General features: G+C 50.3%; 50 protein-coding genes, 2 tRNA genes, 3 pseudogenes and 1 CRISPR repeat array. Of the genes and pseudogenes, 28 read left to right on the top strand and 27 right to left on the bottom strand.

The features are described 5' to 3' along the window. Nucleotides 1-188 precede the first annotated feature (188 nt). A tRNA-Pro gene (locus tag ACNAU7_RS02410) sits at nt 189-265 on the top strand. A 206-nt stretch (nt 266-471) separates the two neighbouring features. Here the strand turns inward: ACNAU7_RS02410 and ACNAU7_RS02405 are convergent. The 9 genes from ACNAU7_RS02405 to ampD all read right to left on the bottom strand — a co-directional run bounded on the left by ACNAU7_RS02405 (nt 472) and on the right by ampD (nt 10,650). Further along, on the bottom strand, nt 472-885 hold the full coding sequence (locus ACNAU7_RS02405) for a hypothetical protein (RefSeq protein WP_416300370.1): 414 nt from the start codon (nt 883-885) through the stop codon (nt 472-474). Nucleotides 886-991: 106 nt separating this feature from the next. After that, complete coding sequence (locus tag ACNAU7_RS02400; protein ID WP_416300368.1) at nt 992-2,449, bottom strand: TrkH family potassium uptake protein; 1,458 nt, start codon at nt 2,447-2,449, stop codon at nt 992-994. A gap of 14 nt (nt 2,450-2,463) precedes the next feature. Beyond that, entirely contained in the window at nt 2,464-3,294 is an 831-nt protein-coding gene (locus ACNAU7_RS02395; protein ID WP_416300366.1) for a symmetrical bis(5'-nucleosyl)-tetraphosphatase, read from the bottom strand. 76 nt (nt 3,295-3,370) lie between these two features. Beyond that, on the bottom strand, nt 3,371-3,760 hold the full coding sequence (locus ACNAU7_RS02390) for a RidA family protein (protein ID WP_416300364.1): 390 nt from the start codon (nt 3,758-3,760) through the stop codon (nt 3,371-3,373). Nucleotides 3,761-3,907: 147 nt separating this feature from the next. Further along, a complete protein-coding gene (locus tag ACNAU7_RS02385) occupies nt 3,908-4,492 on the bottom strand; it encodes an opacity family porin (protein ID WP_416300362.1) in 585 nt (194 codons plus the stop codon). A 200-nt stretch (nt 4,493-4,692) separates the two neighbouring features. Then, the gene (gene hemW, locus ACNAU7_RS02380) at nt 4,693-5,868 is read right to left on the bottom strand and encodes a radical SAM family heme chaperone HemW (RefSeq protein ID WP_416300360.1); all 1,176 of its coding nucleotides are present in this window, start codon (nt 5,866-5,868) and stop codon (nt 4,693-4,695) included. Between the two features lie 56 nt (nt 5,869-5,924). Next, nucleotides 5,925-8,450, bottom strand: a complete 2,526-nt coding sequence (ligA, locus tag ACNAU7_RS02375; RefSeq protein WP_416300358.1) for an NAD-dependent DNA ligase LigA — start codon at nt 8,448-8,450, stop codon at nt 5,925-5,927. A 147-nt stretch (nt 8,451-8,597) separates the two neighbouring features. Continuing rightward, a complete protein-coding gene (locus tag ACNAU7_RS02370; protein ID WP_416300356.1) occupies nt 8,598-9,884 on the bottom strand; it encodes a cell division protein ZipA C-terminal FtsZ-binding domain-containing protein in 1,287 nt (428 codons plus the stop codon). Between the two features lie 193 nt (nt 9,885-10,077). Further along, nucleotides 10,078-10,650 carry a 1,6-anhydro-N-acetylmuramyl-L-alanine amidase AmpD gene (ampD, locus tag ACNAU7_RS02365; protein ID WP_416300352.1) on the bottom strand — a complete coding sequence of 191 codons (573 nt, stop codon included), beginning with the start codon at nt 10,648-10,650 and terminating at the stop codon, nt 10,078-10,080. Between the two features lie 83 nt (nt 10,651-10,733). Here ampD and mltG point away from each other — a divergent pair, with 83 nt between their 5' ends. From mltG to ACNAU7_RS02295, 14 genes and pseudogenes are all read left to right on the top strand, one after another. Further along, nucleotides 10,734-11,729 (top strand): endolytic transglycosylase MltG, encoded by a 996-nt coding sequence (mltG, locus tag ACNAU7_RS02360; protein ID WP_416300350.1) that lies wholly within the window; start codon nt 10,734-10,736, stop codon nt 11,727-11,729. Nucleotides 11,730-11,788: 59 nt separating this feature from the next. Then, nucleotides 11,789-12,409 (top strand): dTMP kinase, encoded by a 621-nt coding sequence (gene tmk, locus ACNAU7_RS02355; protein WP_416300348.1) that lies wholly within the window; start codon nt 11,789-11,791, stop codon nt 12,407-12,409. A 221-nt stretch (nt 12,410-12,630) separates the two neighbouring features. After that, nucleotides 12,631-13,911 (top strand): malic enzyme-like NAD(P)-binding protein, encoded by a 1,281-nt coding sequence (locus ACNAU7_RS02350; RefSeq protein ID WP_416300346.1) that lies wholly within the window; start codon nt 12,631-12,633, stop codon nt 13,909-13,911. 81 nt (nt 13,912-13,992) lie between these two features. Continuing rightward, nucleotides 13,993-14,268, top strand: coding sequence for a hypothetical protein (locus tag ACNAU7_RS02345; RefSeq protein ID WP_003713445.1), 276 nt, complete (start codon nt 13,993-13,995; stop codon nt 14,266-14,268). A gap of 38 nt (nt 14,269-14,306) precedes the next feature. Further along, nucleotides 14,307-15,377, top strand: coding sequence for a tetraacyldisaccharide 4'-kinase (gene lpxK / locus ACNAU7_RS02340; RefSeq protein ID WP_416300343.1), 1,071 nt, complete (start codon nt 14,307-14,309; stop codon nt 15,375-15,377). Between the two features lie 169 nt (nt 15,378-15,546). Further along, nucleotides 15,547-16,128: a DUF2059 domain-containing protein gene (locus ACNAU7_RS02335; protein ID WP_416300341.1), complete on the top strand. Its 582-nt coding sequence runs from the start codon at nt 15,547-15,549 to the stop codon at nt 16,126-16,128. Nucleotides 16,129-16,301: 173 nt separating this feature from the next. Further along, nucleotides 16,302-16,484, top strand: coding sequence for a Trm112 family protein (locus ACNAU7_RS02330; RefSeq protein WP_002221286.1), 183 nt, complete (start codon nt 16,302-16,304; stop codon nt 16,482-16,484). Then, nucleotides 16,481-17,242 (top strand): 3-deoxy-manno-octulosonate cytidylyltransferase, encoded by a 762-nt coding sequence (kdsB, locus tag ACNAU7_RS02325; RefSeq protein ID WP_115155378.1) that lies wholly within the window; start codon nt 16,481-16,483, stop codon nt 17,240-17,242. Before ACNAU7_RS02330 ends, kdsB begins: the two co-directional genes overlap by 4 nt. 22 nt (nt 17,243-17,264) lie before the next feature. Further along, the gene (locus tag ACNAU7_RS02320; protein ID WP_416300324.1) at nt 17,265-17,780 is read left to right on the top strand and encodes a 3-deoxy-manno-octulosonate cytidylyltransferase; all 516 of its coding nucleotides are present in this window, start codon (nt 17,265-17,267) and stop codon (nt 17,778-17,780) included. A 156-nt stretch (nt 17,781-17,936) separates the two neighbouring features. Continuing rightward, nucleotides 17,937-18,029, top strand: a tRNA-Ser gene (locus ACNAU7_RS02315). Nucleotides 18,030-18,316: 287 nt separating this feature from the next. Continuing rightward, the gene (locus tag ACNAU7_RS02310; RefSeq protein WP_416300322.1) at nt 18,317-22,894 is read left to right on the top strand and encodes an STY4851/ECs_5259 family protein; all 4,578 of its coding nucleotides are present in this window, start codon (nt 18,317-18,319) and stop codon (nt 22,892-22,894) included. Beyond that, nucleotides 22,894-29,052, top strand: coding sequence for a DEAD/DEAH box helicase (locus ACNAU7_RS02305; protein ID WP_416300320.1), 6,159 nt, complete (start codon nt 22,894-22,896; stop codon nt 29,050-29,052). The genes ACNAU7_RS02310 and ACNAU7_RS02305 overlap by 1 nt, the downstream gene beginning before the upstream one ends. A 158-nt stretch (nt 29,053-29,210) precedes the next feature. Then, nucleotides 29,211-29,727, top strand: a pseudogene (locus ACNAU7_RS02300) (transposase). Between the two features lie 194 nt (nt 29,728-29,921). After that, entirely contained in the window at nt 29,922-30,425 is a 504-nt protein-coding gene (locus tag ACNAU7_RS02295) for a c-type cytochrome (protein WP_107996845.1), read from the top strand. Nucleotides 30,426-30,568: 143 nt separating this feature from the next. Here ACNAU7_RS02295 and ACNAU7_RS02290 read toward each other — a convergent pair whose 3' ends face one another. Continuing rightward, nucleotides 30,569-30,715: a hypothetical protein gene (locus ACNAU7_RS02290; protein WP_196428449.1), complete on the bottom strand. Its 147-nt coding sequence runs from the start codon at nt 30,713-30,715 to the stop codon at nt 30,569-30,571. Nucleotides 30,716-30,821: 106 nt separating this feature from the next. Here ACNAU7_RS02290 and trpA point away from each other — a divergent pair, with 106 nt between their 5' ends. After that, complete coding sequence (gene trpA, locus ACNAU7_RS02285) at nt 30,822-31,607, top strand: tryptophan synthase subunit alpha (RefSeq protein ID WP_188210151.1); 786 nt, start codon at nt 30,822-30,824, stop codon at nt 31,605-31,607. 37 nt (nt 31,608-31,644) lie between these two features. Next, nucleotides 31,645-32,517 (top strand): acetyl-CoA carboxylase, carboxyltransferase subunit beta, encoded by an 873-nt coding sequence (accD, locus tag ACNAU7_RS02280; RefSeq protein ID WP_025457372.1) that lies wholly within the window; start codon nt 31,645-31,647, stop codon nt 32,515-32,517. Between the two features lie 58 nt (nt 32,518-32,575). Here accD and ACNAU7_RS02275 read toward each other — a convergent pair whose 3' ends face one another. After that, the gene (locus ACNAU7_RS02275; protein WP_416300316.1) at nt 32,576-33,187 is read right to left on the bottom strand and encodes a CNP1-like family protein; all 612 of its coding nucleotides are present in this window, start codon (nt 33,185-33,187) and stop codon (nt 32,576-32,578) included. A 108-nt stretch (nt 33,188-33,295) separates the two neighbouring features. On the opposite strand from ACNAU7_RS02275, the gene ACNAU7_RS02270 reads away from it, so the two are divergent. The 4 genes from ACNAU7_RS02270 to ACNAU7_RS02255 are packed head-to-tail and all read left to right on the top strand — an operon-like array spanning nt 33,296 to nt 35,716. Continuing rightward, a complete protein-coding gene (locus ACNAU7_RS02270) occupies nt 33,296-33,520 on the top strand; it encodes a sulfurtransferase TusA family protein (RefSeq protein WP_250313731.1) in 225 nt (74 codons plus the stop codon). Next, entirely contained in the window at nt 33,521-34,126 is a 606-nt protein-coding gene (locus tag ACNAU7_RS02265) for an NMCC_0638 family (lipo)protein (RefSeq protein WP_416300314.1), read from the top strand. Between the two features lie 60 nt (nt 34,127-34,186). After that, the gene (pyrC, locus tag ACNAU7_RS02260) at nt 34,187-35,221 is read left to right on the top strand and encodes a dihydroorotase (protein WP_416300312.1); all 1,035 of its coding nucleotides are present in this window, start codon (nt 34,187-34,189) and stop codon (nt 35,219-35,221) included. 18 nt (nt 35,222-35,239) lie between these two features. Continuing rightward, entirely contained in the window at nt 35,240-35,716 is a 477-nt protein-coding gene (locus ACNAU7_RS02255; protein WP_416300310.1) for a hypothetical protein, read from the top strand. Nucleotides 35,717-35,885: 169 nt separating this feature from the next. Here ACNAU7_RS02255 and nusB read toward each other — a convergent pair whose 3' ends face one another. The 3 genes from nusB to ACNAU7_RS02240 all read right to left on the bottom strand — a co-directional run bounded on the left by nusB (nt 35,886) and on the right by ACNAU7_RS02240 (nt 37,236). Then, a complete protein-coding gene (gene nusB, locus ACNAU7_RS02250; RefSeq protein WP_002229182.1) occupies nt 35,886-36,311 on the bottom strand; it encodes a transcription antitermination factor NusB in 426 nt (141 codons plus the stop codon). 77 nt (nt 36,312-36,388) lie between these two features. Further along, complete coding sequence (gene ribH / locus ACNAU7_RS02245) at nt 36,389-36,865, bottom strand: 6,7-dimethyl-8-ribityllumazine synthase (RefSeq protein ID WP_003714718.1); 477 nt, start codon at nt 36,863-36,865, stop codon at nt 36,389-36,391. A gap of 47 nt (nt 36,866-36,912) precedes the next feature. After that, nucleotides 36,913-37,236, bottom strand: coding sequence for a DUF2185 domain-containing protein (locus tag ACNAU7_RS02240; RefSeq protein WP_002238889.1), 324 nt, complete (start codon nt 37,234-37,236; stop codon nt 36,913-36,915). A 166-nt stretch (nt 37,237-37,402) separates the two neighbouring features. Between ACNAU7_RS02240 and rnc the strand changes: the two genes are divergently transcribed. From rnc to ACNAU7_RS02225, 3 genes are all read left to right on the top strand, one after another. Then, nucleotides 37,403-38,122 carry a ribonuclease III gene (gene rnc, locus ACNAU7_RS02235; protein ID WP_118812017.1) on the top strand — a complete coding sequence of 240 codons (720 nt, stop codon included), beginning with the start codon at nt 37,403-37,405 and terminating at the stop codon, nt 38,120-38,122. Nucleotides 38,123-38,168: 46 nt separating this feature from the next. Beyond that, a complete protein-coding gene (gene era, locus ACNAU7_RS02230) occupies nt 38,169-39,092 on the top strand; it encodes a GTPase Era (RefSeq protein WP_025462050.1) in 924 nt (307 codons plus the stop codon). A 116-nt stretch (nt 39,093-39,208) separates the two neighbouring features. After that, nucleotides 39,209-39,358, top strand: coding sequence for a hypothetical protein (locus tag ACNAU7_RS02225; RefSeq protein ID WP_159071421.1), 150 nt, complete (start codon nt 39,209-39,211; stop codon nt 39,356-39,358). 97 nt (nt 39,359-39,455) lie between these two features. Here ACNAU7_RS02225 and ACNAU7_RS02220 read toward each other — a convergent pair. Beyond that, nucleotides 39,456-39,829 (bottom strand): annotated as a pseudogene (locus ACNAU7_RS02220) (putative heme utilization radical SAM enzyme HutW); the annotation flags it as partial. A gap of 489 nt (nt 39,830-40,318) precedes the next feature. On the opposite strand from ACNAU7_RS02220, the gene cas1c reads away from it, so the two are divergent. From cas1c to ACNAU7_RS02200, 4 genes are all read left to right on the top strand, one after another. After that, nucleotides 40,319-41,332 carry a type I-C CRISPR-associated endonuclease Cas1c gene (cas1c, locus tag ACNAU7_RS02215; protein WP_416300295.1) on the top strand — a complete coding sequence of 338 codons (1,014 nt, stop codon included), beginning with the start codon at nt 40,319-40,321 and terminating at the stop codon, nt 41,330-41,332. Between the two features lie 54 nt (nt 41,333-41,386). After that, complete coding sequence (gene cas2, locus ACNAU7_RS02210; RefSeq protein ID WP_416300791.1) at nt 41,387-41,680, top strand: CRISPR-associated endonuclease Cas2; 294 nt, start codon at nt 41,387-41,389, stop codon at nt 41,678-41,680. Nucleotides 41,681-41,869: 189 nt separating this feature from the next. Then, nucleotides 41,870-43,099: direct repeats of the CRISPR family, unit length 32 nt; unit sequence TCAGCCGCCTCTAGGCGGCTGTGTGTTGAAAC. Nucleotides 43,100-43,320: 221 nt separating this feature from the next. After that, a complete protein-coding gene (locus ACNAU7_RS02205; protein WP_416300293.1) occupies nt 43,321-45,510 on the top strand; it encodes a transferrin-binding protein-like solute binding protein in 2,190 nt (729 codons plus the stop codon). Continuing rightward, nucleotides 45,507-48,344: a lactoferrin/transferrin family TonB-dependent receptor gene (locus ACNAU7_RS02200; RefSeq protein WP_416300291.1), complete on the top strand. Its 2,838-nt coding sequence runs from the start codon at nt 45,507-45,509 to the stop codon at nt 48,342-48,344. Before ACNAU7_RS02205 ends, ACNAU7_RS02200 begins: the two co-directional genes overlap by 4 nt. Before the next feature lie 418 nt (nt 48,345-48,762). Here ACNAU7_RS02200 and ACNAU7_RS02195 read toward each other — a convergent pair whose 3' ends face one another. From ACNAU7_RS02195 to rsmA, 12 genes and pseudogenes are all read right to left on the bottom strand, one after another. Continuing rightward, on the bottom strand, nt 48,763-49,389 hold the full coding sequence (locus ACNAU7_RS02195; protein ID WP_416300289.1) for a phosphoribosylanthranilate isomerase: 627 nt from the start codon (nt 49,387-49,389) through the stop codon (nt 48,763-48,765). Between the two features lie 58 nt (nt 49,390-49,447). Beyond that, nucleotides 49,448-49,939, bottom strand: coding sequence for a transcription elongation factor GreB (gene greB, locus ACNAU7_RS02190; protein WP_002236813.1), 492 nt, complete (start codon nt 49,937-49,939; stop codon nt 49,448-49,450). Nucleotides 49,940-50,038: 99 nt separating this feature from the next. After that, nucleotides 50,039-51,583, bottom strand: coding sequence for an amidophosphoribosyltransferase (purF, locus tag ACNAU7_RS02185; RefSeq protein ID WP_416300285.1), 1,545 nt, complete (start codon nt 51,581-51,583; stop codon nt 50,039-50,041). Between the two features lie 208 nt (nt 51,584-51,791). Beyond that, nucleotides 51,792-52,289: a CvpA family protein gene (locus ACNAU7_RS02180; RefSeq protein WP_308018219.1), complete on the bottom strand. Its 498-nt coding sequence runs from the start codon at nt 52,287-52,289 to the stop codon at nt 51,792-51,794. Beyond that, entirely contained in the window at nt 52,282-53,325 is a 1,044-nt protein-coding gene (gene ftsN / locus ACNAU7_RS02175; protein WP_416300283.1) for a cell division protein FtsN, read from the bottom strand. The genes ACNAU7_RS02180 and ftsN overlap by 8 nt, the downstream gene beginning before the upstream one ends. Nucleotides 53,326-53,338: 13 nt before the next feature. Further along, nucleotides 53,339-54,613 (bottom strand): bifunctional tetrahydrofolate synthase/dihydrofolate synthase, encoded by a 1,275-nt coding sequence (gene folC / locus ACNAU7_RS02170; RefSeq protein WP_416300281.1) that lies wholly within the window; start codon nt 54,611-54,613, stop codon nt 53,339-53,341. Between the two features lie 30 nt (nt 54,614-54,643). Next, the gene (locus ACNAU7_RS02165) at nt 54,644-55,084 is read right to left on the bottom strand and encodes a protein YgfX (RefSeq protein WP_416300279.1); all 441 of its coding nucleotides are present in this window, start codon (nt 55,082-55,084) and stop codon (nt 54,644-54,646) included. A gap of 4 nt (nt 55,085-55,088) precedes the next feature. Further along, the gene (locus ACNAU7_RS02160) at nt 55,089-55,448 is read right to left on the bottom strand and encodes a hypothetical protein (RefSeq protein ID WP_416300789.1); all 360 of its coding nucleotides are present in this window, start codon (nt 55,446-55,448) and stop codon (nt 55,089-55,091) included. A 72-nt stretch (nt 55,449-55,520) separates the two neighbouring features. Then, nucleotides 55,521-56,249: an amino acid ABC transporter ATP-binding protein gene (locus ACNAU7_RS02155; RefSeq protein ID WP_416300277.1), complete on the bottom strand. Its 729-nt coding sequence runs from the start codon at nt 56,247-56,249 to the stop codon at nt 55,521-55,523. A gap of 41 nt (nt 56,250-56,290) precedes the next feature. Next, a complete protein-coding gene (locus ACNAU7_RS02150) occupies nt 56,291-56,746 on the bottom strand; it encodes a hypothetical protein (protein ID WP_118791900.1) in 456 nt (151 codons plus the stop codon). Between the two features lie 110 nt (nt 56,747-56,856). After that, a pseudogene (locus ACNAU7_RS02145) lies at nt 56,857-57,102 on the bottom strand (GTP pyrophosphokinase); the annotation flags it as partial. After that, the coding region (gene rsmA, locus ACNAU7_RS02140) for a 16S rRNA (adenine(1518)-N(6)/adenine(1519)-N(6))-dimethyltransferase RsmA (protein WP_416300275.1) at nt 57,077-57,671 on the bottom strand (595 nt) is incomplete at its 5' end. The pseudogene ACNAU7_RS02145 and the gene rsmA, both read right to left, overlap by 26 nt.

Below are 57,671 nucleotides of genomic sequence, written 5' to 3'. Positions count from 1 at the left end.
AAGGGGCGGATTATAGCAAACGCCGCACGTTATGGCGTTTATCCTTTTCCGTATCCTTTTTTCTGCACGGATGGGACGCGCCGGTGTTTGCCGGTAAATTTTCCGTTGTGTCAAAAAGATAAGGGCGGTTGTGATTTTAATGCTTGCCAAAGCGTCGGGCGGAAACTATAATCCGCAACTTATCGAGTCGGAGTGTGGCGCAGTCTGGTAGCGCACTTGCATGGGGTGCAAGGGGTCGAAGGTTCGAATCCTTTCACTCCGACCAAAAAATATAAGGCAGCCGTTTTTGAAACGGCTGCTTTTTTGTCTATATAAAGAAAGGTCGTTTGAAACCGTATTTATTGTTTAAGACAGTCTCTTAGCTCAAACTTTGAGAACCGCATACGTGCGTTCCGCACACATGCTGCTTGTTGGGTTTAGGTTTCATATGGGTTATGGCTTGCTAGTTGCACAGACTGTGCTTGTTAATACTTACTCATCAGCTATTTTGGAATACATATGTTCCACGGCCTTGGGTGATAGTGGTGCTTTACACTCGGTGCAATAATCTTTATTAAATGGAGAAATTCCTCTTGAATAAGTTAAATTATTAGCATCAATCTCAAATGATTTGCCATTAAATTTTTGAAAAGAATGGCAATATGGACATATGCTGGCAATCGGAATATAAATAATACAAAAAAGTAATCCAACAACCCAATATATAGTAAATATAATAAGAAAAATATCTTTCTTTAAGAAATTATTGTTTGTAACAATTTCTTGGAGAGTTGCCGCACCAAGTATACAGGCTACGGAAATAAAAAAAATCTTAGGAATTAACATTCTTTTTTGAAATTTTTTCGCAATATACATTGCTTGTTCTTTGTCATCTAATTTTTTCATATCTTTTACTTCTTCCGTTCCAAATATCCCATTTCAACATACCACCTGTTTCTACATGTACAAACTTTCTTGAAATGCCGTCTGAAAAGTTTTCAGACGGCATTTTTTATTTCTTCCAGTAGGCAGGGGTGAAGAGGATGAAGACGGTAAAGATTTCCAGCCTGCCCAAGAGCATTGCGGTAACGCAAATCCATTTCTGTATCACGTCCAAACCCGCGTAATTGCCGGCGGGCCCGACTTCGCCCAGGCCAGGGCCGGAATTGGTAATGCAGGCGATGACGGCGGTGAAGGCGGTGGTAAATTCCATACCGCTCGCCATCAGCAGGAAGCTGAAGAGGACGACGGTCATAAAGTAGATGAAGATGAAGGACATAACGGTCAGCGCGAGGCGGTCGGGTATGGCCTTGCCGCTGATTTTGACGGTGCGGACGGCTTTGGGGTGCAGCAGCACCATCATTTCGCGCAGGCTGAATTTGAACAGGACGAGGGCGCGTATGGTTTTGATGCCGCCGCCGGTCGAGCCGGAGCTGGCGAGGATGTTGGCGAGGAAAAACATCCACAGGGAAATCAGGAGCGGCCATTGTGCGAAGTCGGTGTTGGACAGCCCGTTTGCCAATCCGATGGAGACGAAGTTGAAGGCGGTGTAGCGCAGGGATTCGGTAAAACCGGCGTAATGGCCGGTGTGCCACAGGTACAGGGCGGCGGCAAGGATGCTGCCGGAGAGCAGCAGCAGCATCGTCCGGCATTCTTCGTCTTTCCAATAGGTTTTGAGGCTGCGGCTGTTGAGGGCGGCGAAATGGCTGGCAAAATTGATGCCGCCGAAAATAGTGAAAACGATGATGACCACCTCGATGAGGGGGGAGTTGTAATAAGCTATGCTGGCATCGTGGGTGGAAAACCCGCCCAGCGAGAGGGTCGCCATTGCGTGACAGACGGCATCGAACCAGCCCATCCCGGCAAAATGCAGGCAGGCTGTCGCGAGGATGGTGATCAGGGTGTAGCCGAACCAGAGTTTTTTCGCCACTTGGGAAATGCGCGGCGACATTTTGCTTTCTTTGTCAATGCCGGGGATTTCGGCTTTGAATAACTGCGTGCCGCCTACGCCGAGCATAGGCAGGATGGCGACGGCAAGGACGATGATGCCCATCCCGCCCAGCCAGTTGAGCATATGCCGCCAAAAGTTGACGGAGGGGGCGAGTCCGTCGACGTGGGGGATGACGGTCGCGCCGGTGGTGGTCAGTCCCGACATCGATTCAAAAAATGCGTCGGTAAAGCCCATATTCGGGAAATACAGGTACATCGGCATCGCAGCCATAGCGGCAAACGCCAGCCACAACATCAGGACGAGGGTGAAGCCGTCGCGCGGGCGCAGTTCGCGCCTGAACCGGAGGGTGGCGAGCCGGACGATGCACGAGCCGGAAAGGGTAACGGTCGCGGTGGTGGCGAAGGCGGTGTACGCGCCGTCCGAAAAGGCGTAGGAGAGGGCGGCGGGTATCAGCAGGATAAAGGAAAACAGCATACCCAGTCGGGAGAGGACGTGGGCGATGGGCAGGATTTTGTGCATAGTGGGGCGGTCCGTTATTTTGCGAAGCTTTTCCAGTCTATGCCGTTGGCGGCTTGGACTTGGGTAATTTCTTCCGTTTCGAGATTGACGGCGGTCAGCTGTCCGCCCCACAGCGCGCCGGTGTCCAGCGAGATGACGTTGTCGGCATTCGTGTAGCCCAAGGAAGACCAGTGTCCGAAGATGATGGTGTGGTCGAGGTTTTGCCGGTCGGGGGCTTTGAACCACGGGCGCAGGTAAAGCGGCATTTTTTTCACTGTGGATTTGTAGTCGAAATCCAGTTCGTTTTTAAAGGTCAGAGCGCGCATCCGCGTGAAGGCGTTGACGATGAAGCGCAGGCGGGCATAGCCTTCCAAACCTTCGTCCCACGCGGCCGGTTTGTTGCCGTACATTTTGGAAAAGAATTTGACGTATTTTTTGCTGCGCAGTTCGGCTTCGGCTTCTCCGGCGAGCGATTCGGCTTTGGCTATGCGCCATTGCGGCAGGATGCCGGCGTGTACCATCACGCGGCTGCCCTCGCGTATCAACAGCGGTTGCGCGCGCAGCCAGTCGAGCATTTTTCTGCCGTCGGGGTGTTTGAGTATGGGTTCGATTGTGTCGCTGCGTTTGGGCGCGCCTTCGCCGCAGCCGACGGCGAGCAGGTGCAGGTCGTGGTTGCCGAGGACGATTTGCACGCTGTTTTCGTGTTCCATGCAAAATTGCAGCACTTCGAGGGATTTTGGGCCGCGGTTGACGATGTCGCCCGTCAGCCAGAGGGTATCCGTGCCGTGGTTGAAGCCGATTTTGCCGAGCAGCGCGGTCAGTTCGTCGAAGCAGCCTTGTATGTCGCCGATTGCGTAATGTGCCATTGCGGGTGTTGTGAAGTGGGAAAGTGTTGCGGTTCGGACGGCACGGTTGGAAATCTTATGCCGTCCGAACGTGGAATTATGCGTTCAAAACGAGGACGGCTTCGGCTTCGACCTGCACGCCTTTTGGCAGGGAGGCAACGCCGACGGCGGCGCGGGCGGGGAAGGGTTCTTGGATGAACTCTGCCATCACTTCGTTGAAGACGGCGAAATTGCCCAAGTCGGTCAGATAGGCGTTGAGCTTGACGATGTCGGCCAGCGTGCCGCCTGCAGCTTCGGCGACGGCCTGCAGGTTTTTAAAGACCTGGCGCGCTTCGGCGCGGAAATCGCCGTTGCCGACAACGGTCATCGTGGCGGGATCGAGCGGAATCTGACCACTCATGTAAACGGTGTCGCCCGCGCGCACGGCTTGGCTGTATGCGCCGATGGCGGCAGGGGCTTTGTCGGTGTGGATGATGGTTTTGGCCATGATTTTCTCCTGAAACGGATGCGTGTGAAAGGGGAACGCGGTGTTGCGGATTATCGTACAAAACCGTCTGCTTGTGTAGTTTCAGACGGCATAGATGTTGAAAACAAAACCGCCGAAGGCTCGGCGGTTTGCGGAATAACACGTATATTAGAATTTGACGCGTACGCCGGCGGACACTTCGTGAGAGTGTACTTTCACGTCGTCAAATTTGCCCCAGTAGTTGTAGCGGTAGCCTGCATCCAGGGCGATGTTTTGATTGATGTCGTAACCGATGCCTGTCATCACGCCCAAGCCAGTTTTGGTTTTGCGGGTTTCATAATGTTCGATGGAGCTTGAACTGCCGTATTCCTTTGTGTCAAATGATACGTGGTTGAGGCCTACGCGTGCGCCGACATAAGGTTTAACCGGGGAGTTTAAGTCGAAATCATAAATGGCGGAAACGCCGACGCTTTGGATTTTGGCTTTCGCGTCATAAGTGGTGGAGGTGCTGATTCTGCCGCTTTCTTTGTGGGATTTGTAGTGGGTATAGTCGGCTGCCACACGGAAATCGCCGAAATCATATCCGGCAGACAGGCGCGGGCTGAAGCTTTTTGCCGTCTCGCTTTCGTCGTAAATCTTGGCTTTTACCGAAGTATGGCCGACATCGCCTTGGATATAAAATCCACGGTGTTCGTCTGCCAATGCGACAGCGGGAAGGGAAAGGGCAACTAAGGTAGCCAGAACTTTTTTCATAATGTCATCCTCAATAATTGGATAGAAAATGATTAGTAGTCAAACGGCTTGCAACCGCCGACGGGCAATTGTATTGTGTTATGACGGTTTAAACAATGTTTGGATGGTTTGGCATGACTGAGGAACCTCAATACGGCAATAAAAGGCGCGGAACGTCTTGGAGGCCGTCTGAAAACCATCTGCCGCAGCAATACAAAGATTTATAAAAAGCATTGCAACAAATCGTTTAAAAACAACCGTCCCCGTTCGGTCGGGCGGAACACGGTCGGGTCGGTTTCCAGCAGGCCTTTTTGCCTTGCTGTTTCGATTTGCGCCATGATTTTGGCGGCGGGTACGCCCGTGCGCTCATGCAACATCGCGGCGGGTACGCCGTCGGTCAGGCGCAGGGCGTTCATCATGAATTCGAACGGCAAATCTTCGGCGGCGACGGTTTTGCGTTCGACGGCTTCGCTCGGCCGGTTTTGCATCAGGGCGAGGTAGTCGTTGGGATGGCGGCGGCGGACGGTGCGCTCGATGCGGTCGGGGTAGGAAATTTTACCGTGCGCGCCCGCGCCTATGCCCAAATAATCGCCGAACTGCCAGTAGTTTAAATTGTGGCGGCACTGCATGGTGGGTTTTGCAAAAGCCGATGTTTCGTAGTGGACAAAACCCGCGCCTTCCAGCGTGCCGTGTACCGCGTCTTCGATGTCGAGGGCGGCTTCGTCTTGCGGCAAACCTTTCGGCGGCGTATGACCGAACGGCGTGTTCGGTTCCATCGTCAGATGATACGCGCTGATGTGGGCCGCGCCCGTGGCGATGGCGGTTTGTACGTCGTTTAAGGCCGTCTGAACGGTTTGGTTCGGCAGGGCGTACATCAAGTCGATATTGACTTTATCAAATAATTTCAGGGCGGTAGCTATGGCGGTTAAGGCTTCTTTGCCGTTGTGGACGCGCCCCAGCCTTGAGAGCATATCGTCGTTGAAACTTTGTACACCAATAGAAAGCCGCGTAATACCCGCGTCTTTAAATCCTTGAAACTTTTCGATTTCAAACGTACCCGGATTGGCTTCCAACGTAATTTCCGCTTCCGGCTGCAAGCGCAACAGCGAGCGTACGCCGCTTAACAAACGGTCGATCGATTCCGCCTGAAACAGGCTGGGCGTACCGCCGCCGAAAAATATCGTTTCCACCGGCCTACCCCAAATATTGGGCAATTCAAGCTGCAAGTCGGTCAGCAGCGCGTCGATATAGGCGGCTTCGGGCAATCCGTTTTTCAGGCTGTGGGAATTGAAGTCGCAATACGGGCATTTTTTGATGCACCACGGGATGTGGATGTAGAGCGACAGGGGAGGCAGGGCGGTGAGTCGGGTGCGGTTTGGAAAGGAAATGGTGTGCATGGTGCGGTTCGGAAAAGTAGACAATGCCGTCTGAAGGCGGTTCAGACGGCATAGGTTCAGCCGAGCAGGGTAAGCAGGTCGGCTTCGCTGAGGACGGAAACACCCAAGGCATTGGCTTTTTCCAGCTTGCTGCCCGCGGCTTCTCCGGCGACGACGTAGTCGGTTTTTTTGGACACACTGCCGGAAACTTTGCCGCCTGCGGCTTCGATTAGGGCTTGGGCTTGTTCACGTTTAAGCGTGGGCAGCGTGCCGGTTAACACGAAGGTTTTGCCCGCTACAGCTTTATTGATGCCGTCTGAACGCTGCACCGCTTCGTCTTCAGACGGCATTTGCGTGAAGAAGGTTTTCAGGTTTTCGAGCAGGGCGGCGTTTTGTGGTTCGCTGCGCCACGCCTGCCAGTCGGTGGGAAGAGCTTTGTCGGTTTGCAGCCCTTCTATACTTTGACCGGCAAGTTCCCATAAGGCTTGGGCTTTGTTTTCGCTGATTTTGAAACCGGGCAGGCGGGCGATCCAGCGTTGCGGCTCGGCGTGGCAGGCGGGCGGTATGGTAACGGCTTGGGTTTGCGGGGCAACGCCTGCGGCGAGTAGTTCGTCTATCATCGCCTGCTGTTCGGCTTGGGCGAAGAAGTGGGCAATGGAATGCGCCACTACCGTGCCGATGTCGGGCAGGCAGGCGAGGACGGGTTCGGGGGCGCGGCGGACGCGTTCCAATGTGCCGAATGCCTGTGCCAGCGTTTTGGCGGTGCGTTCGCCGACGTGGCGGATGCCGAGCGCGAACAGGAAGCGCGCGAGTTCGGGTGTTTTGCCGGATTCTATGCCTGCGAGGATGTTTTCCGCCCACTTGGTCGGTTGTTTTTTATGTTTGCCCGACGCGCCGACCGAACTGCCTTCAGACGGCATTTGATCCGATTCGGCAACGGTTTTGTCCGCCGTTTCCTTCATTTTTTGCAGGGTCGGAATATCGAGGCGGTAGAGGTCGGCGAAGTGGCGGACGAGGTCTTGGGCGACAAGCTGTTCGATTTGTTTTTCACCCAAGCCGTCGATGTCCATGGCTTTGCGCGAGGCGAAGTGGATTAAGCCTTGCGCGCGTTGTGCCTGACAAAGCATACCGCCGCTGCATCGGGCGACGGCTTCGCCTTCTTCGCGTTCGATTTCGCTGCGGCAGATGGGGCAGTGGGTCGGCAGGCGGTAGGGCTTGTAGAGCGGAACGGATTGGGTTTGGTTTGCAGCCGGTGCTTCGGCAAACAAATCGTCCTGCCGATGCCCGATGCCGTCTGAAACAGCAACGGCGGTTTCCTGCATCGGGCGGCGTTCAAAAATCACACGCACGACTTCGGGAATTACGTCTCCGGCGCGGCGCACGACGACGGTATCGCCGACGCGAACGTCTTTGCGCGATACTTCGTCCTGATTGTGCAGGGTGGCGTTGGTAACAGTTACGCCACCGACGAATACGGGTTGTAATCGGGCAACCGGCGTTACCGCGCCCGTCCTGCCGATTTGCACGTCAATCGCTTCGACAATGGTCAGGGCTTCTTCGGCAGGGAATTTGTGGGCAACCGCCCAACGCGGCGCGCGGGAGATGAAGCCGAGTTCGCGTTGTTGCGCCAAGCTGTTGACTTTGACGACCATGCCGTCGATTTCGTAGGGCAGTTCGGGGCGTTTTTGCTGCATTTGTTCGTAAAACGCCAATACTTCGTCGATATTTTTGAAACAGCCGAAATTGCCATTGGGTAGACTGAAGCCGAGTTCTTGGAAATAGGCGAGTTCTTGGATGTGCTCTTCCGCGACGAAACCGCCTTGCTGACGGGCGACGGAGTAGGGGAAAAAGTGCAATTTGCGTTGCGCAGTGATGCGTGAATCGAGTTGGCGCAGGCTGCCGGCGGCGGCGTTGCGTGGGTTGGCAAAGGGTTTTTGCCCGTTTTCGGCTTGTCTTTTATTGAGGGTGGCAAAATCGGCTTTTTGCATCAGCACTTCGCCGCGTACTTCGATGAGTTCGGGCGTATTTTCGCCGTGCAGCCGCAGGGGGATGTTGGCGACGGTTTTGACGTTTTGGGTAACGTCTTCGCCCGTTGTGCCGTCGCCGCGCGTTGCCGCCTGTACCAATACGCCGTCGCGGTAGAGCAGGCTGATGGCGAGGCCGTCGAATTTGGGTTCGATAACGTATTCGGGATTGCCGCCGTCCAAGCCGTCGCGCACGCGTTGGTCGAAGGCGTACATTTCGGCATGGTCGAACACGCCGTTTTCATCTTGCGGGGAAAAAGCGTTGGTCAGCGACAGCATCGGCACTTCGTGGCGTACTTCGGCAAATTCCGCCAAAGGCTCGCCGCCGACACGCTGAGTCGGGCTGTCGGGCAGCTTGAGCTCGGGATGGTTCAGCTCGAGGGCTTCGAGTTCACGGAACAGGCGGTCGTATTCGGCATCGGGTACGCTGGGCGCGTCGAGGGTGTAGTATTCGTAGGCGTAGCGGTTGAGGAGGTCGGTGAGGCGGCAGATGTGTTGTGCGGCAAATTGTTTTATATCACTATCAGACGGTTTAAGAAGATTGGTAAGGTTAGTGTTATGTTTTGAGTTTGGATTCATGAGAGAAGGTTTTCAGACGACCTTTGTCTGATACGGGATGAAACGGGCAAAGGTCGTCTGAAAAATGATAGGTTGAAAACAGCTGAATTTTACCCGAAAAAAAGCGGATATGCCGTAACGACATATCCGCTTTGATTGCATTCGATTTTAGGAGAACAGGCGCAGGGCGGTTTTGCCGCCCGGTTCGATACCGACTTTGAGCATCTCGGACTGACGCGCCAATACATAAGTGCGTACGTCTTTGAGCCATTGGGTCGAAACTTCTTCCATTTTGTCGTTGACCAGATTCAGGTTCAACTGGCCGGACAGGCGTACCGCCAAATCCATAAAGAGGTCGTCAAAAGTTTTTTCGCCTGCCGGAGAGTGCGGGATGTCGAGCAGCATACTGAAGCCTTTGTAGGACTGGTTGTCCAAAAGGGCATTGGTAAACGGCTCGTTGTTGAGCGAGCAGATGGAGAACATGGTCGAACCGGACGTGTCGGTATAGTGGAACGCGCCGTCGTCTTCCAAAACGAAACCCACGCCCGTTACGGCGGAACGCAGTTCTACGCCGCTGATGCTGGTCGGGGAAACCAAATGGATGGCGATGGTCTGGTCGACGCGCGCGCAGAATGCGTCCAGTGCGGAAGCCACTTCGATAAAGGCGGCAAGGTCGGTATGCAGCGTCTGACCGCCCATGCTTTGTGCGAATGCGTCCACCTGGCGGTTGAATGCGGAGAGTTCTTCCTGCGAGGCAAGTCCGTTGCGGCTGACTGCCTGAATACCCACGATAAATGCCTGATAGCGGATGCCCGGGATGGGTTCGGCAATCTGGAAATGGTCGTCCATGGTGCAGCCGACAATCTGGTAGCGGCAGCGGTTGGAAAGGCGCGGCAGTGCGTGCAGTTCTTTGGCTTCGGTCAGCGCGATATAGGAGATGAAGTCGAAGCGCACGTCAAACCAGGGCAGCTCGACCTTCGACAGCTCTTTGAGCGTAATCAGCGGTTTTGTCGGCGTTTGCGGGACAGGAATGGGTTTTGCCGGCGCGTCGGCAGGTTTCGGTGCGGAATGTCCGGTTTGGGGTTCGGAAACGGTGTGGGCGGAGTTGCCGATAATGCCGCTTTCTTCCAAGTCGGTTTCGATTTCGGTTTTGAACGGGGAGGCTTTTGCCTGTTTCTGCTTGGCGATGTAGACGGCATCCTGTTCTTGCAGGTTGCGCATGGCGGGGTCTTGGGGTTTTGCCATTTTTTTGACCGCCGGTTGGGGTTTCGGCATCATGACTGGCCCGCCGGACGGTTTGCCGTCGCGGACATGGCTGGTTTTGCTGTTGAGCAGGGCATCTTTGTCGGAGTGCCCGAACTGGTCGCGCACTTTTTTGCGGTATTGGTTTTCCTGATACATATTGTAGGCGACAACGGCGAGGACGGCGGCGAGGAACAGTACGATGTAAATCATGGCAATCACTTTAAATTTCGGGATGCAGGATGCGCAAAGTGCGGGTACTGCGGTTAAATCGGGCTTGCGTTTCCGGCAGTCTGACGGAACGGCCGGTTATAACGTTTGAATTATAACGAAAATTGCAGGGTCTGACAGCAGTGTGTCGAAATAAGCGGAAATTTTCCGAAATGCCGTCTAAAATCTGTGGTTTTCAGACGGCATTTCTGTCCACGGGAAACCCTTTCCCCCGTATCCGCCGCCAGTCGAAAAAATGGCCGGGGTCGGTTTTGCGGCCGGGCGCGATGTCTTGGTGTCCTGTTACCGCCGTGATGGGGTAGCGGCGGCAGAGGGCTGCCAACAGCGTTTCGAGCGAACGGTATTGTGCTTCGGTAAAGGGTTCGAAATCGCAGCCTTCCAATTCGATGCCGATGGAAAATGCGTTGCATTTTTCCCTGCCGCCGAATGAAGATACGCCGGCATGGTATGCCATATTGTCGCAGGAAACGAACTGTACCGTTTCTCCGCCGCGTTTGATTAAAAAATGGCTGGATACGCGCAAAGTGTGTATCAGGCTGAAGAACGGATGTCCGTCGGGGTCGAGCCGGTTGGCAAACAGCTTTTCCACCGCATCCGTGCCGTATTCGAACGGCGGCAGCGAAATGTTGTGCAACACGACAAGGGAAACCGTTTCCCCCGTTTCCCTCGGGCTGAAATTGGGCGACGGGGTATGGCGTATGCTTTGAAGCCAGCCGTTTTGCCAGTGTGCTTCGGCGTGATTGTCCATGATGTTCTTCCTGTCCGGCGGGCAATTTGGGTTATACTGTCGCCCGAATTTTAAGACGTATTCCGAATGCTGGGAATCCTACCATGTTGAAAAAAATGTTGAAATGGACTGCCGTTTTTTTGACCGTATCGGCAGCCGTTTTCGCCGCGCTGCTTTTTGTCCCTAAAGATAACGGCAGGGCATACCGAATCAAAATTGCCAAAAACCAGGGTATTTCGTCGGTCGGCAGGAAACTTGCCGAAGACCGCATCGTGTTCAGCAGGCATGTTTTGACGGCGGCGGCCTACGTTTTGGGTGTGCACAACAGGCTGCATACGGGGACGTACAGATTGCCTTCGGAAGTGTCTGCTTGGGATATCTTGCAGAAAATGCGCGGCGGCAGGCCGGATTCCGTTACCGTGCAGATTATCGAAGGTTCGCGTTTTTCGCATATGAGGAAAGTCATCGACGCAACGCCCGACATCGAACACGACACCAAAGGCTGGAGCAATGAAAAACTGATGGCGGAAGTTGCCCCCGATGCCTTCAGCGGCAATCCTGAAGGGCAGTTTTTCCCCGACAGCTACGAAATCGATGCGGGCGGCAGCGATTTACGGATTTACCAAACCGCCTACAAGGCGATGCAACGCCGCCTGAATGAGGCATGGGAAAGCAGGCAGGACGGGCTGCCTTATAAAAACCCTTATGAAATGCTGATTATGGCGAGCCTGATCGAAAAGGAAACGGGGCATGAAGCCGACCGCGACCATGTTGCTTCCGTCTTCGTCAACCGCCTGAAAATCGGTATGCGCCTGCAAACCGACCCATCCGTGATTTACGGCATGGGTGCGGCATACAAGGGCAAAATCCGTAAAGCCGACCTGCGCCGCGACACGCCGTACAACACCTATACGCGCAGCGGTCTGCCGCCAACCCCGATTGCGCTGCCCGGCAAGGCCGCGCTTGATGCCGCCGCCCATCCGTCCGGTGAAAAATACCTATATTTCGTGTCCAAAATGGACGGCACGGGCTTGAGCCAGTTCAGCCATGATTTGACCGAACACAATGCCGCCGTCCGCAAATATATTTTGAAAAAATAAACCATGCCGTCTGAAAAGTTTGTGTTTTCGGACGGCATACCCTTACCGGAACTGCAAGCATGAAACCGCAATTCATCACTTTGGACGGCATAGACGGAGCCGGAAAATCCACCAACCTTGCCGTCATCAAGGCATGGTTTGAACGGAGGGGGCTGCCCGTGCTGTTCACGCGCGAACCGGGCGGAACGCCGGTCGGTGAGGCCTTGCGCGAAATCCTGCTCAACCCTGAAACCAAAGCCGGTTTGCGTGCGGAAACACTGATGATGTTCGCCGCCAGAATGCAGCATATTGAAGACGTGATATTGCCCGCGTTTTCAGACGGCATACACGTCGTGTCCGATCGTTTTACCGATGCGACCTTCGCCTATCAGGGCGGCGGGCGGGGGATGCCGTCTGAAGACATTGAAATTTTGGAACATTGGGTGCAGGGCGGTTTGCGCCCCGATTTGACCCTGCTGTTGGATGTGCCGCTGGAAGTGTCGATAGCGCGTATCGGGCAGACGCGCGAGAAAGACCGGTTCGAGCAGGAGCAGGCGGATTTCTTCATGCGTGTGCGCGGCGTTTATCTCGACCGAGCCGCCGCCTGTCCCGAACGGTACGCCGTTATCGACAGTAACCGCAACTTGGATGAAGTCAGAAACAGCATAGAAAAAGTGTTGGACGGACATTTCGGCTGCTGATGCGGCAAATATTGAAACAAGCGCATCCGCCCGCGCCGAAAATCAAACGGCAGTGCCGCAGGTGAAAATGGCGGTATGCGCCAAACTTTCGGCATGATAGAATTACGCTCGGTTACAAGGCAGGATGCGTCGGCAATATTAACGAACCGCCCGTAACATGATGACCCGAAAGCGTTTCGGACAGTCCGATTCAAATCTTTTTCTCGCAACAGGATTGACACATGGAAAACTCATTGAAAGAAGCCGCCCTCAAGTTCCACGAATTACCCGTTCCGGGCAAAATTTCCGTTACCCCGACCAAATCTCTGGCCACTTCTAAAGATTTGGCGTTGGCGTACTCTCCTGGCGTAGCCGCTCCTTGTATGGAAATCCATGCCGATCCGCAAACTGCCTACAAATACACCGCCAAAGGCAACTTGGTCGCCGTTATTTCCAACGGTACGGCCGTTTTGGGCTTGGGCGACATCGGCGCGCTGGCGGGCAAACCCGTGATGGAAGGCAAAGGCGTATTGTTCAAAAAATTCGCCGGTGTGGATGTGTTCGATATCGAAATCGATGAAAAAGACCCGCAAAAACTGGTGGACATCATCGCCGCTTTAGAGCCAACTTTCGGCGGCATCAATCTCGAAGACATCAAAGCACCCGAGTGTTTCTACATCGAACGCGAATTACGCAAACGCTGCAAAATCCCCGTGTTCCACGACGACCAGCACGGTACGGCCATCATTACCGCCGCCGCCGTATTGAACGCCCTGCGTTTTACCGGCCGTAAAATCGAAGAAGCAACTTTGGTGTGTTCCGGCGCGGGCGCGGCCGCGATTGCCTGCTTGAACCAACTGCTGGATTTGGGCTTGAAATGTGAAAACGTAACCGTCTGCGACTCCAAAGGCGTGATTTACCAAACCCGTGAAGACAAAGACCGCATGGATGAGTCCAAACAGTTCTACGCCATTGAAGACAACGGCCAGCGCGTGCTTGCCGATGCGGTTAAAGGCAAAGACATCTTCTTGGGACTCTCCGGCGCGAACCTGCTGACCCCCGAAATGTTGAATACGATGAACGAAAAACCTATCGTGTTCGCTATGGCCAACCCGAATCCGGAAATCCTGCCGCCGCTGGCAAAAGAAACCCGTCCGGACGTGGTTATCGGTACCGGACGTTCAGACTTCCCGAACCAAGTGAACAACGTATTGTGCTTCCCATTCATCTTCCGTGGCGCGTTGGATGTCGGCGCGACGACCATCAACGAAGAAATGAAACGCTCCTGCGTGTATGCTTTGGCGGATTTGGCGATGGAAGAAGTAACCGAAGAAGTGGTTGCCGCTTACGGTAAGAAATTTGAATTCGGCGCGGAATACCTGATTCCGACTCCGTTCGATTCCCGCCTGCTGCCGCGCGTTGCTACGGCTGCCGCCAAAGCAGCGATGGAAAGCGGCGTGGCAACCCGTCCGATTGCAGATTTGGAAGCTTACGCTGCCAAGCTGAGCGAATGGAAGCTGTAAGCCGTTTGTGGTTAAAATGCCGTCTGAACTGTTTTCAGGCGGTATTTTGCTGTCAGATTGATAAATGAAAGATACTGGAAAATGAAAGAGATGGAGACTGTCCGTTATCATATCGGCGATATGCCCGAGACTTCAAAACAAACCGCCCCCGTTATGACGACAGGACAGTGGGTGTTGACGATGATTGTTTTCATGATTCCTTTGGTCAACATCATTATGCTTTTTGTTTGGGCATTCGGCATCGGCAACCCCAACCGTGCCAATTTCTGTAAAGCGCAGTTGCTTATTTACCTGATTGGTTTGCTTATCGGTTCGGTCTTGTTTATGGGTTGGTCTGCATTGGGTACGCATTATTAATGCCCCGGCTGATTCTGCTTCGGGGACTGGTATCGAATATGCCGAATTATTTTAAACTTCATACCCTTATCGAACGGCATTGGCAAAAACCTTATCCGGTTTTGTCTTTTCTGCTCAAGCCGCTCTCCGGGCTGTTTGCCAAAATTGCGGCAAAACGGCGGGCGGATTTTTTGTCGGGAAAACGGCAAAGCGAAAAGCTGTCCGTGCCTGTCGTCGTGGTCGGCAATATCCACGCGGGCGGGACGGGGAAAACGCCGATTGCTGCCGCGCTGGTGTCGGGTTTGCAGGAAAAAGGTGTCAAGGTCGGCATCATCAGCCGGGGCTACGGGCGCAAGAGCAAGGCGGTTCATGTATTGAATGAGAAGAGCCGTGCGGAAGATGCGGGCGACGAGCCTTTGCTGCTGTTCCGCAAAACCGGCGCGCCGACGGCGGTTGGCGGCAGTCGTGCGGAGGCAGGAAGGGCGTTGCTGGCGGCGCACCCTGACATCGGGCTGATTGTGGCGGACGACGGTTTGCAGCATTACGCCCTGCGGCGCGATGTGGAAATTGTTGTGTTTCCGGCGGCGGATACGGGGCGCACCGATTTGGATCTGCTGCCCAACGGCAGTTTGCGCGAACCTTTGTCGCGGCTGGATTCGGCGGATGCGGTCGTCGTCAGCGGCGGCAAGGCGGATGCGTCGTTTATGCCGTCTGAAAATATGTTCCACAGCCGTATCGAAACGGGACAAATTTACCGTTTGAACCGGCCGTCCGAAAAATTGGATTTGGCGGGTTTGGGAAACCAAGCCGTTGCGGCAGTCGCCGGTATCGCCAAGCCGGCGCGGTTTTTCGATTCGTTGCGGCATATGGGCATCACCTTGAACCAAACCGTCGCGCTGCCCGACCACGCCGATATTTCGGCGGCAGATCTGCCCGATGCGGACGCGGTGATTATTACAGAAAAGGATGCGGTCAAGTTTTCAGACGGCATCGGTTTGAACCATATATGGGTGCTGCCCGTTTGTGCGATAATCGAACCTGATTTGGCAGAGTTTGTGCTGGAGCGGTTGGAAGGTGCCGAAGGCCGTTTGAAAGCGCGGTTTGGACGAAGTGATAACGGACTGGAATAAGAACGCCCTACGCCGTCATTCCCGCGCAGGCGGGAATCTAAGTCTCGAATTTTCAGGAATGCCTGGGGGACTTCAGAAATCCCAAATTTCCGGATTCTCGCCTGCGCAGGAATAATGGAAGCCGGTTGTATTTTTTTATCTGCATTAATCATTTATTAAAGGATTGGATATGAAGCTGAAAACCCTGTTATTACCTTTCGCCTCTTTGGCATTGTGCGCCGGTGCGTTTGCCGCCCCGCCCAGCGACGCGTCGCTGGAGCGTTGGTTGGATACGCAGAATTTTGACCGGGATATAGAAAAAAATATGATCGAGGGTTTTAATGCCGGATTTAAACCGTATGCGGACAAAGCCCTTGCCGAAATGCCGGAAGAGAAAAAAGATCAGGCGGCAAAAGCCTTTAACCTCTATCGTGAGAATGTTTTGAAAGATTTGATTACGCCCGAAGTGAAACAGGCTGTCCGCAATACTTTATTGAAGAATGCCCGTGAGATATACACGCAAGAAGAAATCGACGGCATGATTGCCTTTTACGGTTCGCCTGTCGGTCAGTCCGTCGTTGCCAAAAATCCGCGCTTAATCAAGAAATCGATGAGTGAAATAGCGGTATCTTGGACTGCATTGTCAGGGAAAATCGCGCAACATCATCTGCCCGAGTTTACGGAAGAGTTGCGGCGCATCATCTGCGGCGGTAAAAATCCCGATGCAGGCTGCAAGCAGGCCGGACAGCTTGGGAAAGGGCATCGGAAATAAATAATAGCCGTCTGAAATATTGCAGAGGGCATCCGATTGATTAAACTATTATAGTGGATTAAATTTAAACCAGTACGGCGTTGCCTCGCCTTGCCGTACTATCTGTACTGTCTGCGGCTTCGTCGCCTTGTCCTGATTTAAATTTAATCCACTATAAACTCGAAAGAGACCCTATGGAAAAAAAATTCTTAGACATCCTCGTCTGCCCCGTTACCAAAGGCAGGCTGGAATATCATCAGGACAAACAGGAATTGTGGAGCCGTCAGGCGAAGCTGGCTTATCCGATTAAAGACGGCATTCCCTATATGCTGGAAAACGAAGCGCGAGCGTTGAGTGAAGAGGAACTCAAAGCATGACCGAATTTGTCGTATTGATTCCGGCGCGGCTGGATTCGTCGCGCCTGCCCGGAAAAGCCTTGGCGGACATCCACGGCAAACCGATGGTCGTGCGCGTTGCCGAACAGGCGGCAAAAAGTAAAGCCGCGCGCGTCGTCGTCGCCACCGACCATCCCGATATTCAGACGGCCTGTCAGGTGCACGGCATCGAAGCGGTTATGACTTCAAACCGGCACGAAAGCGGCACGACGCGCCTTGCCGAAGCCTCTGCCGCGCTGAAGCTGCCGCCGCATTTGATTGTTGTGAACGTACAGGGTGACGAGCCGCTGATTGCCCCCGAACTCATCGACCGCACCGCCGAAGTACTCGTCGAAAACAACGTCCAAATGGCGACCGCCGCCCACGAATTGCACGATTTTGACGAGTTTATGAACCCCAACGTCGTCAAAGTCGTCCTCGACAAAAACCGCAACGCCATCTACTTCAGCCGCGCCCCGATTCCCTATCCGCGTGATGCGATACGTGCCGGAAAACGCGAAATGCCGTCTGAAACCGCCGTCCTGCGCCATATCGGCATCTACGCTTACCGCGCCGGCTTCCTGCAACGCTATGCCGAAATGAGCGTCTCGCCGCTGGAAACCATCGAATCGCTGGAACAACTGCGCGTCCTGTGGCACGGTTATCCCATTGCCGTCGAAACCGCCAAAGAAGCCCCCGCCGCCGGTGTGGATACGCAGGAAGATTTGGACAGGGTCCGCGCCGTATTTCAGACCGTATAAAACAGGTTCAAAGGGAAAAGATATGCAGCAACATATTGAAAAGTGGCAGCACTTGAGCCGTGAAGAACAGAAAATCCTTGCCGAAGTATGGGGTCTCGTGCAAAACGATGATCAGGAGGTTCACTATGAAATGCTTAAATTGAACGCACCCGACGAAGCCAGCGGCGAATTTTGGTTCAGAATGGCAGAAACACTCAGCACCCTGCCGCCCAACCGTTCCCTCGACCTTAGAATGAACGGCGGCAGGCTGGCGACTGCCGTATCCATCCTATCGGTGATGATTGAGGACAATCCTGACATACCGCAGCTTTGGGCGCAGAAAATTACCGCCCTCAACTATTTGGCACACGGACACAAAGCCCGTGCCGACGGTTTGGCACAACAGCCCGACAAAGCGGCAGAAGCCAACGAGGAGGAATACCTGACCAAAGCCCTGTCGCAAAACCTGCTGTCAACATTAGATGCCGCGCTTGCACGTTTTCCTGAAGACACGTGGTTTCAGGAAATCAAACAGGATGCACAAAAGCATTTTGCTTGAGGATGTGGCAGTCAGGAATATTTCCATTCAGGAAGAAAAGAAGTGCCTGATTGGGTATAATCAGGGTAAATCTTATTTTATTTCAAAAAATTAATATTTGCTTTCCGTTTTTCCTTGACGGTATCGGAAAAGTTGATTATAGTTACAGCTTCCTTGGGAGTAATGGCTGAGAGGCTGAAGGCACTTCCCTGCTAAGGAAGCATGTGGGGTCAACCTGCATCGAGGGTTCGAATCCCTCTTACTCCGCCAAAATAAACAAAACCCACTGATTCATCAGTGGGTTTTGTTTTTAGATATTATTTAGTATGCCATTTGGTATGCCATTTCACTTTAGCGGTGATTGCTCACAATTGGGTTCGATTAGAAAAACAACAGCACACAATCATCTCAAAATTCTACATACCGAATATTTTACAATGCTGGCTGCTGTGTTAGGCTAACGGATAAACTTCCTTCAAAAGAGGCGCAGCAGTTTTAAAGGGTAACATAACTGCTAATCTAATACAGCCCCAAGAATTAAATAGATTGGTTTAATAATGACGAATTCTACAGCAGAGTTAATTAGTAAATTAAAAGAAATATATCAAGAAAATATATCTCTAAAGCAACAAATAACTCAGTACAAAATTCAACAGCAAACAATCCAGCAGCATTTTAACGCTGCCAAACAGCAAATTCTTCAACATCGTCAAAATTTAGTCGTAAAAGAACAATTGCTAACGGAACAACGCGAAACTTTTATCAAGCAATTTAAACAAGCATTGGCAGATGAACGCGTGCAATTGCAATTACAACAGCTTCAAATGGAACACGAACAACTTTGGCATTATCAACAAGCTCAAATTCAGGCTGCGGTTGATGTTCAAGTGAATGTGGAAAACCAAATCTATTTTTTGCAAAATAAATGTGAATTGTCGAAAAATCAATTAGTTGAATTAAATGCGTTGCTGGCTGAAAAGCAATCTGAATTAGCGCAATCTGAACAAAATATTCAGACAGCCGATGATGAATTGGATGGTTTGGATAATTGGATTACGGAACAAAAAAATTTACTCAAAAAATATCAAGATGATGTATGGAAAACTCAAAATGAATATGCCTACATCAAACAAAATTGCGTAGCGCAACAAGTTGAATATGAACGTTTAACGCAAGAAATCTCAATCAAACAACAAAAATACGATGATTTGCAACAAGATTATAAATTATTGCAAAATCAATTAGTTGAATTAAATGAATTACTGGCTGAAAAGCAATCTGAATTGGCGCAATCTGAACAAAATATTCAGGCAGCCGTTGAACCTGTGCCTGATGATTTACCGCTTGTTACGCCAACAATTGCTTCACCTAGCAAGCCGTTGATTACGGTGGTTAAACATAACGTCAAAGGCGAAGTTGTAAATAAGGCTATTGATTTTCTTGTTGAAGAGTGGAGAAACGCCCACATTGAGTTACTGGAAGGCAACCCCCAGAAAGCGGAGCAGATTTACATTGAGCTGAATGGGTTGAGTAACGAAGCCTTTGCAAAGGTCGCTAATATGTGGATTTACGACCCGAAAGCCGACAAAGAACAGTTTAAAGACGGCATCATCAAGTTTAATAAACTATTCACTTCCTATAATGATGTTCTATTGGGCATCAAGAAATGGCAACCCCGGAGAAACGTGTTTGAGAAGTTGGGTAAGGAAGCTTATATAAACTATTTGAAGGATATGGTTTCAGGCTTGAAAAAGCCTAGAATCAATAAATCAGACTTAGAAAAATTGGCGGGGTTGCAACTGTCATCGGTGGCTACGCCGTTTAGTAAATGGCTGGCTGAATTTTTATTGATGCGTGATATGTTTGAAATCGTGGCACGTCCGTTGTTTCGCTATGCGATGTCGGAGCAGGAATACGATGAATTACGCGATTTGTTTCGCCAACACAATCAAATTATTCGCAGCAATCAAGCGCGTTATGTGGAATGGTGTGCGTGTTATTGTTTGGCGGCAAGCGAAATTTATCGACGTGAATATGCTGGCGCTTCGTGGACTTGGGATTTGATTGACAAGCAATTATCGTTGAATTTTGCTAGTCAGCAAGCGCATTATGAAATCGTTTCGGTGGGTTTAAATTATTGGCAACGTCCTCTTCATATTTATGAAAGCAATCGCACCAATTATTTGGGGACGTTGTTTGCGGAATGCGGTTTGCCTGTGAAATTATTGACCAGTGAAGACAATGTGTTTGGCAAATTGTTGGAATATGGTTTGGCAAAATACGATGAAAGTTTGCAATCGTATCGCCCTTTGGAGCGTTTTTTGCAAGAGCGTGAGCAATATTTGGCGGACACGTTCCGCAATGAAGCTACTATTTCGCTGTTGGCAGAAACGGTGCGTGTGTTGATGAATTTAGCGCAAACGTATGATTTGACTAATGAAGCTGAACCTGTGGCGTATTTGGACAATGTGGCGCAGGATTGGCGATTGCGTTTTCCGTTTATGCTGCCTGAAAAACACGCGGACAATTTAATCAATCGTTGGTTGGGCAATGCGGCGGTGGAACAGCATAAATCTGCCAAACAGCATTTTTCTTGTGCGCATTATGTGAAAAATGATGTGTGGCAATTTACGGCGGTGTTGGGGCTGCCTGAAACGTTTGCGTTTGATGTGAGTGGCGATTATCAAGGGCGAACCATTTTGCAATGGGCGTTGTTTGAAGGCGAACAAGCGGTAGAACGTGTGGGCGGTACGGTTTTTGCCACGTTGCATGAACAAACTTTGTCTTTCAGGCTGCCTGAAAGCAAAATCAATGTATTGCGCCAGTTGCCTGATTATCCGCTTTCAGTGCGTTTTTTTGCGGACGGACGGTTGTTGTACACCCGAATGCTGCCTGAAACGGAAATTGACACGCAATCGCCATGCGTATTTGTGAAAACCGATGAGCAAACATGGCATTTGTTGGCAAATGCGGAATACATTCGCGTGAATGAACCGTATTTGGCGCGATTGCCGATTGAATTCAGGCTGCCTGAAAATGCGGTTGGTGTTTATCAAGATAATCAAGCAAATTGGCTAACCGCGCAAATGGATTTACACGCCAAAACGGACGAAAACCGCACTATTCATATTGATTACACCGACAAAAGCAGTGCAAATATCAGTTTGCGGGGCGAATTGTTTTACCACTATCAACACGCCAATATCAATAGTGCGCCAATCTATCGCGGCTTCCCAAGCATTCACACGCCTGAAGATTTGCCGTGTACGCATATTGAAATTCAACAGCAAAAATACGCCAACACGCGCACGATTGAGCAATACGGTACGTTTCAGGCAGCATTTTTCAGCAATGAAACTTGTTTGTTGAGCCGAAAAATCACGGTTTTGCCAAAAGATTTTCAATGCCGTTGGGAAAAAATCGCCACGCAAAAGCAGCCTGCACAATTATCCGTGCAATCCAATGAACATTTATTTTGCGAATTGTACGGCGAAGATTTGATTATTGATCCGAAACATCAAGGATTTAGCGTACAGCACACCAGCGCGTTACCGCCTGATCATTGCATTGTGCGCGTGGGCAGCAATGAACACATTGCTGCAAGTTTGCGTTTACCGTTTGCGTTTGAAGGGGCGTATTTGTTGAATGAAATGGGTTTGCTTGACGAGCAACATTTAACCCTTTCGCAACTATTGGGCAAAGTGGTGTCAATCTATTCTTCGCAAAAATACATTGAGATGAATTGGCGATTGCTGCCTGAAAATATTAACCGTTCATTTCGCATTCCAATGGAACAATCGAGCGCACAAATTCATTTACATTCATTTAAAACAGAATTGTTGCAACTCTTGGCGTGCAGCAACAGTCAAGACAGCCACATTGAATGGACGTTTTCCAACAGCAAATTAACGCTGAGATTGTCGCATTATCAAGGCGTTATTCAATGGAATAACCAAATTTATCAACATGGGCAATGGGTTAATTTAACCGATACTCCACACCAACATTTTGTGATTAAACAAAATGCTGCCGATGAATTGGCTTGTGCCAACGCGGAAATTGAAATCATGCGTTTGGACACACCCAAGCCCAGCGCACAAAAGCTGCCTGAAAGCCAATATTTAGGCAATCATCGTTACGATTTGCTGCCTGAACAATATGGCGAAGGTTTGTGGTTGATTTATCCTGCGCCCACGTCGCCCATTGCGTTTCGCCCGACCATTTTTGATAACAGCGAAACGCCATTTGTCGCACCTGAACAAATTGACGATTTGCACACGGCAGCTCGCGCATTCCACCCGAAACTTCGCCCAAACGCCATTGCAGATGTGATCGCGACCATGGCAACGCAGCCTGAACATAGCGGTTGGGAATATTTCGCGGCATTGAAAGAGTATTTCGCGCATTTGCCTTTGTCCGTGTTTAAAGTTTGGAAAGAATTGGCGCGGCAGCCTGAAAGTTTGGCAATGGCGGTGTGGCGTTTGGGATTGGACAATGAATTTTGTGAACGCATTCGCCATGAATTAGCGGTGGTGTGGGAATGGCAGCCTGAACGCGCTTTGCGAAATGCGTTGAACATTTATCAATCGTATTTTGAAAATAAATTCAAAGGTTTGGGAATAGGGATTACGCTGCATGAAGATGTTTTGCCGATGAATATTATTTGCCACAGCCCGATTTTGCGTGAACACATTTTCAAAGGCTATTTGAATGATGAAAATCAAGCAAAACAAGCCATTCGCTACAAAGATATTGCTTACCCAAGATTGCGTGATGAACAATCGTTTTACACCGCGCATTACAACGCTTTGCGCCAAATTCGCAGGCTGCCTGAATATTTATGCGAACCCTTGCAACAATGGGTCAATACCCAGCGCAATCAACATAAATGGATTGCGGAACTGTCCAAAACCGATTACGACCGCGCTGTGGTGTGGTTGCCGATTTTTAGCGCATTTGTGAAAGTGGGCAAAGCCAAACCGCAAGATTTATTGCGCGAATACAATCAAATGGATTTGCCAGCAGAATTATTGCATTGTTTTTACGAAGTGTATCGCCTAGACCCTGGTTGGTTTGATTATATTTGCGCGACTGTTACTTCAGAAAAAATGGCTAATGAAACAGAAAGATCATAATGATTACCACCGACACCCGAAGCCTAAATGGTTTGATTAAACAAGCACTTTACCGCACCCAAGAAGCCACGATTGGCGTATTGTCCATTCAACACGACGGCTTGCGAAATCATTTGCGCCAACAAATGTCTAATGAATTGGGGCATGAAAATTGTTTTTTAGCTGATCCTGTGATTGAACACACGTTTGGTTGGCAAGAAAGCCCATTCACTTTTGGCGATTTGGTTGAGCAGCAATTACTATCGCCTAAATTATTGAACAATTTAGAAAATTGCCAGCCTGAAAGCCATCGTTTTACCGCCAATATGCACCCTTACACGCATCAAGTTCAAGCGTGGCAACATTTATTGGCGGACACACCGAAATCGGCAATTATCACGAGCGGTACAGGTTCGGGCAAAACCGAATGTTTCATGATTCCGATTTTGGAAGATTTAATCCGCACGCAATCGCAACAAAACACCGCTTTGATTGGCGTACAAGCCTTGTTTTTGTATCCGCTCAACGCGCTGATTAATTCGCAAAAAGAGCGTTTAGATGCTTGGACGGCGCGTTTTGGTAATCAAATTCGCTATTGTTTGTACAATGGCAACACACCTGAATTTGCAGGGAAAAATGATGGCGACAAACCTAATGAAATTCAATCACGCGACAAATTACGCCAAGAACCACCGCCAATTTTGCTAACCAATGCCACGATGTTGGAATATATGTTGGTGCGCCAAGTGGATAATCCGATTTTGGAAATTTCCAAGAAAAATCAATCATTAAAATGGATTGTATTGGACGAAGCACACAGTTATATTGGCTCTCAAGCGGCGGAAATTGCTTTGCTGTTGCGCCGTGTGGTGCAAGCGTTTGGCAAAACTTCGCAAGATATTCGTTTTGTTGCCACATCAGCCACGATTGCGTCCAAAGAAGCGGAAATTCAATTACAACATTATTTGGCGGATTTGGCTGGTGTGTCGCCCGATAACATTATTGTGGTTTCAGGCAGCCGCGATTTTGAAACCATGCCGTTGGGCGCAAATCAACAAACACTGCCTGAAATCAGTGCGATTGATGATGAAGCAACACGTTTTCAGGAGTTGAAAAATCACGCGCTTGCCAGTCGCATTCGCCAATTATTAACGCATTCTCCAAAACCATTAACGCTCAATCAAATTATTCAACAATTACCCGAAAATATCTTTTCAGGCAGCCTGAAAACGGAACGCCAACAAGAAGTTTTGTCGTGGCTAGACGTGATGTCGCAAACCAAGCAGCCAGAAACACAAATCCCCTTTTTAAAATTGCGTATGCACTTGTTTCAAAATATGTTGCATGGCTTGTGGTCGTGTGTCAATCGTGAATGCAGCCACAAAAGCGATGAATTGAAACAAGGCGATTGGGCGTTTGGTCAAGTGCATTTAAATCATCGCCAGCAATGTGATTGCGGTGCGCCCGTGTATGAATTGGCGTTGTGTAAAGAATGTGGCGAACCGCATTTGTTGGCGCAAAACCATAACAATAAATTAAAACAATGCGATACGCGAGTTGCTGATGAATTTACGTTATTGCAAGAACAAGAAACCACAGAACGCGATGAAGAAGGCAATGCTTCGTTACCATTTAAGGTAATAAACGCGCTTTATTTGGCGGACAATCGCCGCAACAATAAACATTATGTGCGACAACCGCTTCATATGAAAACCCATGATTTGGGTTTGCGTGGCGATGAAACGATTGATGTTTCTGTGTCGTTTGATGCGGTGTGCGCGAAATGTGATGATTCAGGCAGCCAGCAATCGCCTTTTTATCGCCAACAATATTTGGGTGCGCCGTTTTACATTACCAATGCTGTGCCTACGGTATTGGAATTTTGTGCGCCCGATGAAAATAATGCGTTGTCGTTACCCGCACAAGGCAGACGGTTAATCACATTTACCGATAGCCGACAAGGCACGGCGCGTATGGCAATCAAAATGCAGCAAGATGCGGAATACGCGAAATTGCGTGGTTTGGTGTTTCAGATTTTGGTGGAGAATTCGCTTACATCTGCCACACCTGCGATTGATTTGGAAGCGATTAGAAATTCGGGGCTGCCTGAAAGCCAAATTAAGGCAATTATGACTTTGCAAGCACAATCACAAAATCAAAATCACGCAATCACTTGGGACAAAATGATTGAGCGTTTGCTACAACAATCCACCTCAATGAAGCAATTATTGGCGTACAACAAAGAAGTTAAACCAGATATGTTTGGTGGAACAAATGGCGAAAAAAAATTAGCAACATTATTGCTTATAAGAGAATTTGCACGTCGTCCGCGTTATGCCAATAGCTCGGAAACTTTAGGTTTGGTTAGCGTGATTTATCCTAATTTAGACAAAATCACGCAATGCCCAGAAGGTTGGACAAGCACCCGAGTTGTATCGCAAGCGCATCAAGCTACAGAAAAACCCATGCTTAATCTTGATGATTGGAAAGCATTTTTAAAAATGTTGCTAGATTTTTATATTCGGGATTATGGTTTCATTTCTTTTGATGATGAGCAAAAAATTTGGTTGGGTTTTAAATTTATGGGAAAACAATTATTGCCTGCCGATAGTCAAATGGTTATTCCTAAAAACTTAAAACATTATTTAAAACGTTGGTTTAAATTTAACCCAAAACAATTTAACCAACCGCGCCCAATTAAAATTTTGCAAGTAGTAACAGGTTTGCCTTTGGATAACCCACTCACACAAGACAAATTTAATGAATGGCTGCGCGTTGCTTGGACACAACTAACTGAAGAAGATAAACGTATTTTTCAAAAAGAATCCGAGAAATGGAATATGAATTTGGAAAAAATTGCGTTCAGGCTGCCTGAAAAGGCTTTGTTATGTCCGATTACACATCGTTTGATTGACAGTACATTGCGGGGTGTTAGCCCTTATTTGCCGCGTAATCTCAATGCTGTTGCGCCTGAACAATTATTTTGCCAATCCATTACCTTGCCCGACTATACGCAATTTAAAATGGACGGCAGTGCAAAATCCTACCAAATGCAAATGCGCGAAAAGCTCAAACATGATTTAACCGTTCAAGAATTAACGCACAAAGGCTTATGGGAAAGTATGCACGAACGCATTATTGAAGGCGGTTTCTATTACCGCGTTGCCGAACATTCCGCCCAAATTGCCAGTCAGCAACTCAATAAATACGAGCGTGAATTTAAATCAGGAAAAATCAACGTGTTGAGCTGTTCTACCACAATGGAAATGGGCGTAGATATTGGCGGTATGGCAGCAGTTGTGATGAACAACGTACCACCACACCCTGCCAATTATTTACAACGCGCAGGTCGAGCGGGTCGCCGCAGTGAAGCAGCAGCGATTGCTTATACTTTGTGCAAAACCGACCCACACAATCGTCGCGTGTTCAGGCAGCCTATTTGGGCGTTTGAAACGCCGATTGCTGCGCCAAAAGTATCGTTGAGTTCCGAAAAAATTGTGGTGCGACACGTTCATTCATTGATGTTGGCGGAATTTTTGAAAGCATACAATACGTCCAATAAAAACAACGCTGCACTCAATACCGAATGGTTTTTCAAACCGCCACAAAACACGGTACAAAAATTTTGCGATTGGTTAAGGCAGCCTGAGAATGATTTGCAACAAGCAATTAAATTATTGATTAAAAATACAGTTTTATCGTATCAATCGGTGGAATATTTGTGCAACCAAACCATGTTACACATTCAACAATTAGCTGAAACATGGTTGGCAGATTTTCGTCAAATTAACGAAAAAATTCGCTCTACCGACAATCAATTTTACAAACGTGCTTTGGAACGTGAACGGAATTTGCATTGCAACGATAATTTATTGGGCTATTTAGCCAGCAATAATTTCTTGCCAAGCTATGGTTTTCCGACTGATGTAGTTAATTTTAAAGTGCGTAAATTAGAAGAATTGCTGCAAGAAAAACACCATAAAATCAATCGCGAAGACAATTTATTCATTCGCAAGGAATCGCCTAGTCGCAATTTGGCGGTGGCATTGCGTGAATACGCCCCTGGTTCGCAAGTGGTGGTGGATGGCAGAGTTTATCGTTCGGCAGGCATCAATTTACGCACCAAATCCGATGAACAAGGCAAAAATGAACATCAACAATTTGATACCAGTTGGCGTTGCGGTGTATGCGGTACAACAGGTTTGGCGCGTTACAAATACAGCCAAGAAACGCAAATTCAATGCTATGGCTGCGGTAATGCGGTAAAAGAAAAAAATACTGTGTTGATTCCAACAGGATTTTTGACTGATTTTTACGAAGCCAGTAGCAATGATGTTTCCACGCAAAAATTTATTCAACCCGAAACGCCGCGTATTCAACTCAATGGCAAAATTGCGCCGTTTTCGCAAGCCAATTGTGGCGAAATTCATTATGGTTCAAATGGCGAAGTGTTGTATCAATCGGCTGGCGAACATGGATACGGTTTTGCGGTGTGCATGAGTTGTGGTCGTGCAGATTCCATGTTGGGGCAAGATGTATTGCCGCCCGAATTGGCTGCACCTGAACACAAAACATTAGGCGGTGGTGTGGCTATGGGTAGCAAACAAAAAGATTGTTCCAATAAATCTGTGTATAAACACATTTTTTTGGGACACCATGTGCAAACCGATGTGTTGGAAATTGCCTTGAAAAATCCACAAACCCAAACATGGTTGAGTAGCGATAATAAAATTGCTGCCTTAACCATTGCCGTGGCGGTGCGTGATGAAATTGCCGCGTATTTGGGTGTGCAAACAACGGAAATGAGTTACGCCATTCGTGAAGACAGAGATTTACACAACAATGAAGTACGTGTGTTGATTCAAATTTACGACAACGCAAGCGGTGGTGCAGGATTTGTGTTGGCGGCAGTCAATCACATTGAAAGCATTGTGCAGGCTGCTTTTGCGCGATTAAATTGTGTGGCGCAATGCGACAGCGTTTGTCAGCATTGCCTAGCAGGGCAAGACGGCAATGTGGAGCGCGATGAACTCAATCGCCATGCCGCGTTGGATTGGTTGGCACAAAGTCAATTTATCCAGCATTTCAGGCAGCCTGAACATATTGCCCATATTTCAGGTAGCGTGTATTCGCCACGTTCGGTTGCGGATACATTGGAAAAATATTTGCCCAATACAAATGGCGCAACGCTATTGTTGTTTGTCAATCAAGTAGAAAATTATTGGGATACGTCCGAAGTAAAAGAAAAATTGATGCGTTGGCAAATGCTGCATCACATTCAAATTATTTTTTGTTTTACGCAACTCAATGATTTGCAACAAAATGATGTGAAAAAATGGCTGTTTCCTTTTGTGCAAATGGGTGCAAAAGTGGCAACGGCTCGTGCCAATATTCAGGCAGCCTATTTATCAACACAACTGATTTCAGGCGGCCAAATCATCAGTTTATTGCACGAACAGCCAACAGAATTGTTTGCGCCATTAACTTGCGCCGTGTTTACCAATGAAACGCTGCCTGAAACCACCATTTCATTACACGCAACCGAATCATGGTATCAACAACAAACACGCCATGCCATTCAAGTGAATCACGAATTAGACGGTTCATTGCGTGAATTTGGCTTGCGTTTTTGGAATCAGATTGCCACAAATATCGCGGACGACCCGATTGACGAAGTAGCCTATATTGACCGCTATTTCAAAAGCCCATTGGCAGCTTTATTATTGGGTAGCGTGTTGGCGGAATTGAAACAGCGCAATCAACAAGCGTTTACACAGTTGCAGATTACCACTTTGCCCAATCAAGCCACTCGCGCTTACGCTTCCGATAAAGTGTGGGACGATTGGCAACGCAGCGACCAACAGCAACAAGTATTGGAAACATGGTTTTCATCTATTGCACACCATGTGCAAGTGGAAATTACCAACCAATCATTGCAACACGCGCGTGTTTTAATCTTGCGACATCGTTCAGGCAAAATAACAGAAATTACCTTTGACCAAGGTATGGGGTATTGGAATTGGTTGATGTTTGAGCGAGAAAACAGCAGTTTGCGCCATTATCCATTTAGCGCAACGCCCGTAGAGCAAGTACAACATTTACAGCAATGTGTCAACAGTCGCGCAGAAATGGCAACCAAGTATGATTGGCAAACGTATTTGTTTATATTAAATCATTGATTATTTTTGAATTAATTAAATAGGTATAAAAATGGCTGGATTAAGAATGAATAAATAATAAAATTACAGAAAATTATTAATTGTAGTTTAAAATATTCAGCCAACCTGTTTTTATTTTAGGATCTGTATTAGATTAGCAGTTATGTTACCCTTTAAAAATAAAGATAACACACTGTAAACTATCTAAAAAAGCACAAAAGAAATTGCTTGAATTTTTTGTACTTGAAGTAACCGCTCGTCCTGCTGCCAATTTATTGGATATCAACCCCAATTCAGCAGCCGAACGGGCGGTTACTTCAAGTACAAAAAATTGGAACAACTTTTTTTGTATACTCTTTTTTAGTTTACAATGGGTTATCTTTATTTTTGCAGTCTAACATAACTGCTTATCTAGTACAGCCCCTTGTTTATACCGACAGTTACAAAAGCTATGATGTGCTGGATGTGAGCGAATTTACGCATCACAGAATCAATCATTCAGAGCTATTTGCGGATCGCCAAAACCATATCAACGGTATTGAAAACTTTTGGAATCAGGCAAAGCGTGTTCTACGAAAATACAATGGAATTGACCGAAAATCTTTCCCTTTATTCTTGAAAGAATGCGAATTTCGTTTTAACTTTGGCACACCAAAAGAGCAGCTAAAAATTCTGCAATTTTGGTGTGGTTTTTAGGGCTAATCTAATACAGCCCCTATATTTTTTATGAAAGTGTTTGATTATGGTTGTCAGCCATATTTTTGCACAAAATATGACTTATGCCAAAAAGTCTAATTATAAAGAATTAGATTATTGGAATCATATGTTAGAATTTTCCAACCGCTTGGATAAGGCGGTAATCTAAAGATAAAACTCAAGAAAGACACAATATGAACAAACTACTGATTACTTTAATGATGGCGGCAGGTTTGGCAGCTTGTTCGCAAGAAAGCAAACAAGAGGCGCAAGAGGCGGCTTCAGCCGTTGCTTCTGAAGTTCAGGCCGAGGCATCTTCGGTTCAGGCTGCCGCACAGGAGGCTGCTCCGTCTGCAGAAGCGGCTTCAACTGAAGCCAAACCTGAGGAGAAGGCGGAAGCCCCCGCGGCGGAAGCTAAACCGGAAGCAAAAGCAGAAGCTTCCGTTGCTGTCGATGGTCAGAAAGTATTTGAGGCCAGCTGTAAAATGTGTCATGGCGGTACTATTCCCGGGGCACCTGTAGTGGGTAAAAAAGACGATTGGGCACCACGTATCGCAAAAGGTAAGGAAACCTTGCACAAACACGCGCTCGAAGGTTTTAATGCGATGCCTGCCAAGGGCGGTAATGCCGGTTTGAGTGATGATGAAGTGAAGGCTGCAGTCGATTACATGGCTAATCAGTCTGGCGCAACATTCTGAATTGTTTACAATATTCACGATATTGTGATTAAGCCTGTTCGGATATTTGATGAAACCGGATTCCATGCAATATATGGAATCCGGTTTTTTCATTCCAAACTGAGCTATTTAAGGGGGCGGCAGTCTATATGCCGGTTATCCATTCAAGACTTTTTTACTGCGGGCCAAGCAGCCCAATACTTTTCCCCTTTTTCTAATTGTCCTGATGGTTTGTTTGGTATCGGTTCATAAAAACCGTCAGTTGGAAAACGGCCCGTTTCCGGTGAAAAGATTACGGCGATATGTTGCATAATCGGAGTGCCATGCTTATTCGCCTATCTGCGCGTCAGGTGTTATACTTTAAAAAATTTATCGATTGTTTGCCGGAGCCTCGCCGGTATTGGGAGTGTAAGAGAAATGAGTAGAATCCAACAGACTTTTGCCGCATTGGGTAATAAGAAGGCATTGATTCCTTATATTACGGTTGGAGACCCGGACATTGGGGCGACTTTGGCAATAATGCATAGTATGGTGGAAAATGGTGCGGATATTTTAGAGTTGGGTGTGCCTTTTTCCGACCCGATGGCAGACGGTCCGACTATTCAGCGTGCGGCGGAACGGGCGTTGGTAAACGGTGTTTCTCTGCGCGATGTCTTGGATGTTGTCAGAAGGTTTCGTGAAACTGATACTCAAACGCCGGTTGTTTTGATGGGGTATTTGAATCCCATACATAAGATGGGTTATCGGGAGTTTGCTCAGGAAGCCGCAAAGGCGGGGGTGGATGGTGTGTTGACAGTGGATTCCCCCATTGAAACCATCGATTCTTTATATCGCGAGCTGAAAGGCAACGGGGTTGACTGTATTTTTCTGATTGCACCTACAACGACTGAAGGGCGCATTAAGACCATTGCACAATTTGCAGGTGGTTTCGTCTATTATGTATCGCTCAAAGGGGTCACGGGTGCGGCAAGTTTGGATACGGATGAAGTTTCGAGTAGAATAGAGTATTTGCGTCAGTATATAGATATTCCCATCGGTGTCGGTTTCGGTATCAGCAATGCGGAAAGTGCACGCAAAATCGGTCGGGTTGCCGACGCAGTTATTGTTGGCAGCCGGATTGTGAAAGAAATCGAAAACAATACAGGCAACGAGGCTGCCGCCGTCGGTGCTTTGGTAAAAGAGTTGAAGGATGCCGTGCGCTGACGGCGGTTCCTCATCCTGAATATTTTAGGAGTTGTCTATGAGCTGGTTAGATAAAATTCTGCCACCCAAAATCAAGAATCGCGGAAAAGACGGTTCTTCCAATGTTCCCGAGGGTCTATGGCACAAATGCCCGTCTTGTTCGGCAACCGTTTATTCTACCGAGTTGCAGCAGAACAATCAGGTTTGTCCGAAATGCAACCACCACAATCCGTTGTCGGCACGACAACGCCTGAATCTGCTTTTGGATGAGGATGGCAGAGAGGAGGTTGCCGGAAATGTCAAACCGACAGATCCTTTGAAGTTTAAAGACAGCAAAAAATATCCGGATCGTTTGAGTGCGGCATGCAAGCTGACCGGGGAAGATGATGCTTTGGTGGTCATGAAAGGCAAGATGAACGGCCTGCCCGTTGTGGTTGCTGCGTTTGAATTTCGCTTTATCGGCGGTTCGATGGGTTCGGTTGTGGGCGAACGATTCGTACAAGGTATCCGTCGGGCGGTTGCCGACAATTGTCCGTTCGTCTGTGTGGCGGCTTCCGGCGGTGCGCGTATGCAGGAGGGTGTGAACTCATTGATGCAGATGACGAAAACCAGTGCCGCGCTGCACTTGTTGACGGAAAAACGCCTGCCGTTTATATCGGTATTGACTGATCCGACCATGGGTGGCGTATCCGCCAGCTTCGCATTTTTGGGCGATGTCGTGCTTGCCGAACCGAACGCGCTGATCGGTTTTGCCGGTCCGCGCGTTATTGAACAGACTGTACGGGAAACCTTGCCGGAAGGCTTCCAGCGTGCCGAGTTTTTACTGGAGAAAGGCGCAATCGACCAGATTGTCGACCGGCGTGAGATGAAGCAGCGAATCAGCAGTTTGATTACGTTGTTGCTCCGTCAGGACAAAGTTGCCGCCGCATGATGCCTGATAATGCGAATGCCGTCTGAAAATTGTTTCAGACGGCATTTTTATATCCGGTTTATTTGGAGTGTTGTTTCATCGATGGCGCATAATGTCCGGCACGTTCTTTCAGACGTTGTATCAGGCCGTGCGTGTCGGTCGGTATGCCGTCTTCGCAGAATGCCGCATACAGCACGGCGCGTAATGCGTCGTTGCGGCTTAATGCACCGCCTATCGGTTTCCATTCGGCGTTTCGGGGCTGTATCCAACGGCGGTTGACCGTATCGCCGTATCCGAATACTTTGTAGGAGGAAAGTTTGTCGTTGCCGAAACGGATGGATGAGCGGGCGCAGAATATGCCTTCGGCAGTCAGGTTGTCGTAGCCTTTGTCGGAGCGGATATTGAGAATGTAGCGGATGCTGCCGTCGGGCGTGGGCATAATTTGTAGGCTGTCGAGCAGGATTTTCGGCTGTTTGCCGTAATTTTCATCCACATAAATGTCGAACCAGCCGTCCGAGTGCGTATCGGGCAGCGGCGGCAGTTCGGCGGTATGTTCTTTAAATTCGCGGGCGGCGGCTTCTTCGGGCGTTTCGCGGTAGCGGGTGTTGATCGGCGTGTCTTTTTGGCTGAAGCTGGTGGCAAGGGACGTGCTGGCAGTCAGGGTCAGAATCAGGAGGATGGCGCGGCGCATAGATTTCTCCAAGTTGAAAACGGCTTTATTTTATGGGTTGGCAAAGGGGGCTGCAAGCAACTGGGGTATAATCTCCCCCCGATTCCCATTTTTTAAACGGTACAAACGATGAACAGCGAAACTTTGGACGTTATCGGGCTGAAATGCCCTTTGCCTATTTTGCGTGCCAAAAAGGCTTTGGCGCAAATGCAGCAGGGTGACGTGTTGACCGTTCTGGCAACCGACAGCGGCGCACCGGGGGACTTTGAGGCTTTTTGCCGCCAAACCGGTCATGTGCTGCTGGATGCTTCGGAGCAGGACGGCGTATTCAGGTTGGTCGTCCAACACAAATAAATGCCGTCTGAAATGCAGATAATTCGCCCGATTGTGTTGTTTGTAACTTTTATTTTTGCTGCATGCAGTGCCAAAAATCAACCTTCCGACGAGGATCGACAAAGCTTTGCGCACATTGCCGTCGATTTGTTCCGGAATGCCTGCGTCCTGACTCAAGGCAGTTTTGAATCGGTTTCCAAGTTTGCCGCTGTCGGACATTTTGTCCCTGTCGGAAAGGAAGACCTGTCCCATCTGCCGCCCACTGTTGCAGAACCCGATGTACAGGCGTTGTGGACGCTTGAACGCGATGGCGGCATTTATTATTTGAGCCTGACGCGCGACAGTTGCAGTGTGAAAGCCGAGCGGGCAGACAGTGCCGTGCTTTTGGAACATTTTGACGGACTTGTCCGACAGCCGCCGAAAAATGCCAATATAGAATTGAGGGCGGAACAGTCAGTGCAGGCACCGTTTGAAATCCGCCAAGTCAGCTATGCCTGGCGAGAAACGGGCAGCCCTGAAGAAACCGTATTGACCGCACAAACCGCCGATTCCCCGGATTTACCCGTACAGGCAGTTTTGAACCTAACGCACCGTTCCCACAACGGGAAACCCCTAATTCTCCCCTGACTTCAGACGGCATAAAGTCGGCATGCCGTCTGGAAACCAAAAATCTAAAAAGGAACAACCATGCAAACCCTGACCATTATCCGCCCCGACGATATGCACCTGCACCTGCGCGACGGCGACGCGCTCAAAGCCGTTGTGCCTTATACCGCCCGTCAAATGGGGCGCGCCGTCATTATGCCCAACCTCAAACCGCCCGTCGTCAGCGTAGCCGACGCGCTTGCCTACAAAGCGCGCATTATGGCGGCGTTGCCCGAAGGCAGCGCGTTTGAGCCGTTGATGACGCTTTACCTGACCGACCAAGCCACGCCCGAGCTGGTGCGCGAAGCCAAAGCCGCCGGCATCGTCGCCTTCAAACTCTACCCCGCCGGCGCGACGACCAATTCCGATTCCGGCGTAACCGACCTATTCAAGCTCATCCCCGTGTTGGAAGAAATGGCAAAACAGGACATCCTGTTCCTCGTTCACGGCGAAGTAACCGACCCCGAAATCGACATCTTCGACCGTGAGGCCGCCTTTATCGAGCGCGTGATGAAACCCGTTTTGGCGCAAGTGCCGAATCTCAAAGTCGTGTTTGAACACATCACCACCGCCGAAGCCGCACGCCTGGTTTTGGAAGCAGGCGACAACGTTGCCGCCTCCGTTACCCCGCAACACCTCTTGCTCAACCGCAACGACCTCTTGGTCGGCGGCGTGCGCCCCCATCATTTCTGCCTGCCCGTACTCAAACGCGAAACCCACCGTCAGGCTTTGGTCGCCGCCGTTACCGGCGAGAAGGCGCACAAATTCTTCCTCGGCACAGATTCCGCGCCGCACGCTAAATCCGCCAAAGAAAACGCCTGCGGCTGCGCCGGTATGTTCAGCGCGATGACCGCCATCGAGCTTTACGCCGAAGTGTTTGAAAAAGCAGGCGCGTTGGACAAACTCGAAGCCTTCGCCTCGAAAAACGGCGCAAGGTTTTACGGCATTCCTGAAAATACCGACACGATCACCCTTGTCAAACAAAGCCAAACCGTCCCCGCAAGTGTTCCCTACGGCGATGGCGAACTTGTCCCGATGCGCGCGGGCGGCGAAATCGGCTGGACGGTGCAGTTTTGAAAAAATTGGAGATATAAAATGAGCTATTTAAATTTAGATGATGATATGTATTTAATCTATGATTTTAAAAAAGTCATGAAAAGAGAAAAAGAATTTATTGAAAAGACAAGATTATTATCATTAAATGACGAAAGTATCTTTGGCATCAAAAAAGACAAAGGCTTATTTGCATCAGAGGAATGGTGGAGTAATATTGATTCCGGACAGATTATCACCAGAAGCGTTTCCGGAGTAATATCGTCAATATATGAGGCAGGAATGGAAAGAAGAAACATACCGAATAGTTTTAGTTTTATAGATGGTAAAGGCATCGTAAGGAATGAAAGTATGTATATGATGAATAAATCCGACAGACATTTATTTTGTGAAGGGAAAAAAATTGCTATTTTTTACGCGTATGACGAATTAAAAATATCAAAACAAAAAAAAGGAGACGTAATTGATTTGGAAAACAACTATGTTGAGCAAGTCATTGAAATGGCAATTTCAAAATAATCAGATGACGCCGGTGCCCAAGCCTACCAACTGGCCGATGGCGTCGGCAAAGTGGTCGATGCCGTCAAAAACCAAACCGGCCAACATTGATCGAACGGTCAAACAAAATGCCGTCTGAAAGGTTTTTCAGACGGCATTTGTGTATTTTCCGATTCGGATTTTCCGAGTATCAACGGCGTTTGGGCTCGTCGGGGCGGATTTGGGCGGCGAGTTTGTCGAGGATGCCGTTAACGAATTTGTGTCCGTCCGTACCGCCGAAGGTTTTGGTAACTTCGATGGCTTCGTTGATGATGACGGGGTAGGGTGTCTCGGGCATAGCGGACAGCTCGTGGCAGGCGGTCAGCAGGACGGCGCGTTCGATGGGGTTGAGGTCTTTTTCGTCCCTGTCGAGCAGCGGGCGGATTTGTCGGATGTACTCTGCCGCATTGGTTTGCGTGCCGAAGAAAAGTTTGTTGAACAATTCTTCGTCTGCCTTGGCAAAGTCGGGCATTTCGCGGATATTTTTAGCAATCTCGGGCGCGGCGGTGCGGTTGATAAGGGATTGGTAAACGGCTTGTACGGCAAGCTCGCGGGAACGGCGGCGGGCTGTTTTCATGATTTTTCCTTGAAACGGTTGGGCGGCACGGTATGCCGTCTGAAACGGAAAGGGCGTATTGGTGTACGCCCTGTTTGTTATTCTTCGTCTTCAAACTGTTCTTCGAGCAGAAGGTTGACGAGGTTGGCGCATTCGACAGCGACTTTGGCGGCATCTGAGGCTTTCTCTTCAATCCGTTCGATTGCCTGTGCGTCGTTTTCGGTGGTCAGGACGGCATTGGCAATCGGGATGTTGTAGTCGAGTGCGACGCGGCCGATCCCTGCTCCAGATTCGTTGGAAACCAGCTCGAAATGGTAGGTTTCGCCACGGATGACGACACCGATGGCAATCAGTGCGTCAAATTTTTCGGAAGAGGCAAAGTTCATCAGCGCGATGGGGATTTCAAGCGCGCCGGGTACGGTGGCGACGGTAATGTTTTCGTCTGCCACGCCCAATTCTTGGAGGGTGCGGCAGCAGACTTTGAGCATTTCGCTGCCGATTTCGTTGGTGAAGCGTGCCTGTACGATGCCGATACGGAGGTGTTTTCCGTCAAGGTTGGGGGCGATGGTGTTCATTGGGGGTCCTTTGGTATTCGGAGGTTTCGGAATGCCGTCTGAAGGTTTCAGTCTTGCGGTTGCCAGTCGGCGACGGTTTGGAATGTGCCGTCTTCTGCCAATTCCCACGCGCTGCCTTCGGGTTGGGAAAGCAGTGCGGCGGTTTCAGGGTTGGTTTTGGTGATGTCGGCGAGGCTGACGATGCTGAAGTTGTCGGGGTCGTCGGTGTATTCGTCGGTCTCGTCGCCGCTGAAGAAACGCCAGCCGCTGTCGTTTTCAAAAACGGGGGCTTCGCGGTAGAGGAAGCCGACGGGCCGGTTTTGTTTGGCGACGGTGTTGGTGGCGATACAGCGGTCGAGTGCCGAGGAAAGTGCTTGTGCAAATGCGTTCATTGCGGGAATATGTTGGGGGGAAACTTGCGGATTTTACCACGATTCTTGCGTTGTCGGCAGACGGCGGCGGTTTGGTGGTACAATGTGCGCCGTTTGCAGCCTTAAGGTGTTTCTGTATTTTTGGAGTATGGAAACGCATTCGGGCTGTTTTTTGCGGAAGACGGTAATGAAAGACGATGTTTTGAAACAGCAGGCACACGCGGCGATACAGAAGAAACTGGGCTACGCGTTCCGCGATATTTCGCTTTTGCGGCAGGCTTTGACGCACAGAAGCTGCCATACGAAACACAACGAGCGGTTTGAGTTTGTCGGCGATTCGATTTTGAATTATACGGTGGCACGGATGCTGTTTGACGCGTTTCCGAAGTTGACCGAGGGCGAGTTGTCGCGGTTGAGGGCAAGTCTGGTCAATGAGGGCGTGCTGGCGGAAATGGCGGCGGAAATGAATGTCGGCGACGGCCTGTACTTGGGGGCGGGCGAGTTGAAGAGCGGCGGCTTCAGACGGCCTTCGATACTGGCGGACGCGATGGAGGCGATGTTTGCCGCCGTCAGCTTCGATGCCGATTTCAACACGGCGGAAAAGGTGGTGCGCCATCTTTTCTCGGAGCGTGTCAAACGTGCCGATTTCCAAAATCAGGCAAAAGACGGCAAAACTGCTTTGCAGGAGGCGTTGCAGGCGCGCCGTTTCGCCTTGCCGAAATACCGTATCGAAGAGCAAATCGGCCATGCCAACGACAGTATGTTTGTGGTTTCCTGCGATTTGGGCGAACTGGGTTTCGTGTGCCGTGCCAAAGGGACGAGCCGCAAGGCGGCGGAACAGGAAGCGGCGAAAGAGGCTTTGAAATGGCTGGAAGAGAAACTGCCGCTGAAGAAGAAAAAGAAATGAGGCGGCGCGTGAATATGCCGTCTGAAATGTGGATATGAAAGCGAATATGGATATTGAAACCTTCCTTGCAGGGGAACGTGCCGCCGACGGATACCGTTGCGGCTTCGTAGCGATTGTCGGCCGTCCGAATGTCGGCAAATCAACGCTGATGAATCATCTGATCGGTCAGAAAATCAGTATTACCAGCAAAAAGGCGCAGACGACGCGCAACCGCGTAACGGGGATTTATACCGACGATACCGCGCAGTTCGTGTTTGTCGATACGCCGGGCTTTCAAACCGACCACCGCAACGCGCTCAACGACAGGCTGAATCAAAATGTTACCGAGGCACTCGGCGGTGTGGATGCCGTGGTTTTCGTCGTGGAGGCGATGCGCTTTACCGATGCCGACCGCGTCGTGTTGAAACAACTGCCCAAGCACACGCCTGTGGTTTTGGTGGTCAACAAAATCGATAAGGACAAGGCGAAAGACCGTTACGCGCTGGAGGCGTTTGTTGCCCAAGTGCGCGCCGAATTTGAATTTGCGGCAGCGGAGGCGGTCAGCGCGAAACACGGATTGCGGATTGCCAACCTGTTGGAGCTGATTAAGCCGTATCTGCCCGAAAGCGTGCCGATGTATCCCGAAGATATGGTTACGGACAAATCGGCGCGTTTTTTAGCGATGGAAATCGTGCGTGAAAAACTCTTCCGCTATTTGGGCGAGGAATTGCCTTATGCGATGAACGTCGAGGTGGAACAGTTTGAAGAGGAAGACGGTTTGAACCGCATCTATATCGCCGTTTTGGTCGATAAGGAAAGCCAAAAGGCGATTTTAATCGGCAAAGGCGGGGAGCGTTTGAAGAAAATTTCCACCGAAGCGCGGTTGGATATGGAAAAACTGTTTGATACCAAAGTGTTTTTGAAGGTATGGGTCAAAGTCAAATCCGGTTGGGCGGACGACATCCGCTTCCTGCGGGAACTGGGTTTGTAGTTTTTCTTGCTGAACTTTACGCAAATGCCGTCCGAACAGGTTTCAGACGGCATTTTGTTTGGCAGTTCAAAGGATGACGTTGCGCCAGTCGCTTTCAAAATAGCTGACGTGATGTTTTGCCGGCGGAAGGTTTCGGGTACAACGGCAACAATGCCGCCTACACCGCTTCAGACGGCATGCAGGCCCCGAGCGGCGCACATTATCCCGCCTTGTCCTCGAAAGAGGGCATAGAAGCTGCGGAAAAAATATTGGCAAATGCCGTCTGAAGTATGTTCAGACGGCATTTGCGTATTGGGACAGGTTCGGCCGGTTACGGAAAATATCTGTTTTGACGGCGTGTTCCGGTCGGCAATCAAAGCGGCGGCGGTAACACGCGCGTATCAGGCGCACCCAATCTCCGGTCGGCAAAGCTACCGCCGCTGAAATAGACGGCACGGATTTTGCCGCTTCCTTGACGGATTTCGGCTTCCTGTTCCGGCTCCGCAATGATTTTGTCGGTGCAAACCCGGCTGTAGCCGCCTTTCCAAGCATTGCGGCAGAAGCCGCAGAATATGCAGTGGTTGGCGCAAAACGGAATATGCGGATAAGCTGAAGCAGCTTCCAGTAAAACCGTTTCCGCCTGTTCCCGCCAAAGCTGCTGCCAACACACGGACGGCGGGCAATCCGCCCCATATCGGCATCAACACCCTGCGTTCGGGAAAAGCATCCGGTACGGCTTGGCTGACGCTCAGCTTCATCCCTCTATTTATATTTATTTCAATTAAATAAAAATATATTTCATTTTTGAATAAATATAGTAGATTACTTTGATTCATATTAATTAAATGAAAATTTTGTTTTATAATAAACATTACGTTTGACGGGATAGGGGGCGGATACGGCCGTCAATCGGGTGGCCAATCCGGAATAGGAAATACAAAGCCGCCGTTATTTCTGTTCATACAAGGACAGGAATAAGGCAAATCGCACTTCCTATATGTTCCGTATTTTGATGTCTTGTTAATAAAAACAATCAGGCCTGATTATAATCAGTCTTCTGAAAGATGTTTTGCCTATAATGGGATTTTGTTGTCCTTTAGATTTTCTTAAAATGCAGTTTGAAGGTGCTTTCCTTATCGGTTCCAATAAAATATTATCAGTTGTCGGTGCTTTCGACATTGCACCGGTAGATTTCACCCGTCCCAAACCGCCTGTTCAAAAATGCAATAAAAATGAAGGAGTACCTTATGCGCAAACTGCAAAACACGCTGTATATCACCACGCAAGGCAGCTATCTGCATAAGGAGCGGGAAACGCTGGTGGTGGAGCAGGAACGTAAGAAGGTGGCGCAATTTCCGGTGCATTCCATCGGGCATATTTTCTGTTTCGGCAACGTGCTGGTGTCGCCGTTTTTGCTGGGATTTTGCGGCGAGAATAATGTGAATCTGGCGTTTTTTACCGAAAACGGACGTTTCTTGGGGCGGTTGCAGGGGCGGCAAAGCGGCAATGTGCTGCTGCGTCGGGCGCAGTATCGGATGTCGGAACAAAATCCCGTGCCGATTGCGCGCAATATCATCGCGGCGAAGATTCAGGCAGGCAAACGGGTGCTTCAGCGGCAGATTCGCAACCACGGCGACAATGCGGACATTCAGACGGCGGTTGCCGCGCTGAATTTCTCTTTGCAGCAGTTGAAACGGGCAGACAGTTTGGATTTGATACGCGGGATTGAAGGAGATGCGGCGGCGCGTTATTTCGGCGTGTTCGGACAGTTGGTTAAGGCGGAAAGCGGGTTTGCTTTTGACGGAAGAAACCGTCGCCCGCCAAGAGACAGTGTCAATGCGCTGCTTTCTTTCCTATACAGTATTTTGGGCAAGGACATCAGCGGTGCGTTGCAAGGCGTGGGGCTGGACCCGCAGGTGGGTTTTCTGCACGCCGACCGACCCGGGCGCGACAGCCTTGCACAGGATATTTTGGAAGAGTTCCGCGCGTGGTGGGCGGACAGGCTGGTACTGTCGCTGATTAACCGTGGGCAAATCAAGCCGCAGGATTTTGTCGTCGGGGCAAGCGGGGCAGTGAGCTTAAAAGCCGATGCGCGCAAACTTTTGTTCCAGTCTTTGCAGGCGAAAAAGCAGGAAAAAATCACCCATCCGTTTTTGGGCGAAGAAGTGGAAATCGGTTTGCTGCCTTATATTCAAGCTATGCTTTTGGCGCGGCATCTGCGCGGAGATTTGGCGGCATATCCGCCGTTTTTGATGAGGTAGCCGGGTATGCCGTCTGAACGCAACCGGCTTCAGACGGCATGGAGGAATAAGAAAATGCTGATGTTGATAACTTATGATATTTCGCTGGAGAATGCCGAAGGGCAGGCAAGGCTGCGGCGCGTAGCGAAACTGTGCCAAGGCTACGGCGTGCGCGTGCAGTATTCCGTGTTCGAATGCGACATCGCACCCGACCAATGGGTAGTTTTAAAAGACAAACTTTTAAAAATCTACAACCCCGAAACAGACAGCCTGCGTTTTTACCACTTAGGCAGCAAATGGCGGCGCAAAGTGGAACATCACGGCGCAAAACCGGCGGTCGACATATTCAAGGACACGCTGATTGTGTGAATCGCCAACCTATTGTTCCCATAAAAATGCGGCAGGGTTGGCGAATTTGGATTGTTCTTTAACAATCAGGATATTGTAAATGTGGGTATGGCGGATAAGGTTGTGCTATACTCATGTTTGTGCTTTTTTCGGGAGTTTGGCGAAGTCGGGGCTGCGAAGCCTGGTGTAGTAAGGCTTTCGGAAGAGGCTTCAGCCGCCTCTAGGCGGCTGTGTGTTGAAACCAAAAGATGGGCGGTTACGCCGTCCGAAGTGTCCCTCAGCCGCCTCTAGGCGGCTGTGTGTTGAAACGTCAAAGGCTTTGTCCAGCCCGGCAAAATTGCCTTTGTCAGCCGCCTCTAGGCGGCTGTGTGTTGAAACGACAGAAAGAAACAAATGAAGCAAGAACCGCAAATTCAGCCGCCTCTAGGCGGCTGTGTGTTGAAACCACGACCTGCCGGGTATGGCGGTAATCTGCCACCAATCAGCCGCCTCTAGGCGGCTGTGTGTTGAAACGGGCTATACCGAAAATGCCGATACGCCGCCGACATCAGCCGCCTCTAGGCGGCTGTGTGTTGAAACCGAAACCATAGGCGCATTGACTACCATGATTCGCTCAGCCGCCTCTAGGCGGCTGTGTGTTGAAACATTTTTAGCCTATTTGCACTTTTACAACAGATACTCAGCCGCCTCTAGGCGGCTGTGTGTTGAAACATCGTCAAAATGAAATTCCTGAATTATCGGTGATTCAGCCGCCTCTAGGCGGCTGTGTGTTGAAACAAAAAACCATCGGTAAAATTAACAGAAATATGCTCAGCCGCCTCTAGGCGGCTGTGTGTTGAAACAAACAGTTTGGCTTTGTCCAGTTCGGGAAAAATGATCAGCCGCCTCTAGGCGGCTGTGTGTTGAAACTATGTATCTGTTGTATCGCATGAATAAGCTGATGGATCAGCCGCCTCTAGGCGGCTGTGTGTTGAAACGGCTAATGCTTCGTAATATGTGCCTGTTGCTTCGTCAGCCGCCTCTAGGCGGCTGTGTGTTGAAACTCCGTCTGCTCTTTTATCTTCGCCTTTAAAACTTTCAGCCGCCTCTAGGCGGCTGTGTGTTGAAACTTTGTATGGGTTAAACGGCAAGCCGTTTTTTACTCAGCCGCCTCTAGGCGGCTGTGTGTTGAAACTCCTGCACCTACAACCCCCGAACGAAGCGATTCCACTCAGCCGCCTCTAGGCGGCTGTGTGTTGAAACTTCACTAAATTCTTTTGTTGCCATGTAGTCGTTATCAGCCGCCTCTAGGCGGCTGTGTGTTGAAACCCTAAATCAACAAATGAAATAGCGTCAGATTGAATCAGCCGCCTCTAGGCGGCTGTGTGTTGAAACTTTATCCATTCGTACATGTCATGCGCCGATAGCTTCAGCCGCCTCTAGGCGGCTGTGTGTTGAAACGGCGCGGACGACATCCGTTTCCTGCGCGAGTAGGGTAAAGGACAATCTAAATTCCCACGGCAGCTTAAAATCTTGCCGGGTCTGCACAAAAATGCCGTCTGAACAGGTTTCAGACGGCATTTTGTTTCAATCGGGAATGTCTTTGTTAAAAACGGGTTGATATTATCTGCACATATTAATATAATGATAATTATTATTAATCAAATAGAGAAAAAGTAGGGATGTGTAAACTGAATTATGGAGGCATTGCCTTGCTGCCGTTGATGCTGGCAGCTTGTGGCGGCAATTTCGGCGTGCAGCCTGTTGCCAAACCAACGCCGACCGCGCAAACCCCGTCAGATTCCAAACCTTCCAAACCTGAGGACGTTCCTACTCCGCCCCCTGCCAAACCTTCTATAGAAATCACGCCGGTCAACCAGCCCGCCGTCGGTGCGGCAATGCGGCTGTTGAGGCGGAATATCGCAACTTCTGATAAGGATGGCAATGATTTTCCAAATAGCAAACAAGCAGAAGAAAAGCTGTCGTTTAAAGAAGGTGATGTTCTGTTTTTATACGGTTCCAAAAAAGATCAACGTCAGCAGCTTGAAGATAAAATTCATCAACGAAATCCTACGGCAGGCATTACCACATCGGAAAAGGAAAATAAAAAATATGGTTATAAATTTGTGGATGTCGGTTATGTATATACTAAAAACGGAACAGATGAAATTGAGTGGACTTCAAATCACAAGCAGTTTTCTAATCGTTTTGGCTACGACGGTTTTGTATATTATTCCGGAGAACATCCTTCCCAATCTTTACCGAGCGCGGGAACGGTGCAATATTCCGGCAACTGGCAATATATGACCGATGCCATACGTCATCGGACAGGAAAAGCAGGAGATCCTAGCGAAGATTTGGGTTATCTCACTTATTATGGTCAAAATGTCGGAGCGACTTCTTATGCTGCGACTGCCGATGACCGAGAAAGGCATCCTGCCGAATATACGGTTGATTTCGATAAGAAAACTTTGACAGGTCAATTAATTAAAAATCAGTATGTGCAAAATAAGAATAATCCAGATGAACCTAAAAAACCGCTGACCATTTACAACATCACTGCCGATTTAAACGGCAACCGCTTTACCGGCAGTGCCAGTGTCAATCCTGATTTAGCGAAAAGCCATGCCAAGAAGGAGCATTTGTTTTTCCATGCCGATGCCGATCAGCGGCTTGAGGGCGGTTTTTTCGGCGATAAGGGGGAAGAGCTTGCCGGACGGTTTATCAGTAACGACAACAGCGTATTCGGCGTATTCGCAGGCAAACAAAAAACAGACGCATCAAACGCATCAGATACAAATCCTGCTATGCCGTCTGAAAAACACACCAAAATCTTGGATTCTCTAAAAATTTCCGTTGACGAGGCGGCTGATGAAAAAGCCCGTACGTTTGCCATTTCCCCTATGCCCGATTTTGGTCATCCTGACAAACTTCTTGTCGAAGGGCGTGAAATTCCTTTGGTAAACCAAGAACAAACCATCGATCTTGCCGACGGCAGGAAAATGACCGTCCGTGCTTGTTGCGATTTTCTGACCTATGTGAAATTCGGACGGATAAAAACCGACCGTCCGGCAAGTAAACCAAAGGCGAAAGATAAAGAGGAGGATGAAGAGGGTGCAGGCGTTGATAACGGCGAAGAAGACGAAGCCGTAGAAGACGAAGGCAGCGAAGAAAACGAAGCCGCAGAAAACGAAGGCGGCGAAGAAGACGAAGCTGAAGAACCTGAAGAACCCGAAGAAGAATCGCCGGCAGAAGGCAGCGGCGGTTCAGACGGCATCCCGCCCGCTCCGGAAGCTCCTAAAGGCAGGGACATCGACCTTTTCCTGAAAGGTATCCGCACGGCGGAAACGAATATTCCGCAAACTGGAAAAGCACACTATACCGGCACTTGGGAAGCGCGTATCGGCAAACCCATTCAATGGGACAATCAGGCGGATAAAGCGGCAAAAGCAGAATTTACCGTTGATTTCGGCGGGAAATCGATTTCCGGAACGCTGACGGAGAAAAACGGTGTAGAAGCTGCTTTCCATATTGAAAACGGCGTGATTGAGGGCAACGGTTTCCACGCGACAGCGCGCACTCGGGATAACGGCATCAATCTTTCGGGAAATGATTCGACTAATCCTCAAAGTTTCAAAGCCAATAATCTTCTTGTAACGGGCGGCTTTTACGGCCCGCAGGCGGAGGAATTGGGCGGTACTATTTTCAATAATGATGGGAAATCTCTTGATATAACTGAAGATACTGAACATGAAGCTGAAAATGAAGCTGAAGCTGAAGCTGGTGTTGGCGAACAGTTAGAACCTGAAGTTAAACACCAATTCGGCGTGGTATTCGGTGCGAAGAAAGATAATAAAGAGGTGGAAAAATGAATAAGAAACACGGTTTTCCGCTGACTTTGACGGCGTTGGCCATTGCAACCGCTTTTCCGGCTTATGCTGCCCAAGCGGGGGGGGCGACACCTGATGCCGCGCAGACCCAATCCCTGAAAGAGGTTACCGTCCGTGCCGCCAAAGTGGGACGGCGATCGAAAGAGGCGACCGGTTTGGGCAAAATCGTCAAAACGTCGGAAACGTTGAACAAAGAACAGGTACTCGGTATCCGCGACCTGACGCGCTACGATCCGGGCGTGGCGGTTGTCGAACAGGGCAACGGCGCGAGCGGCGGCTACTCGATACGCGGCGTGGATAAAAACCGTGTGGCGGTTTCGGTTGACGGCGTTGCCCAAATACAGGCGTTTACCGTGCAGGGATCGTTGAGCGGATACGGCGGACGCGGCGGCAGCGGTGCAATCAACGAAATCGAATATGAAAACATCAGCACGGTGGAAATCGACAAAGGTGCCGGTTCGTCCGAACACGGCAGCGGCGCGCTCGGCGGCGCGGTCGCCTTCCGCACCAAAGAGGCGGCAGACCTGATTTCAGACGGCAAAAGTTGGGGGATACAGGCAAAAACTGCCTACGGCAGTAAAAACCGCCAATTTATGAAGTCGCTCGGCGCGGGGTTCAGCAAAGACGGTTGGGAAGGGCTGCTAATCCGAACCGAACGCCAAGGGCGGGAAACGCGCCCGCACGGCGATATTGCAGACGGGGTGGAATACGGCATAGACCGTTTGGACGCGTTCCGCCAGACATACGATATTCAGAATCCGAATAAAAAGGCGGAATATTTCTTAGCGGAGGGCGAGCGTGAACCCAAGCCTGTGGCAAAATTGGCGGGCAACGGAAACTATTTGAAAAACCAGCTCAACCGCTGGGTGGAAGAACGCCGTTCAAAAGGTCAGGCTTTAAACAGTGAAGAAGAAGCGATGGTGCGGGAGGCGCAGGCGCGCCACGAAAACCTGTCCGCCCAATCGTACACAGGCGGCGGCAGGATATTGCCCGATCCGATGGATTACCGCAGCGGTTCGTGGCTTGCCAAGCTGGGCTACCGCTTCGGCGGCAGGCATTATGTTGGCGGTGTGTTTGAGGATACCAAACAGCGTTACGACATCCGCGATATGACGGAAAAACAGTATTACGGTACGAACGAGGCGAAAAAGTTTAGCGACAAGAGCGGGGTGTACGACGGCAACGATTTCCGCGACGGCTTGTATTTTAGGCCGAATATAGAAGAGTGGAAGGGCGATACAAATTTGGTCAAGGGCATAGGTTTGAAATATTCCCGCACCAAATTTATTGATGAACATCACCGCCGCCGCCGTATGGGTTTGCTGTACCGTTATGAAAACGAAGCGTATTCTGACAACTGGGCGGACAAGGCGGTGTTGTCGTTTGACAAACAGGGCGTGGCAACCGACAACAACACGCTGAAGCTGAATTGTGCCGTGTATCCTGCTGTGGACAAATCCTGCCGCGCGTCGGCGGACAAACCGTATTCCTACGACAGCAGCGACCGCTTCCACTACCGCGAACAGCATAATGTTTTGAATGCCTCGTTTGAGAAATCGCTGAAAAACAAATGGACGAAACACCATCTGACTTTGGGCTTCGGTTACGATGCTTCCAAAGCGATCTCCCGCCCCGAACAGCTTTCCCACAATGCGGCAAGGATTTCGGAACACACGGGGGAGTACACCGACGACGGCAAAGACAAGTACCGTTTGGGTAAGCCCGAAGTCGTCGAAGGGTCGGTCTGCGGCTACATCGAAACCCTGCGTTCCCGCAAATGCGTGCCAAGAAAAATCAACGGCAGCAATATCCACATTTCTTTGAACGACCGTTTTTCAATCGGCAAATATTTCGATTTCAGCTTGGGCGGCAGGTACGACCGGCAAAACTTTACCACGTCGGAAGAACTCGTCCGCAGCGGGCGGTATGTTGACCGTTCGTGGAACAGTGGCATCGTGTTCAAACCGAACCGGCATTTTTCTTTGTCTTACCGCGCCTCCAGCGGCTTCAGAACGCCCTCATTCCAAGAACTTTTCGGGATAGACATTTATCACGATTATCCGAAAGGCTGGCAGCGTCCCGCCCTGAAATCGGAAAAGGCAGCCAACCGAGAAATCGGTTTGCAGTGGAAGGGCGATTTCGGCTTTTTGGAAATCAGCAGCTTCCGCAACCGCTATACCGATATGATTGCCGTTGCCGATCAAAAAACTAAATTGCCGGATTCAACAGGACGATTGACAGAGATTGATATACGCGATTATTACAATGCCCAAAATATGTCGCTTCAAGGCGTTAATATATTGGGAAAAATCGACTGGAACGGTGTGTACGGCAAACTGCCCGAAGGTTTGTACACGACTTTGGCGTACAACCGCATCAAACCGAAATCGGTATCCAACCGGCCGGACTTGTCCCTCCGCAGCTATGCTTTGGATGCGGTACAGCCGTCGCGTTATGTTTTGGGGTTCGGATACGACCAGCCCGAGGGGAAATGGGGCGCAAACATTATGCTGACCTATTCCAAAGGGAAAAACCCTGATGAGCTTGCTTATCTGGCAGGCGATCAAAAACGATATTCGGCAGGAAGGGTTACGTCTTCTTGGAAAACGGCAGACGTTTCCGCCTATCTGAATCTGAAAAAACGGCTGACCTTGAGGGCGGCTATCTACAATATCGGCAACTACCGCTACGTTACTTGGGAATCCTTGCGCCAGACTGCGGAAAGCACGGCAAACCGACGCAGCGAAGACAGCAATTATGGAAGGTATGCCGCACCGGGCAGAAACTTCAGCCTCGCGCTCGAAATGAAGTTTTAAAGGAAATGCCGTCTGAAAGCTTGATCTGCACCCCAAAAGTCGGACTAAACCGCCAACTGATTAAGGTGCAGGTTTTTTTGATTCAATATAAACAAGATTTCCGCCGTCATTCCCGCGCAGGCGGGAATCTAGTCCGTTCGGTTTAGGTTTTTTTTGAGGTTTCGGGTAACTTCTAAACCGTCATTCCCGTGAAAGCGGAAAATCAAAAACAGAAATCTAAAATCCCGTCATTCCCGCGCAGGCGGGAATCTAGACATTCAATGCTAAGGCAATTTATCGGGAATGACTGAAACTCAAAAAACTGGATTCCCGCTTGCGCGGGAATGACGGGATTAAGTTTTCAAAATTCATCAGAAATTATTGATTTAATGGCATAAATTTTTGAGATTAAGTCATTCCAGCGGCAATTTTTGTTGCTTTAACGGGATAGGCGGTTGGCGGTTGCGATAAAGGCGGCAACTTTGGCTGGGTCTTTTTTGCCTTTAGACGCTTCCACACCGCCGGATACATCGACCGCTTCCGCTCCGGTGATGCGGACGGCTTCGCCGACGTTTTCAGGGGTCAGCCCGCCGGCAAGCACCCACGGTTTGCCCGAATATTCCGCCAACAGCGTCCAGTCGAAGCGGTGTCCGGTGCCGCCGTATTCCGAAGGATGGTAGGCATCGAACAGCAGTGCCTGAGCGTTGGGGAAGCGCGTGGCGGCGTTTCGGATGTCTGATGCCGTCTGAACACGAATGGCTTTGATATAGGGGCGGTCGAACTGACGGCAGAATGCGTCGTCTTCGTCGCCGTGGAATTGGATTAAGTGTATCGGTACTTCGGCAAGGATGCGGCGGATGCTTTGCGCGCTTTCGTTGACGAAAAGGGCGACAATGCTGACAAACGGCGGCAGTGCGGCGGTGATTTTTTTGGCGCGGGCAATATCGACGGCCCGGCTGCTGCCTTGGAAAAAGACCAGCCCGACGGCATCCGCACCTGCCGCTGCGGCGGCCGCTGCGTCTTCTGGTGTGGTGATGCCGCAGATTTTGGTGCGGATTTTCCTCATTCGGTATTCCTTTATTTGGGAAACGGCGCGCTTTTGCCGTTTCAGACGGCATTCCCGATCAGTCGATTTTGATGTATTCGACAGAAAGGATTTCAATTTCCTCACGCCCTTCCGGCGTGTTCAAAACCACCTCGTCGCCTTCGCGCGCTTTAATCAGACAACGAGCCAGTGGCGAAATCCAAGAAATTTTGTTTTGCGCGGTATCGATTTCATCGATGCCGACGATTTTGACGGTTTGCTCGCGCCCGTCACCGCGCAACAGTCCGACCGTCGCGCCGAAAAACACTTGGTCGGTCGCTTCGCGCAATTCGGGATCGACGACGACGGCAGCTTCCAAACGCTTGGTCAGGAAACGGATGCGGCGGTCGATTTCGCGCATACGGCGTTTGCCGTAAAGATAGTCGCCGTTTTCGCTGCGGTCGCCGTTGCCTGCCGCCCAGTTGACGATTTGGACGATTTCGGGGCGTTCTTTATTAACCAGTTGATAAAGCTCGTCTTTCAATGCCTGCCATCCGGCGGGCGTAATGTAGTTTTTGGTTTCGGTACTCATATTGTGTGCGGATGAAACGGGAAATGTGATGCCGATATGGGAAATGCCGTCTGAAAACCCGGCGTTCGGATTTCAGACGGCATCGCGGTTTGGGAAGCCTTATTCTTCGTCGCCCGCATCGCTGATGCTGATGCTGTGTTCCATCCTGCTCGGGTGGATTTTCAGACCGCCGCAGCCGGATTTCTCGGCAGACAGGCGGTCGAGGTAGGCATCATCGATGTCGCCGGTCTGATAAATGCCGTTGAAACAGGACGAATCGAAGGATTCGATTTTCGGGTTGAGTGCTTTGACGACGGCTTCCAAATCGCCCAAGTCTTGAAACACGATGCCGTCCGCGCTGATTTCGGCGGCGATTTCCGCCGCGCTGCGCCCGTTGGCAATCAACTCTTCGCGCGTGGGCATATCGATGCCGTACACGTTGGGATAGCGCACTTCGGGCGCGGCGGAGGCGATATAGACTTTGCGCCCGCCCGCCGCGCGTACCATTTCGACGATTTCGCGGCTGGTCGTCCCGCGCACGATGGAGTCGTCCACCAGCAACACGCTTTTGCCTGCAAATTCGGTTTCCATCGGGCTGAGTTTTTGGCGCACGGATTTTTTGCGCGTCGCCTGACCGGGCATAATAAAGGTGCGGCCGATATAGCGGTTTTTAATCAAACCCTCGCGGTAGGGTTTGTTAAGGTGGACGGCAAGTTCCATCGCGCTGGGGCGGCTGGTATCGGGGATGGGCATCACGACGTCGATGTCGTCCACGGGCAGCTCGCGTTTGATTTTTTCCGCCAAGGACACGCCCATATCCAAGCGCGATTGGTAAACCGATACGCCGTCGATTACGGAGTCGGGGCGGGCAAAATAAACATATTCAAAAAGGCAGGGGCTGAGTTTGGCGCGGTCGCTGCATTGTCGGGCGATGATTGTGCCGTCAAAGCCGACAAATACCGCTTCGCCCGGCCGGATGTCGCGTTCCAAATCGTAGGCAAGCGCGTTGAAGGCAACGGATTCGGAGGCGACGGCATAGGATTTCCTACCTGCTTCGTCGGTTTGCGAACCCAATGCCAGCGGTCGGATGCCGTAAGGATCGCGGAAGGCAAGCATACCGTAGCCCGCAATCATGGCAACCACGCCGTATGCGCCGCGCACCAGACGGTGGACTTCGGCAACAGCGTTGAAAATATTGTCGATATTGAGCCGGTGCGGATCGGCGTTTTTGGAGACTTCGCGGCGCAATTCGTGCGCGAAGACGTTGAGCAAGACTTCGGAATCGGAGCTGGTGTTGACGTGGCGCAGGTGTTTGTTGCACACGTTTTCATACAGTTCGGCGGTATTGGTGAGGTTGCCGTTGTGCGCCAAAACGATGCCGAACGGCGAGCTGACGTAGAAAGGCTGCGCCTCCGCGCTGCTGCCCGCGTTGCCCGCCGTGGGATAACGGACGTGGGCGATGCCGGCGTTGCCGGTCAAATCGCGCATATTGCGTGTGCGGAACACTTCGCGCACCATGCCTTTGCCTTTGTGCATATGGAAGGTACCGCCTTCCGCCGTTGCAATGCCCGCCGCATCCTGCCCCCTGTGCTGCAACATCTGCAAACCGTCGTACAGAAGCTGGTTCACGGGTTCATGACTGACCAAACCTAATACGCCGCACATATCGTCTTCTCCGATTCGAGGTTTAAGGGTAAAACGGAATTATAAAGCAAACGGCGGTTTTTTGCCTGAATTGTTGACAATATTTGAGCGAAGGACAGATAGGTGGTTTTATGGAGGATAAGATTTAATCTGTGATATGGCTGAGGAAAGGAAAAAAACATTTCAGACGGCATAAAAGAGAATGCCGTCTGAAACGCCAGCAGGGCAATCAATCGTCTTCCGGAGTTTCCGCCGTGCCGCCGCTATGGTTCAACACGGCTTCGGAAAGCGATACGAAAAACGGCAGTGTGTAAGATTGCCGCCATTCTTCGGTATCGGGCAGGTCGGTTTTTGAAGCAAGCATGATCAGCAGGGTAACAATCAAAACGCCTTTCAATGCACCGAATACGCCGCCCAAAATGCGGTTGGCAAAGCCCAAACCGACCGCCGAAACTGCGCCGGTCAGCAGCGAACGGAGCATTTTCTGGATCAGACAGGCAATGACGAACAGGGAAATGAACGACAGAGCCAATGCAAACAGGCGGGGTTGGAACGAGGCAAAGGCGAGGTCGGCGAAGGAGACGGCAAAGAGTTTGGCGAAAAAGAAGGAAACCACCCATGCCGCCATCGAACCTGCCTCCGCAATCACGCCGCGCATCGTGGAAATGACGATGCAGGCGGCGATGATGGCGAAGATGAGTATGTCGGCAACGGGGAGGTTATTCATTCGTTACCTGACCGGCGATGCCGTGTACGCGCAATTTGTTCAAATCGCGCTCGGCATCCCTTGCGTTTTTATAGTTGCTTGATTTGACGCGGTAAACTTTGCCGTTGTCGGTCATGATTTCGGTAATGGTCGAATCGATACCCGCCGCCTTCATTTTGCGCTGGAGGCTCAAGGCGCGTTCTTTTTCGGCATAACCTGCCTGAATGGCGGCTTTTTTACCGGATTTTTCGGATTTTTCTTTTTCGGCGGTTTTGGTCTTGTCCGCTTTGTCGGTTTTTTGTGCCGTTTCGTGTTTTTTGCCGTCCGAATGGTCTTTTTCGGCTGTTTTTTTGCCTTCAGCCTTGTCGGCTTTTTTCGCTTCTTTTACCGCGCTGTCGGATTTTGCCGTATCCGGTTTGGTTTTTTCGGCGGCAGTTTTCGGTTTGTCGGCAACTTTTTCGGCGGTTTTGGTTTCTTTGGCTTTGGGCTTGGCTTCGGCAGTGCGTTCCGCTTTTTGCGGTTTTGTTTCGGCAGTGCGTTTCGGTTTTTCAACCGCTACCGTATCCGTACTGTCGGCAGTTGCTGGCACTTTTTCGGCAGCGCGTTGTTTTGCCTGCTTCGGTGCGGTTTGGGCAGTTTCTGCCTGTTGCAGTTTCTCGGATGCTTCCAAACCTTTGATGTTGCTGTCTTCGAGGCGGTCGTTAATCAGCACCAGCGGCGCGCCTACGTTTTCAGGCTCGCTGATTTCGCTGTCGGCGACAGAAGGCTTGTCTTCGCCTGCCAAGTCCTGCGGTTTGTCGGCGGCGGTTTCCCCGTTTTCGGCGGCGGATTTCAAGGCAGGGGTTTGTGCCGCACCTGCCGCTTTGTTTTCTACGCTGCTTGTTTCGCCGGCAGTCTGTTCGGCAGGATCATTTTCGGCAGGACCGGAACTGAGTGCGGCTGCCAGCAGGATGCAGGAGGCGGCAACCAGGCAGCTTGCCGTTACGAGGCGGCGGCGGTTGCGCCGTTTGAGCTGTTCGTAACCGGTCAGGACTTCATTTTGTTTGTTTTCGGACATAGAAGTTTCCTTTTCACAGTACCGACATTACGTCGGCGACGGTATGAAATGAGCCGAAAACGACGATTCTATCGTTTTCGCCCGCTTTTGAGGCTGCCGCCCGGTATGCTTCGCGGACGGTGGCAAATGTCTGTATGTTTTCGATGCTGTGTTCGTGCAGTTTGTTTTGCAGGCTCTCGAGCGTCATGCCGCGCGGCACGTCCAAAGGCGCGATATACCATTCGTCAAACTGGTCTTTAACGGTTTCCAACACGCCGTCTATGTCTTTGTCGGACAACATGCTGAACACGGCGGTGCGTTTTTGCGCAAACGCCAAATTAATCAGGCTGCGGCGCAGGGCGCGGGCGGCGTGGGGATTGTGTCCGACATCCAACACGGTCAGCGGCCGGCCGGGCAGGACTTGGAAGCGTCCGGGATTTTCAACCAGTAACAAACCGCGCTTGATGGCACCGATGTCCACCGGCAATTTGTCGTTCAAGCATTCCAATACGGTCAGCGCGCAGGCGGCATTGGAAAGTTGGTATGCGCCGCGTAATGCGGGGAAGGGCAGGGAATTGCGGTTGCGAGCGGGGCTGTCTGAATGCTGCGGCCGGAAGCGGTAGTTCCATTGGATGTTTTCCAATGAGGAGAAATCGAAATCGCGCTGCACCATCAGCAGTTTCGCGCCTATGGCTTCGGTGTGTGCGACCAACGATTCGGGTGCGGGGTTTTGACCGCAGATTGCGGGTTTGCCGCTGCGGAACACGCCTGCCTTTTCAAAGCCGACCTGCTCGACCGTATCGCCCAAAAACGCCTGATGGTCCAAATCCACGCTGGTAACCACCGCGCAATCGCCGTCGAACACGTTGACCGCGTCCAAGCGTCCGCCCAAGCCGACTTCCAATATCATCACGTCAACCTGTTCGCGTATGAAGATGTCGACAGCCGCCAAGGCATTGAATTCAAAATAAGTTAGTGGTATTTCACCGCGCGCGGTTTCGATGCGTTCGAAGGAAGCGGTGATTGTGTCGTCCGAAACCGGCTCAGCGTTGACGGCGATGCGTTCGTTGTAACGCAATAAATGCGGGCTGGTCAGCGTACCGACTTTGAAGCCTGCCTGTTTGTAAATCTGTGTCAGGTAGGCGCAGACCGAACCTTTGCCGTTTGTTCCCGCGACAACGACGACGGGGCATTGCGGTGTCAGGTTCATGCGCTTTTTCACTTCGCCTACGCGCTCCAAACCCATGTCGATCAAGCCGCCGCTGTGGGCGGTTTCCAAATGCGAGAGCCAGTCTTGTAGTGTTTTCATGAGTGTTTCGTTTTCAAATGCCGTCTGAAATCAGTTTGGCGTATCGGTTTCGGCGGTTTTTTTCGGCTGCCGCCAAAGCACCCAGACTTTCAGCTTGCGGTAGGATTCTTTGTCCGTCATGTCGGGTATGATGCATTGGCTGACGGTTGTGCCGCCTGTGTCCCATTGTAAGAATAAGGCATAAGGCGTAACCATACTGCCGCTCGCAAGTGTTGCCGCTGTTTTGTCTTTGCCGGATACGATTTCCGCTTGTCCGTCGCGGTCGATAATGACGGAGGTTACGGCATGGCAGTGTTTCAGGTTCGTTATCCTGAGCGAGTATGCGTAACTTGCCACCAAAGCCGCCAAACCGAACCACATCATTCGGCCGTAAAACCAAGTCAGGCAGACGGCAAGGGAGGCGGCGTGGAGCGATACAGTCAGGATGTTCAGGATGCGGGACGGCCTCAATGCCGTCTGAAAGGCGCGCATAGCCTTACATCATGTTGTCGAACACGGGCGTGATGTTCAAATCCGCTTCTTCCATATCCAACACCATATCGTGGATTTCGGTATCGAAAAATTCCCAAAACGCTTTCAGGCTCATGTCTTGCGGCCATTTGTCTTTATCGATGTCCCAACCTGCCAGCTCCGCTTCAAAAATCTGGCGGTAGCGTTCGTCGAAGTAGGAAACGACGGCTTCCGGTTCGTCGAACTGCGGAACGAGGAAGACGGAACAGTTGGCGCGAAGCTGCTCTATGGTCAGATCGGGCATGTTTTCATCAGCAGATTTGAGCCATTCCAAAAAGCGTGAGGTCGGCTTGAGGACGACGGCGGTGCGGTCAACAAAATACATGGTTTTCTTTCTCAATCATCTTGCGGTGTCGGGCTATGCCGTCTGAACGTTCGGTTTTCAGACGGCATAGCATCAGTGGGTCATGACCTGTTGCAGGAACTGCTTGGCGCGTTCGTGTTTCGGGTTGGTAAAAAATGCTTCCGGCGTTTCGTCTTCGAGGATTTGCCCTTTATCGACGAAAATCACGCGGTCGGCAACTTCGCGGGCAAAACCCATTTCGTGGGTTACGCACATCATGGTCATGCCGCTTTCTGCCAAGTCTTTCATGACTTTTAATACTTCGCCGACCATTTCGGGGTCGAGTGCGGAGGTCGGTTCGTCAAACAACATCACGCGCGGTTCCATCGCCAACCCGCGCGCAATCGCCACGCGTTGCTGCTGGCCGCCGGAAAGTTGGGAAGGGAAGGCGTCTTTTTTGTGTGCCAGTCCGACGCGTTCCAAAAGCTCCATTGCCTTTTTCTCCGCCTGTTCCGCATTTTGCCCCTTAACCTTCATCGGTGCGAGGGTAATGTTTTCCAATACGGTCAGGTGGGGGTAGAGGTTGAAGCCTTGGAATACGAAGCCGACTTCTTCGCGGATTTTGTTCAAATCTGTTTTGGGGTCGGCAACGTTGACACCGTCCACCCAAATCTCGCCGCTTTCAATGCTTTCGAGCTGGTTGACGGTGCGGATGAGTGTGGATTTGCCGCTGTCCGAAGGTCCGCAGACGACGACCACTTCGCCTTTTTTGATTTCCAAGTTCACGCCGTTGATGACGTGCAGGTCTTTGAAATGTTTGTGTACGTTTTTGAATTTGATCATAGTGTCCATTCTTTTCAGGCAGTTTGAATCCGTCTGACTGATTAAGGGTAAAACTTATTCAAATCGGCAACCAATTTGGTTAACTCTTCTTGATTCGGCTTATTCATGCTCCGGTAAACTTTGACGTAGCCTTTGTCGTTTTTCATATTCACGACATAGATGACGAAACGTGTGCCGTTGAATCCTTTTTCCGCATCGCAGGTGTAGTACGTCACACCCCCGCTTTCCGCTTTTTCCAGTACGCAATCGTTTTTGCGGTAGCCTTGCTCCTTCGCTATCCAATCACGCTCAAATGAAGCCCTGTACGCGTCCGGCACGCGGACTTGGTCGACCAATAAATCATGATCGGGATTTTGGGAATAACCGTAATGGAAAATGGCATTTGAACCGTTCAATTGTGCCTCTAGCATTTGATAACGCCGGTTTTGGAAAAACGCATCGTTCGGGTTCATGCAGGCAGTTAAAAGAAAAGTCAGGAGTGCGGCTGTGTATTTCATGGTTTGTTCACTCGGGCGGTTAAAGGAAAAGTCAGGGGTACGGTTGTGTATTTTATGGTTTATTTTCTTATAAACGGTTATAAACGGTTTCAAGGCGGCTTGCCGGCAATTCAACGCACGAAATTCCGTTTGTACGCCATATGGTTTTCAATATTGGCTTTGGCATCTTTTTCATCCCAAACCTGTAATTCCCACGGATAGTAGAAATTGCTGCTGTTTTTGAAATAAATGTGTATGCCGATATAGCCGCCCGCATCGCGCAAATACCGGTTTTTCAAGCCGTATTCTGTTTTCCAGCCGTCAAGTTTTTTCAAAATTCCGATAACTGTTTCAGACGGCCTTGCCTGCCAAATAATTGCTCAACGCCACGTATTTTTCCGGCGCGATATGTTCGGCGCGGTCTTGCGGATTGATGCCGACTGCCTGCAAATCATCGTCGCCTGCAAGCTCTTTCAGATTGTTGCGTATGGTTTTGCGGCGTTGGTGGAAGGCGAGTTTCACTAGTTTAGCGAAATGCTCGAAATCGTCCGCCTTGCCGATGCGGTGTTTCACCGGAATCATGCGGACGACGGCGGAATCGACTTTCGGTGCGGGGTCGAACGATTCAGGCGGTACGTCAATCAGCAGCTCCATATCGAAAAAATATTGCAGCATCACGCCCAAACGCCCGTAGTCGTTGCTTTTCGGCGCGGCAACCATACGCTCGACCACTTCTTTTTGCAGCATAAAGTGCATATCGACGACATCGTCCGCCACCTCCGCCAGCTTGAACAAAAGCGGCGTGGAAATGTTGTACGGCAGGTTGCCGACGATTTTCTTTTTGCCTGCGATACTGTTGAAATCAAACTGCAACACATCGCCTTCGTGAATCACCAGCTTATCCGCAAACGGCAGCGTTTTCAGACGGCATACGATGTCGCGGTCG

This window comes from Neisseria sp. LACPHL-SPEC-2024-00856 (genome assembly GCF_047915665.1).
Taxonomy (GTDB): domain Bacteria; phylum Pseudomonadota; class Gammaproteobacteria; order Burkholderiales; family Neisseriaceae; genus Neisseria; species Neisseria polysaccharea.
Note: the sequence above shows the minus strand (reverse complement) of the source record. Positions and strands in the feature narration are given on the sequence as shown.

What these genes read in the sequence shown, in the direction of transcription:
- cas1c (WP_416300295.1), top strand. Translation starts at nt 40,319, where the DNA reads ATGCGCAAACTGCAAAACACGCTGTATATCACCACGCAAGGCAGCTAT.
- ACNAU7_RS02195 (WP_416300289.1), bottom strand. Translation starts at nt 49,389, where the DNA reads ATGAGGAAAATCCGCACCAAAATCTGCGGCATCACCACACCAGAAGAC.
- ACNAU7_RS02200 (WP_416300291.1), top strand. Translation starts at nt 45,507, where the DNA reads ATGAATAAGAAACACGGTTTTCCGCTGACTTTGACGGCGTTGGCCATT.
- ACNAU7_RS02270 (WP_250313731.1), top strand. Translation starts at nt 33,296, where the DNA reads ATGAACAGCGAAACTTTGGACGTTATCGGGCTGAAATGCCCTTTGCCT.
- lpxK (WP_416300343.1), top strand. Translation starts at nt 14,307, where the DNA reads ATGCCGAATTATTTTAAACTTCATACCCTTATCGAACGGCATTGGCAA.
- ACNAU7_RS02385 (WP_416300362.1), bottom strand. Translation starts at nt 4,492, where the DNA reads ATGAAAAAAGTTCTGGCTACCTTAGTTGCCCTTTCCCTTCCCGCTGTC.
- ACNAU7_RS02295 (WP_107996845.1), top strand. Translation starts at nt 29,922, where the DNA reads ATGAACAAACTACTGATTACTTTAATGATGGCGGCAGGTTTGGCAGCT.
- purF (WP_416300285.1), bottom strand. Translation starts at nt 51,583, where the DNA reads ATGTGCGGCGTATTAGGTTTGGTCAGTCATGAACCCGTGAACCAGCTT.
- ACNAU7_RS02370 (WP_416300356.1), bottom strand. Translation starts at nt 9,884, where the DNA reads ATGATTTACATCGTACTGTTCCTCGCCGCCGTCCTCGCCGTTGTCGCC.
- ACNAU7_RS02350 (WP_416300346.1), top strand. Translation starts at nt 12,631, where the DNA reads ATGGAAAACTCATTGAAAGAAGCCGCCCTCAAGTTCCACGAATTACCC.
- ACNAU7_RS02290 (WP_196428449.1), bottom strand. Translation starts at nt 30,715, where the DNA reads ATGCAACATATCGCCGTAATCTTTTCACCGGAAACGGGCCGTTTTCCA.
- ACNAU7_RS02275 (WP_416300316.1), bottom strand. Translation starts at nt 33,187, where the DNA reads ATGCGCCGCGCCATCCTCCTGATTCTGACCCTGACTGCCAGCACGTCC.
- ACNAU7_RS02330 (WP_002221286.1), top strand. Translation starts at nt 16,302, where the DNA reads ATGGAAAAAAAATTCTTAGACATCCTCGTCTGCCCCGTTACCAAAGGC.
- ACNAU7_RS02180 (WP_308018219.1), bottom strand. Translation starts at nt 52,289, where the DNA reads ATGAATAACCTCCCCGTTGCCGACATACTCATCTTCGCCATCATCGCC.
- ACNAU7_RS02395 (WP_416300366.1), bottom strand. Translation starts at nt 3,294, where the DNA reads ATGGCACATTACGCAATCGGCGACATACAAGGCTGCTTCGACGAACTG.
- ACNAU7_RS02165 (WP_416300279.1), bottom strand. Translation starts at nt 55,084, where the DNA reads ATGCGCGCCTTTCAGACGGCATTGAGGCCGTCCCGCATCCTGAACATC.
- folC (WP_416300281.1), bottom strand. Translation starts at nt 54,613, where the DNA reads ATGAAAACACTACAAGACTGGCTCTCGCATTTGGAAACCGCCCACAGC.
- rnc (WP_118812017.1), top strand. Translation starts at nt 37,403, where the DNA reads ATGAAAGACGATGTTTTGAAACAGCAGGCACACGCGGCGATACAGAAG.
- ACNAU7_RS02150 (WP_118791900.1), bottom strand. Translation starts at nt 56,746, where the DNA reads ATGAAATACACAGCCGCACTCCTGACTTTTCTTTTAACTGCCTGCATG.
- ACNAU7_RS02345 (WP_003713445.1), top strand. Translation starts at nt 13,993, where the DNA reads ATGAAAGAGATGGAGACTGTCCGTTATCATATCGGCGATATGCCCGAG.
- cas2 (WP_416300791.1), top strand. Translation starts at nt 41,387, where the DNA reads ATGCTGATGTTGATAACTTATGATATTTCGCTGGAGAATGCCGAAGGG.
- mltG (WP_416300350.1), top strand. Translation starts at nt 10,734, where the DNA reads ATGTTGAAAAAAATGTTGAAATGGACTGCCGTTTTTTTGACCGTATCG.
- hemW (WP_416300360.1), bottom strand. Translation starts at nt 5,868, where the DNA reads ATGCACACCATTTCCTTTCCAAACCGCACCCGACTCACCGCCCTGCCT.
- ACNAU7_RS02155 (WP_416300277.1), bottom strand. Translation starts at nt 56,249, where the DNA reads ATGATCAAATTCAAAAACGTACACAAACATTTCAAAGACCTGCACGTC.
- ACNAU7_RS02160 (WP_416300789.1), bottom strand. Translation starts at nt 55,448, where the DNA reads ATGTATTTTGTTGACCGCACCGCCGTCGTCCTCAAGCCGACCTCACGC.
- era (WP_025462050.1), top strand. Translation starts at nt 38,169, where the DNA reads ATGGATATTGAAACCTTCCTTGCAGGGGAACGTGCCGCCGACGGATAC.
- greB (WP_002236813.1), bottom strand. Translation starts at nt 49,939, where the DNA reads ATGAGTACCGAAACCAAAAACTACATTACGCCCGCCGGATGGCAGGCA.
- pyrC (WP_416300312.1), top strand. Translation starts at nt 34,187, where the DNA reads ATGCAAACCCTGACCATTATCCGCCCCGACGATATGCACCTGCACCTG.
- nusB (WP_002229182.1), bottom strand. Translation starts at nt 36,311, where the DNA reads ATGAAAACAGCCCGCCGCCGTTCCCGCGAGCTTGCCGTACAAGCCGTT.
- ligA (WP_416300358.1), bottom strand. Translation starts at nt 8,450, where the DNA reads ATGAATCCAAACTCAAAACATAACACTAACCTTACCAATCTTCTTAAA.
- ACNAU7_RS02390 (WP_416300364.1), bottom strand. Translation starts at nt 3,760, where the DNA reads ATGGCCAAAACCATCATCCACACCGACAAAGCCCCTGCCGCCATCGGC.
- ACNAU7_RS02400 (WP_416300368.1), bottom strand. Translation starts at nt 2,449, where the DNA reads ATGCACAAAATCCTGCCCATCGCCCACGTCCTCTCCCGACTGGGTATG.
- ampD (WP_416300352.1), bottom strand. Translation starts at nt 10,650, where the DNA reads ATGGACAATCACGCCGAAGCACACTGGCAAAACGGCTGGCTTCAAAGC.
- ACNAU7_RS02265 (WP_416300314.1), top strand. Translation starts at nt 33,521, where the DNA reads ATGCCGTCTGAAATGCAGATAATTCGCCCGATTGTGTTGTTTGTAACT.
- ribH (WP_003714718.1), bottom strand. Translation starts at nt 36,865, where the DNA reads ATGAACACCATCGCCCCCAACCTTGACGGAAAACACCTCCGTATCGGC.
- ACNAU7_RS02255 (WP_416300310.1), top strand. Translation starts at nt 35,240, where the DNA reads ATGAGCTATTTAAATTTAGATGATGATATGTATTTAATCTATGATTTT.
- ftsN (WP_416300283.1), bottom strand. Translation starts at nt 53,325, where the DNA reads ATGTCCGAAAACAAACAAAATGAAGTCCTGACCGGTTACGAACAGCTC.
- accD (WP_025457372.1), top strand. Translation starts at nt 31,645, where the DNA reads ATGAGCTGGTTAGATAAAATTCTGCCACCCAAAATCAAGAATCGCGGA.
- kdsB (WP_115155378.1), top strand. Translation starts at nt 16,481, where the DNA reads ATGACCGAATTTGTCGTATTGATTCCGGCGCGGCTGGATTCGTCGCGC.
- ACNAU7_RS02305 (WP_416300320.1), top strand. Translation starts at nt 22,894, where the DNA reads ATGATTACCACCGACACCCGAAGCCTAAATGGTTTGATTAAACAAGCA.
- ACNAU7_RS02240 (WP_002238889.1), bottom strand. Translation starts at nt 37,236, where the DNA reads ATGAACGCATTTGCACAAGCACTTTCCTCGGCACTCGACCGCTGTATC.
- tmk (WP_416300348.1), top strand. Translation starts at nt 11,789, where the DNA reads ATGAAACCGCAATTCATCACTTTGGACGGCATAGACGGAGCCGGAAAA.
- ACNAU7_RS02405 (WP_416300370.1), bottom strand. Translation starts at nt 885, where the DNA reads ATGAAAAAATTAGATGACAAAGAACAAGCAATGTATATTGCGAAAAAA.
- ACNAU7_RS02335 (WP_416300341.1), top strand. Translation starts at nt 15,547, where the DNA reads ATGAAGCTGAAAACCCTGTTATTACCTTTCGCCTCTTTGGCATTGTGC.
- ACNAU7_RS02205 (WP_416300293.1), top strand. Translation starts at nt 43,321, where the DNA reads ATGTGTAAACTGAATTATGGAGGCATTGCCTTGCTGCCGTTGATGCTG.
- trpA (WP_188210151.1), top strand. Translation starts at nt 30,822, where the DNA reads ATGAGTAGAATCCAACAGACTTTTGCCGCATTGGGTAATAAGAAGGCA.
- ACNAU7_RS02310 (WP_416300322.1), top strand. Translation starts at nt 18,317, where the DNA reads ATGACGAATTCTACAGCAGAGTTAATTAGTAAATTAAAAGAAATATAT.
- ACNAU7_RS02320 (WP_416300324.1), top strand. Translation starts at nt 17,265, where the DNA reads ATGCAGCAACATATTGAAAAGTGGCAGCACTTGAGCCGTGAAGAACAG.